Here is a 55,745-nt window from a genome sequence, read left to right as displayed (position 1 = left end):
TGGAGGACTATATGTCGGAATTTCCGGATCAGATGAACCTGCTGGCCGCGATGCTTTTGGCCCATGAGCTGACGCATGTCTGGCAATGGCAGAATCGCCGGACCACGGGTTACCATCCCCTGCGCGCAGCGGCGGAACATGGGGGCCGAAGGGATCCGTATCTGTTCGACCTCGAAACTTCTCCGGATTTTCTGACCTACGGGTTCGAACAGCAGGGCGCGATCGTCGAAGAATATGTGTGCTGTCGCGCGCTGGCCCCTCAGGCCAAGCGCACCAAAAGACTTCATGACATGCTGGGTGCCCATTTTGATCTGTCGCCCTTGCCGGAACAGGGGCGCGAGCGCCCGGTCCTGATCCCGTGGAGCGAAGCCAGGATCGAGGGGATTTGCAGTTAGTTCCGGGCGCGCTGCAGGGTTTCCAGATATGCCACCAGATCAACGATCGGCTGGCTGGTCAGGATCGGCTGACCTTCCGGTGTTTTCATGGATGTGTCCTGCCCGTCAAAATAAGGGCCATAGACCGGCATCGGGCTGCCATGGCTGACCAGCGGATCCCTGCCGTCGATGCGGGCGACAACGCGGGCGGTCGGGAACACCCCGCTTTCGCCGGACAATGCGGTCAGATCGGACGGCTGAACAACCAGCACGCTGGCCATCGGCCCCTGCCCGGTTGCGTCAATCCCGTGACAGGTCGCGCAGTAATGCAAATAGAGTTCCTCTCCGGTCACGGCATCCTGCGCCCAAGCAGCCTGTGCGGCAGCAGCCGAAACCCCGAGAACCAGCATACCGATCGTTGCCTTGAACATCGTATCCTCCTGTCACAATTGACATTTGCAGGGTTGCCCGACAGGCATATGGGCGCAATGATCCAGATCAACGAAACAGGTGCAGAGGGTTCGGGCAATGACACAATACGCAGCCATCATGCTGGCCGCCGGATTTGGAATTCCGATACTGGCCGCTCTTAACGCGGCCCTTGGCAAGGTCATCGGATCACCGACAACGGCAGCTGTGGTGCTGTTTGCAATTGCCCTGGCCGCCTCGGTGCTGACCATGCTGTTGTTTCCCGGTTTTGCAGCCTTGTCCAAGGTTGCGCAGGCCCCGAAACACCTGTTGTTCGCTGGCATCCTGATTGCATTCTATGTGTTGTCGATCACCCATGTCGCCCCGCATTTCGGTGTGGGAAACGCCGTGTTCTTTGTCCTGTTGGGGCAATTGATCAGTGCCGCGGCAATCGATCACTTCGGCCTGTTCGGCGCACAGGTGGCGCCACTCACCCTGATGCGGGCGAGTGGTATCGCGGTCATGGCCATCGGTGTTGCAATCACTCAACTGGCCTGAGCACGCCGCCCTCAAGCCGGACCATTCGGTCCATGCGCGCCGCCAGTTCGAGGTTGTGGGTCGCGATCAACGCCGACAATCCCTCGTCCCGCACCAGTGTCATCAGCGCATCGAACACCTGATCCGAAGTTTCAGGGTCCAGATTGCCTGTCGGTTCGTCAGCCAGCAAAACACGCGGCGCGTTGGCAAGCGCCCGGCAAAAAGCCACGCGTTGTTGTTCACCGCCCGACAGCGCCGCAGGGCGGTGGCTGGCGCGCGGGGCGACGCCCACACGGTCCAGCAAGTCCAATGCACGTGCCTGAGCAGCTTTTTCGGACGCGCCATTGGCCAGTTGCGGCAATGTGATGTTTTCCAGCGCCGTAAACTCGGGCAGCAGGTGATGGAACTGATATACGAACCCGATATCCTGCCGACGCAACGCCGTTCTGGTTCGGTCGCCCTTGCCGTTCACATTCTGCCCCCCGATTTCCACGGTTCCGTTGTCAGGCCTATCCAGCAGACCGGCGATGTGCAGAAGCGTCGATTTACCCGCCCCTGACGGCGCAACCATGGCCACAGCCTCACCCGCGCGCAGTTCGAGGTCGACCCCGCGCAGAACCTGCACCTCGCCCGGTGTGCCTTTGAGGTAGGTCTTGGTCAGACCGTTCAGTCGCAAGGTGACATCATTCATAGCGCAGCGCCTCGACCGGGTTCAGCCGCGCCGCGCGGCGGGCGGGGAAATAGGTGACGATGAAAGACAGGCCAAGCGACAGGCCCGTCGCCTTGAGCACATCGCTCAGATGCAGTTCGGCCGGCAGGGCGTAGATGCCACGGATCGACGGATCCCACACGCCACCGCCCATCACGTAGTTTACGAATGAGAAAATCGGATCAATGTAGATTGCAAAGAGGCATCCCAGGATAACCCCCATTGCAGTGCCGATCAGGCCGGTGAACGCACCGCAGATGAAAAAGACGCGCAGAACCGATCCTTCGCTCAGGCCGATCGTGCGCAGGATTCCGATATCGCGCCCCTTGTTCTTTACCAGCATAATCAGGCCCGAAACGATGTTCATCGCAGCAATCAGAACGAGGATCGACAGGATGATGAACATCACATTATCCTCAACCTCGAGCGCGCGCAGGAAACCGCCGGATGCGTCCTGCCATGTCCATATCTGACTGCGTTCGCCCGACGCCTCAAGAATGGGAATCAGGATCGGGCCAAGATCTTCGGGCTTGTCCACCATCACTTCTATCTCATCCGCCACACCTTCACGGTTGAAAAAGCCCTGCGCCTGCGAAAACGGCATGTAGACGCGGGTGCGGTCGATGTCATAGCGACCGGCCGAAAACACATAGACAACGCGATAGGCATTCACGCGCGGCGACGTGCCAAAGGCGGTTTTGACCCCGTTGGGCGAGGTCAGTTTGACCACATCCCCGACAGTGGCTCCGATGCTGCGGGCCACACCCGATCCAATGGCGATGACATCCTCGCCCGTCTGGAAATCCGACAGGTCCCCCGCCGCCTGTTCCGACTGCGCGATACCCGGCAGGTCGAGCAGATCGTCGGGTCGGATGCCAAACACCTCGACCCCGCTGCTGCTGTCGCGATTGGTGATCAGTACCTGCCCCTTCACCAGCGGTGCGGCACGCTCAACTCCGGGCACCTGCGCTATGCGGTCGGTGCGTTCGTTGTAGTCGGCAATCGTCCGATCCACCCGGCCCTGCCCATCAAATTCGCCCGAGGAATAGACCGTCACATGCGCATTGGCGCCCAGGATGGTGCCGACGAATTCAGAGCGAAAACCTGAACGGACAGCCAGCGTTGCAATCAGCGCAAACACGGCAAGCGTGATCCCGATCAAAGAGATCCATGTCATCACGCTGACACCGCCTTCGGCCCTGCGCGCGCGCAGATATCGCCAGGCAATTTTCCATTCAAAAGGGGCAAAGGGCGGGGGTGTCTTGGCCATGCCTGCTCCGGGTTTTCTTGTTTGCGGCGACCCTTTCGGCATTTCGCCCAATGGTCAAGCCGGTTGTCACTCTGAACTAGCTTCTCAGCCTGATTGAGCCGAATCGTTTCGTGGCACGATCAAAATACATGTGCAAAACAGGTGTCTTCCAATCCGGGCGCTACACCATGAGTTGTGAAGCGCATCACAGACAGAAGGTGATTGTTTCAGGTATGACGTTAATCATCGCACATCGTGAGCCACTGAATCGTAAAGGCAACAATAAGTGCGAAATTTTATTACTCTTTTTGATTATTTTCAGAAACTTTGCCACCCTAACCATGGGGGAACACATTTAAAGAGCGGGGGTCGCTCAATGAATTTACGAATTTCAACCAATGGCGCGGGTGCAATTTCGACCCGTCAGGCTTCAACAGAATTGGATTGTGAGACCGCAGCCTTGCTGCGCGCGGCCATCCGGCCGATCTTTGTCACCGCAGCAAGCTGGGGCAATCTGGCAGACATCCTGAAAGACAAAGGATATCGTCTGGTGTTCCGGCAGGGCCGTTTGTGTATCACGGATCGGGCAACCGATGCGCGGATTTGCGGATTGCGCTTTCTGGATATCGAGTTTCGCGAACTGATCAGCCGCCTTGGCCGCCCGATTGTTGTGGCCACAGGTGACGGAGCCAACGGAGACGTCCTGGCCGAGCGCCCGACGTCGGATCAAAACTGAGAACCGACCGACTGACGCGGTCGGCCTTCAGGTAGCCTGGGAAGGGCCGCCAGGTCTGAGCCTTCGGCACCCCTTCCGGATCACGGGGCGTGTTTCAACGCCCGCTTCATGCAGCAACTGATGGTCGCTCAGGCGATCTGCTGGTAAATCTCAGCAACTTTGGTAACGGCCGCCTCGGGGCTCAGTTCCTCGCTTTCGCCGGTACGGCGGCAGGTCAGTTCAACCACACCATTCTTCAGACCACGCGGGCCAACCGTGATGCGCCAGGGCAGACCGATCAGGTCCATCGTGGCGAATTTGCCGCCTGCGCGTTCGTTGCGGTCGTCATAGAGCGGCTCCAGACCCAAAGCCGTCAGCGCCGTGTAGATCTTGTCACAGGCTGCATCGGCTTCTTCATCGCCCTGCTTGAGGTTGACGATACCGCAATGGAACGGGGTCACGCCCTCAGGCCAGATGATGCCCTTATCGTCATGGCTGGCCTCGATGATCGCACCGACAAGGCGGCTGACACCGATACCATGGCTGCCCATGTGAACCGGAACCGGTTTGCCATCCGGGCCTTGGACAGTTGCACCCAAGGGATCGGAGTATTTGGTGCCAAAGTAGAAGATTTGACCCACCTCGATGCCGCGCGCCACGCGGCGGCGTTCTTCGGGTATCTGGTTGAACAGCGCTTCATCATGGGTTTCGTCAGTGCGCGCGTATTTCGAAGTGAACTCTTCCAAAATGGCCTGACACTGTTCGCGGTTGTCATAATCGATGTCGCGATCGCCAAAGGTCAGATCAGTGACAGCGCTGTCATAGAAAACTTCGGATTCACCGGTATCGGCCAGAACCAGGAACTCATGCGTGTCATCACCACCGATGGGGCCTGAATCGGCGCGCATCGGAATCGCCTGAAGTCCCATCCGTTCATAAGTGCGCAGATAGCTGACCAGATGGCGGTTATAGGCGTGCAGCGCATCTTCCTTGGTCAGGTCGAAATTGTATCCGTCCTTCATGTAGAATTCACGGCCCCGCATCACGCCGAAACGCGGGCGGATTTCATCGCGAAACTTCCACTGGATCTGGTAGAGCGTCAGCGGCAGGTCCTTGTAGCTACTGACGTGGCCGCGGAAGATATCTGTCACCAGTTCTTCGGCCGTCGGCGTGAACAGCATGTCCCGGTCATGCCGGTCCTTCATCCGCAGCATCTCCTGACCGTAATCGTCATAGCGCCCGGATTCACGCCACAGATCCGCCGACTGGATGATGGGCATCTGGATCGCGATGTGACCGGCCCGCGCCTGTTCCTCGTGGACGATGTTTTCCAGCTTGCGCAGCACTTTGAAGCCCAGCGGCAACCAGGAATAAATCCCGGCAGAGGCCTGCTTGATCATCCCTGCACGCAGCATCAGCCGGTGGCTGACGATCTGAGCCTCGGACGGGGTTTCCTTGAGAACGGGCAGAAAGTAACGGCTCAGGCGCATGGACGGACCTTCAAAGGTAAGAATTCGACTGGACAGGTGATTATGCCAAAGCCCCGCCGGGGGCAATCGCGCATTGGTGTTTTTCCGACCTTGCGGCAGTCGGTTTTTTGATTGACCCGCCAATCGGGAAACCCAATGGTAGCGGAAACGCAAATTCCATGAGGCGCTGATGCAAACCATTCAGGAACCCGCACGCCAAATCCCCGTCATTCATCAAACCGATGTCCTGGTCGTGGGCTCTGGCCCTGCCGGGTTGGCAGCGGCGCTTGCAGCGGCACGTGCGGGGGCCGAGGTATCTTTGATTGATCGGTTTGGCTGCATGGGTGGCAACATCACTGCCGTCGGCGTCGAAGGATTTGCCTGGTACCGGCACGAGCAAACCGTCGAGGCAGGTGGCATCGGGATGGAATTCGAGACCCGCGCCAAGGAGATGGGGGCCGCCGTTCCGGAAAGCCAGTCGCTGAGCTATGAGCTGGACAGCGAAGGCTTCAAACTGGTCGCCGACAAGCTGGTCGAAGAAGCGGGTGTGCATCCGATGTTGCATCGGCATTTCGTGGCCCCGATCCTGGAAGGCGACCGGATCACCGGCGTCATCACAGAATCCAAAGCCGGGCGCGAAGCGATATTGGCCAAGGTCGTCATCGATGCCACCGGCGACGCGGATGTGGCCCATCGTTCGGGCGCGCCGACCCACAAAACTCCGCGCGAGGACATGATGGCGGCTTCGGTCATGTTCCATCTGGCGGGCGTAGATAAACGCGCCTTCATGGAAGGTGTGAAAGCTGACCCGCAGACCTACAAGGACTGGGGCGGTGGCGGAGAGTGGAACATTGAGACCTCGGGTAAAGAGGACGACATGTTCTCACCCTTCGTGCACAAACCGTTCCAGCAAGCAATCGATCAGGGGCTGATCCCGCCGCATCTGAACACCATCGCCGGCACCTGGGGCGCGATGCATGACACGGGCGAGCTGACGTACATGAACCTCATCCATCTGGCCGAGGTTGACGGCACCGATCCCGACAGCCTGACGCGCGGCGAGATTGAAGGTCGCCGCCAGACCATGCTGGCCATCGAGGCGCTGCGACGGTTCATGCCCGGTTGCGAAAACGCGCGTTTGCGGAATTTTGGGATGACCATCGGCATCCGCGACACCCGCAAGATCGACGCGGTTTACAACATGACCGAAAACGATGCCCGCCATCAGGGCCGGTTCGAGGATACAATAGGTATCTATCCCGAGTTCATCGACGGCTATGGCATTCTGATCCTGCCAACTACGGGGCGGTATATGCAAATCCCTTATCGGTCGATGCTGCCCAAGGGCATCAAAGGCCTGCTGGTTGCAGGACGGTCACATGGCGCGGACCGGGTGGCGCATGCCGCCACGCGCAACATGGCCTGTTGCGCGGTCATGGGTCAGGGCGCAGGCATCGCCGCAGCGGTATCATTGAAAAGCAATCAGGAGCTGGACCAGCTGAATCTGGCACCGGTTCGCGCTGAATTGCAACGCCAGGGGGTGAGAATTCGCTGATGGAAAGTATCCCAACGATTGATATCGCGCCTTTGACTGCCCCGGGAACCGAAGCCTATGACGCGACGGTCCGGCACATCCTTGCGGCCTGTCAGGGGATCGGCTTTTTGTCGATCACCGGGACTGGCATATCCCAGCAGACCGTGGATCAGGTACGTCAGATCACCCGAGAGATTTTTGCCGTCGATGACGCACGAAAATGGGATCAGGCCATCACCCGCGCCAACTATCGCGGCTATATACCCATGGGGTTCTTCACACCCAATGATGGCTCGGGCAAGGCCGACAAATACGAGGGGTACAAACTGCATCACGAGGTCGCAGCAGACGACCCGGTGCGTGAGGTTTGCGCGTTATACGGGCCGAACCTCTGGCCGGACGATGTACCATGCGCGAAAGAGGTCATTCTGGGTTACTGGCGGCAACTGGATCGCGTCACCGATCTGTTGCTGGGCGCGTTAGAAGCAGGGTTGGATTTGAAAGCCGACTCGCTGCGCGGTGCATTCCGGGACCCGATGACCAACATGACCCTATTGCATTACCCGCCTCAGGCCGAAGATGAGGCAGGCTATGGCATCCATCCGCACAAGGATACCGACGCCTTGACCATCATTGCCCCCGATCCGGTGGGCGGGCTTGAGGTGCAGACCCGCAACGGCGGCTGGATCACGCCCGACTGCCCGCCCGGTGGTTTCGTGGTGAATATCGGCGACATGCTTGAACTGTGGTCGGGCGGGCGGTTGAAATCCACGCCCCATCGGGTTGTGAACCGATCGGGTCAGGAACGGTATTCTTTTCCCTATTTCGCGGTGCCCCGTCACGACGTCGTCGTCGCGCCTTTGCTGCCACCCCTGCCCGGCTTTGACCGTCCGGCGGTTCATTGCGGGCACTGGTCGGCCGAGATTTGGCGTACGAACTGGCCCGATGAGACCGCCACCAAAGACACGCCTGAATTGGGAACCTTGCGCGGCTGACCCCTGCAAACCCAAGCGCCATGAACCGCTTGCATCATGGGCTTTGATGCGCCAAGAACACCTGCAAGGGCCTGAACAGGGGGATCGACATGGCTTTGCCGGTTAAGGATCAGCTGAGATACTGGAGCATCGCCGCTGCGGTTTTCGCGTTGATCCTGTGGGCCCTTGGCGATGTCTTGTTGCCTTTTGTCATCGGCGGGGCCATTGCCTATTTCCTTGATCCGGTCGCTGACCGGCTGGAGCGGCTGGGCCTGTCGCGTATGGCCGCCACGGCTGTCATCACGGTCGTCGGTGTTCTGGGATTTGTACTGGCAATTCTGATGGTGGTCCCTGCGCTGATCACCCAGTTGCTGGATCTTGTCGATGTACTGCCTGATCTGTTCAAACAGTTGCGCAGTTTCATAGAAAAACAATTCCCGTCATTGCTTGACCGGGAATCAAGCACGCACGCGATGCTAGTGTCCTTTGGCGAAACGCTGAAATCCAAAACCGGGGACGTTATGCAGACGCTGCTGACCTCGCTGGGTTCCGCGATCAACATCGTTGTTCTGTTGGTCATTGTGCCGGTCGTGGCCGTCTACTTGCTGTTGGACTGGGACCGCATGACCGCCCGCATCGGAGAGCTGCTGCCACGTGACCACGCTCCCATCATCAGGCGGCTGGCCGGCGAGATCGATGCGGTTCTGGCCTCGTTCGTGCGCGGCATGGGAACAGTTTGTTTGATCCTTGGCACCTATTACGCGGTCGCACTAATGCTTGCTGGTCTGCAATTCGGCCTGATTGTGGGTTTTATCGCGGGCCTGGTCACGTTCATACCCTATCTGGGCGCCCTTATCGGAGGCTCGCTGGCCATTGGGCTTGCGCTGTTTCAGTTCTGGGGCGACTGGGCTCATATCGGGCTTATCGCGGGTATCTTTGCCATTGGGCAGGTCACTGAAGGCAATTTCCTGACACCCAAGCTGGTCGGCAGCTCTGTCGGGCTGCATCCGGTTTGGTTGCTGCTGGCCCTGTCGGTCTTTGGCGCGCTGTTTGGCTTTGTGGGCATGTTGGTGGCAGTCCCGGTCGCCGCAGCATTGGGCGTTCTGGCCCGCTTTGCCACATCGCTATACCTCGACAGCAGATTGTACACTGGTCTTGAAGGTCTGGATCAGGAAACCGAGTAAATGGCCCGACAACTCAGCTTTGATCTGCCCGCCAAAACTGCGCTCGGGCGAGAGGACTTCTTTGTGTCACCGGCCAATGCGCTGGCGGTGGCAATGATCTCGGCCACGTCCTGGCCCGGCAACAAACTGGTGCTGAGTGGGCCTGCTGGCGCGGGCAAAACCCATCTGGCCCATGTCTGGGCCGCTGAAACCGGCGGGCGTATCCTTCAGGCCAGCGACCTGCGATATGACGATGTGCCAGACCTGGCGCGTATGCCGATTGCGGTCGAAGACGTGCCTTTGATCGCCGGCGATCTCGAGCTGCAAAAAACGCTGTTCCACCTGCATAATCTTGTTCTGGCCGAGGGGCACCCCCTGCTGATGACAGGCCGTCTTGCACCGAAATTCTGGGAGTTGCCGCTGGCCGACCTGCAAAGCCGGGTCGAAGGCGCCCATCACGTCGCACTGGATCCGCCCGATGACGCATTGCTGGGCGCAGTACTTGCCAAGCTGTTTGTTGACAGGCAGCTCAACCCCGGCCCCGATGTCATCGCCTATCTTGTCAAGCATATGGACCGGCGGTTTGAAAGCGCAGCCGACGTTGTATCCCAACTGGACCAACTGGCCCTGGCTGAAAAACGCGACATTACACGCGCGCTTGCCATTCGCGTACTGAACACGGCCCCGGATGAGGTCGAGACCAATGATTGACCCGCTGACGTCAATTTCGCATCCTCAGGCAGAACTATCTGGAACACTCATGGATCAGACCGTCAAAACCGATATCCCGGACTGGGGAACGTTCGGAAAGCCCCTGTTTGACAAACCGGACGCACGGGCGCTGTCGCGCGTCGGGGTTGTCGATGTCGGGTCGAACTCGGTCCGGATGGTCATTTTCGACGGGGCGGCCCGATCACCGGCCTATTTCTACAATGAAAAGGTCATGTGCGAACTGGGGGCGGGCCTGTCCGAAACCGGGCGACTGAACCCGCGTGGCCGCGAACGCGCCTTGTCGGCACTACGACGGTTCCAGCACCTGGCAATGGATCTGGATTTGCCCGGTTTGCATGTTGTCGCCACCGCTGCTGTGCGCGAAGCCTCGGATGGGCCCGAGTTTTGCGATCAGGTGCAGGCTGAAACCGGTTTGCAGGTGTCTATCATTGACGGTGACGAAGAAGCCCGCCTGTCGGCGCAGGGTGTCCTGTTGGGATGGCCCGGAGCTTATGGGCTGATCTGCGATATTGGCGGATCGTCGATGGAATTGGCCGAAATCGGCGGTGGTCAGGTCGGCCGTCGCGTAACCTCGCCGCTTGGGCCGCTGAAACTGCGCGACATCAAAGGCGGGCGGCGCGCGCGAAAAGCGCATATCAAGGAAACGATGGAGGATCTGCGCAATCAGATGGGCCAGCAGCGAGACCGTTTGTTTCTGGTCGGCGGCAGCTGGCGCGCCTTTGCGCGGCTGGACATGCTGCGGCGGGGCTATCCGCTGAACGTTCTGCATGAATACCGCATGACCACCAAACAGGTGCGCGAGACGATCAAATACATCGAAAAACACGATGGTGAAAAGCTGCGTGCTCAGGCGGGCGTGTCGAGCTCGCGCATGGCGCTTATCCCGTATGCGATGGACGTTCTGGCGCGGCTGATCCGCACGTTCAAACCCAAAGATATCGCCATCTCAAGCTATGGGATTCGCGAGGGGTTGCTATATGAGCAGATGCCGCAGGAAGTGCGCGATCGCGACCCGCTGATCGAAGCCAGCCGGTTCTCGGAAGCCAAGGACGCGCGCCTGCCCGGATTTGGCAGCAATCTCTATGATTTTGTCATCCCGCTGTTCAGATCGGCACCGCCCAGCAGAGTGCGCCTGATCAAGGCGGCCTGCCTGCTGCACGATGTAAGCTGGCGCGCGCATCCCGACTATCGGGCCGAGGTGTGTTTCGACAACGTCACGCGCGCCAATCTGGGTGGTTTGAAGCATTCCGAGCGTGTCTTCATCGGATTGGCACTGCAACACCGCTATCGCAACAAACGGGAAGGCAATCGGTTCTCTCGGCTTTACGAATTGCTGGATGAAAAAAGCCAGAAACAGGCCGAGATTTTGGGCAAGGCCATGCGGTTTGGCGCGATGCTGTGGATGCACAACGATGCCAATATGGGGCAGCTCAAGTTTTTCCCCAAAAAGCGAGAGCTGGAACTGTATCTGCCCGAGGCCGCAGCCCCCCTGTTCAGCGAAGTGGCAGAAGCCCGGTTAAGCGCCTTGGCAGCAGCGCTGAAATCTCAGACTCGCGTGATTGTCAAAGGCTGACTCTTGAGCGGGTCAGATATCTGTAGGTCCTTCGGGCACCTCGATATCCCGCTTTTCAGGCTCAGATGGCTCTTGGGTCGGTTTTCTGCGGATAATGATATCGCCATTGGGCAGGATCTCGGGTGGTTCATAAACGCTCCAGTCCTTGACCTCAGCCGCCAGTTCAGCAAGCGCCGGGCCCATCTGCTGCAAGAATGACTGCATCGCCGGGCCAAACTCTTCTGCCAGACCCAGCAAGTTTTCCAATGCCGGTTCCATTTCCTTGCGCAGACCTTCGAAAAACAGTTCGGCCCCCTGTTCCATCAGGGATTTTTCATTGTCTTCCTGTGCCATTGCAGGCGCGGCAAGGAACACTGAGATCGTACTGATCAGCAAGATGCGTTTCATACCTGACATATAAGGCCCGTGTGGCAGGCTGGAAAGGTCACAGTTCAATATCAAGCGTGACCGGAAAATGATCGGAGGCCGTCAAAAGCGCCTGCCGCAATTCCGGTTCAGCCCAACAGGCGGCATCCTGAAACGGGTGCCAGATACGCCAGGACGGGCGATATGCTTGCAGGTCCGTTGTAATCATTATGTAATCCAGTAATGCGTCCAGAAATTTACCTTCTTCCGGGCGGGCAAAGCGCGCAGTAGCAGGCACCGGCCCGGGCCGAAACCTGTAGGCTGTGACGGCGTTCGGGTCGAACAATCCGGCTTGCAGCAACACCTCGACCGACGAGCGGCCAAAGAGGTGCTCAAACTCATCCAGCCCGGGGCCATCGTTCAGATCGCCCAGCAAAATGACGGGCTGTTTTTGCGCAACATGCCATTCGACGCGCCGTGCAAGCCAGATCGCTTGCGCCAGCTGTTTGCGGCGATTGGCAATCGAAATCCGGATCGCCTCGTCCCGCGATTCGGCACCGTGCGGTGCCTTGGATTTCAGATGTGCCCCGATCAGGCGGATGTTGTGCCCCGCTTGCGTCGTCACCGCCAGTTCCATCGGCGGTTTGGAGAACCGCACGACATCCTCGGTCGCATCAATGTCGAGGTCGATTTTGAATACACCATCGAACCGGGGGGCTGTGGTATCTGCAATATCTCCCTTGGGATCGTGGCGAACACTCAGCACCGTTCTGTCATAGAGCAATGCCAGTTCCTGATGCGTGTCGTTTGCATAGCCCATCACCGCATCAGACGTGCGCAAGTCGAACGCTTCGGCAAAGGCTTGCAGGGCCCGAACCGTGTTCTGGCGTCTGCCCGTGTTGGGCGCCTCGACGATTACAATCGCATCAGCGTCAATGGCAGTCAGAACCTTGGCAATCGCTTCGATCTGCTGCGCTTTGGTGACGTCGTGCCTGCCGGACCAGCTGTCATCGACGATCAGCCTGTCTTTCTGGTCAAACAGATTGGCGAACCATTCGATATTATAGGTCGCCAGCCGCATCTGATCAGGCCCGCGCGCCGTTGATTTCATCCCAGGCGCGATTGATGTCGATCATCTTTTTCTCGGCCAGCCGGATCGCCTCTTCGGGGACACCCCGGGCCATCATGGCGTCGGGGTGCGTTTCCCGAACCAGCTGCCGCCAGACATTGCGAATGTCGGGCAGCGGCATGTCATGTGGAACGCCCAGAACCGTGTAAGGATCGTTTGGCGCATCCGGAACAAAGCGCGCCCGCAGTGCTTTGAACTGCGCGTCGGTTTGCCCGAAAATCTGGCTGACATCTTCGAGAAACGCGTTTTCGTTCGGATGATAGAAACCATCCGCCATCGCGATGTGAAAAAGACCTTCCATCAGGTCACACAGGGTTGTGCTGTCTTCGGAAAACATGCGGGCAATTTTGCGGGCGTAGTCCTGATATCCCGCCACGTCCGTACGGGCCATGTTGAAGACGCGGGCTGCACCTTCCTCATCTTCGCGCGCGATCTGAAACACGTCGCGAAAGGCGGTGACCTCATCACGGGTCACCTGACCGTCTGCCTTGGCCATTTTGGCACCCAGTGCGATGACCGCAATCGTAAAGGCCACGGACCGTTCCGGTGGCGAGCGTAGTTTTTCAAAAACTGCGGTCAGGCTTTCGCCCTGGGCAAGCGCGCTGAGCGCATCGGATATGCGAGTCCAGATCGACATGACCGCACCCTAGCGTCACAATTCGGGACTGTCAGGTGCAACAGGTCATTCAGCACCAAGAATTTTCTGCATCAGCACAAGGTCCAGCCGCTGGCCGAACTTAAAGCCGACTTCGGGCATCACCCCGACTTTCGAATAGCCAAGTGCGGCATGAAACGCCTCAGCCCCCGGATTGGCCGAGGATATGCCCGCGACCAGAACATGAACGCCTTGGGCTTGCGCGATTTCCTCCAGTTCTGACATCAACGCACGTCCCAGCCCTTTGCCCCACGCATCCGGTGACAGCTGGATCGTATGTTCGCAGGTTTGCGCATAACCGGGCCCGGTGCGGAAAGGGCCATATGTGGCAAAGCCGATAACGTGGCTGTCGTGCTCGGCAACCAGATAACCGGGCGCGCGTGCCTTGATATCTTCGGCAATCTGGGCGGCGCTGCGTTCGTCCGTCGTGAAAGTGACCAAAGTGTCCCGGATGATCGCATTGGTGATCCGGGCAATGGCTGGAGCATCTGACGCTGTGGCCGGGCGAATGTTCATTCCAGCACCCGCAGCCCATGAGGTGTCTCAATTTCTGCCTGCAAAGCCGCGGGGCCGGTATCGAACACAACAAGATCCAGCTCACCCAGTCGACGGGCCAGTGTCAGGGCATCGGGGTGATAGACAACCAGACGCCGCAACCGGCACGCGCTGTCCTGCAACATGTTTGCCGGGTGCAGGTCGCCCTGCCATTCGATAAGGGCGGGAAACAGATTGTCGAACGGCAAACGCCCCGTTGGCGGAACCGCCATGCGCCATTGCAACGCGCCGCGGGTCAGGTCGATGGGCTCTCCGGTGCCATCGGGAAAGATCGACAGTGTGGCCTCGATATCCTCGACCCGGCATATCCAGTTCGTCAAACGCGGGCCGCCCTGAAAATTGTCCAGATCGAACCATCGCGGCCTGCCCGGAGGCTGCGCCTGCGGATCGATGGCAATCGCTTCCAGATAGAGCCCGTCTCTGAGCCCCAGCAGCCTGTTATGTGTCCCGAATTTTTCGTGTTTCCCACCGGGTTGCAGTGCAACACCAAGCGCCTGTTCGATATGCGCAGACGCTTCTTCAAGCGTTTCGCCCGCGACGGCCAGATGATCGAGTAACATGTGCACCCTCCTGCGAAAACGACCGGACCCAAAGGGATCCGGCCGCATGTTTTCGCCATTGGCGCAGGATCACAAGAGCTTTCGTTGAAAGACTTGCCTTGTGTCAGGGCCGCGCTTCGCGGATCAGGCGCAGAATGTCCTGAGCGGCCTCGGGAATGTTGGTGCCCGGACCAAAGATAGCCTTGACCCCATGGTCATACAGGAACTGGTAATCCTGTTGCGGGATCACCCCACCACAGATCACGATGATATCGTCGGCCCCTGCTTTCTTCAGCTCTTCCACCAGCTGCGGTGCCAGTGTTTTATGCCCCGCCGCCTGTGAGGAAATGCCGACCACATGTACGTCATTGTCCACCGCGTCCTGCGCGGCCTCGGCAGGTGTCTGGAACAGCGGGCCAACGTCCACGTCGAACCCGATATCTGCAAAGGCCGTGGCGATAACCTTGGCACCGCGATCATGCCCGTCCTGCCCCATTTTGACCACCAGAAGACGGGGGCGGCGGCCCTCGGCCTCGGCAAAGTCCTCGATGGATTTCTGGATCGCGGCAAAGCCTTCGTCGCCCTCATAAGCAGCGCCATAGACACCGGCCAGGGTTTTCACCTCGGCGCGGTGGCGGCCGAATTCTTTCTCCATTGCCATGCTGATCTCTCCTACGGATGCACGGGCGCGGGCGGCTTCGACCGCAGCGGCCAGCAGGTTTCCGCCCTCCTGGGCGGTCTTGGTCAGGGCGTCCAGCGCGGCTTGGCACGCGGCTTCATCACGGGTTGCGCGAATGCGTTCCAGCCGCGCCACCTGCGCCTCGCGTACGGCGACGTTGTCGACATCCAGAATGTCGATCGGGTCTTCCTGTTCCTTGCGGTACTTGTTGACGCCAACAATCACTTCGTCGCCCCGGTCAATCATGGCCTGACGACGGGCCGCGCTTTCCTCGATCCGCAGCTTGGGCATGCCCGAGGCAACCGCCTTGGTCATGCCACCCATCTCCTCGACCTCTTCCATCAGGGCCCAGGCTTTTTCGACCAGTTCATTGGTCAGGCTTTCGACATAGTAGGAACCGGCCAGCGGATCGACCACATCAGTTACACCGGTTTCTTCCTGAAGCACGAGCTGCGTGTTCCGCGCGATGCGGGCCGAGAAATCGGTGGGCAGCGCAATTGCCTCGTCCAGAGCATTTGTATGCAGGGACTGGGTGCCCCCAAGAACTGCACTCATCGCTTCATAGGCGGTGCGGATGACATTGTTGTAAGGGTCTTGCTCCTGAAGCGATACACCGGAAGTCTGGCAATGGGTGCGCAGCATCTTTGAACGTTCGGACTTTGCTCCAAACTCGGTCATGACGCGATGCCACAGCGTGCGCGCGGCGCGCAATTTGGCGATCTCCATGAAGAAATTCATGCCGATGGCAAAGAAGAAGGACAAACGACCAGCGAACTTGTCCACGTCCATCCCGGCCTCAGTCGCGGCACGGACGTATTCACGCCCATCAGCCAGCGTATAGGCCAGTTCCTGTACAAGGTTCGCCCCGGCCTCTTGCATGTGATAGCCCGAGATCGAGATCGAGTTGAACTTGGGCATCTCGTTCGACGTGTATTCGATGATGTCCGAGATGATCTTCATCGACGGTTCAGGCGGGTAGATATAGGTGTTGCGCACCATGAATTCTTTCAGAATGTCGTTCTGAATGGTGCCGGACAGGACAGATTTGTCGTGACCCTGTTCTTCACCCGCAACAATGAAACTGGCCAGGATCGGAACAACCGCGCCATTCATGGTCATCGAGACCGAGACCTTGTCCAGTGGGATGCCGTCGAACAAGATCTTCATATCTTCGACGCTGTCGATGGCAACGCCTGCCTTACCGACATCGCCCACAACGCGTGGATGGTCGCTGTCGTAGCCGCGATGTGTCGCCAGATCGAAGGCAACCGAAACGCCCTGCTGGCCTGCTGCCAAGTTGCGGCGATAGAAGGCGTTGGATTCTTCGGCGGTTGAGAAACCCGCATATTGGCGGATCGTCCATGGACGGCCCGCATACATCGTGGCCTTAACACCGCGAGTAAACGGGCCAAAGCCCGGCAACGACCCCATATGCGGCAGATCGGCGGTGTCTTCCTGGGTATAAAGCGGTTTGACCGCGATGCCTTCCAGCGTTTCCTTGGTCAGGTCGTCCAACGGACGTCCGCGCAGCTCTTTCTCGGCAAGCGCTGTCCAGTCCTTTGTGTCGGTCATTTCGATTTCCTCTCGTCAATACGGATGGCGGCCGCTGAAAGCGCCCGCGCCAAGGTCCTGCACTTGGCCTGTTCTTTCAGACACAAGCGCGAAAATGTGGTCACCCGGCACAAATCGCCGGTCGCAATCGCGGGCACAGGGGCTATATTCGAAAGAACAGGAGGCCACATGACACGCACGCTTGCCTTTGTTTTCTCGGCACTAATCCCTCTGGCCGCCTTGGCGGCAGACGGAACCGCGCCGTCTGATGACAGTTTTGTCCGCCCGGTGGGTGAAAGTGAACTCAGCGAGTTTTTGTGGGTCAAACGCCCCATTGTGGTTTTCGCTGACACGCCCGCCGATCCGCGGTTCCAGCAGCAGATCGATATGCTTGTCGCAGAAGAAGCAGCCATGCGCGACCGTGATGTCATCGTGCTGACAGACACGGACACGTCTGCCCGGTCTCCGATCCGGACCAAGCTGCGGCCGCGTGGCTTCCAGATGGTGTTCGTCGACAAGGACGGCGTGGTCAAACTGCGCAAACCCAGCCCGTGGAGCGTGCGTGAGATTGGCAGGTCTATCGACAAGACCCCCCTGCGCGAACGCGAGATTCGCGAACGGCGCCAAGGGGGCTGAACGCTTTCACCATGTCCAAAGGCCCCGGTGCGATGCGCCGGGAACTTTGGATTGTATGTCGAAAGCGCCAACATGGTCACTCGAACTCGATGATCACGTCGTCCACAGCAAGGCTGTCACCGGGACCTGCATTGACCTTGGCCACCACGCCCCTCTTTTCGGCGCGCAGGATGTTTTCCATCTTCATCGCTTCAATCGTGCAAAGCGCCTGACCTTCCTGCACTTCCTGCCCCACTTCGACGTCAATCTTCACGACAAGGCCGGGCATCGGACAGAGCAGCATTTTCGAGGTATCTGGTGGCAGTTTTTCCGGCATCAGCTTGGCCAGTTCCGCCTGACGCGGACGGCGTACATGCACTTTCAAGTCCGCGCCGCGGTTGCGAACGCGGAAACCGCCCGAGATCTTGCCGATTTTCAGAACCAGCGGACTGCCATCCACGTCCAGAACCGCAAGTTGATCGCCCGGCGTCCAGTCCGACGCGACACGCAGGGACGATCCGTCGTCAAACTTGACCGTTGCCCCCTCTTTGTCGGCATTGACCTGCACGGCGAAATCCTGCCCCTGCAATGTCACAACCCAGCGCTTGCCTACTTTGCGTTCGTGATTGTCCATCCGGCCCGACACGCGGGTGCGCCGGATTTCGGCGACGCGGTGCATCGCGGCGCAGGATGCAGCAATCCGGCGCAGATCCACTTCGGGCAACGTTACGCCCTCGAACCCGTCTGGATATTCTTCAGCGATAAAGGCCGTTGTCATGTCACCGCTTACAAACTTCGGATGATCCATCACTGCCGACAGGAACGGCAGGTTGTGACCGATGCCTTCCACTTCGAAACTGTCCAGCGCCACGCGCATCGCCTCGATTGCTTTTTCGCGGGTCGGCGCCCAGGTGCAGAGCTTGGCGATCATCGGGTCGTAATACATGCTGATCTCGCCGCCCTCGTAGACGCCGGTATCGTTGCGCACGGCGGTTTCACCATCGGGTGCTTCACCCTGCCATTTGCCGTTGACCAGCAACGGACCAGCCGAAGTTTCCTGCGGCGGGCGATACCGGGTCAGCCGACCGATCGACGGCAGGAAGTTGCGATACGGGTCTTCCGCATACAGACGGTTTTCAATCGCCCAGCCGGTCAGGGTCACGTCATCCTGCGTTATCGATAGCTTTTCACCCGCTGCGACACGGATCATCTGCTCGACCAGATCGACGCCGGTGATCAGTTCCGTAACAGGATGTTCCACTTGCAGGCGCGTATTCATTTCGAGGAAGTAGAAGTTCTTGTTTCCGTCCACGATGAACTCGACCGTACCTGCACTTGCGTAGTTCACGGCCTTGGCCAGAGCGACAGCCTGTTCACCCATCGCCTTGCGGGTTTCAGGATCAAGGAAGGGTGACGGTGCCTCTTCCACCACTTTCTGGTTCCGGCGCTGGATCGAGCATTCGCGCTCGCCCAGGTAGATGCCATTTCCGTGACTGTCGCACAGAACCTGAATTTCGATATGGCGCGGCTGGGTTACGAATTTTTCGATGAAGATCCGGTCATCTCCGAACGAGTTTGCGGCTTCGTTCTTGGACGACTGAAAGCCTTCGCGCGCCTCTTCATCGCTCCACGCGATGCGCATACCCTTGCCACCACCACCGGCGCTGGCCTTGATCATGACCGGATAACCGATGTCGTTCGAGATCCTGACCGCCTCGTCCGCGTCTTCGATCAGCCCCATGTAACCCGGAACCGTCGAAACTCCGGCCTCCTGTGCGATCTTCTTCGAAGTGATCTTGTCGCCCATGCTTTCAATTGCACCAACAGGGGGGCCGACAAAGGCGACACCTTCGGCCTCGAGCGCCTCGGCGAACTTCGAATTTTCCGACAGGAAGCCATAGCCGGGATGAACCGCCTGCGCGCCGCTTTTGCGGATGGCATCCATGACCTTGTCGATCACAATGTAGGACTGGTTCGCCGGGGGCGGACCGATATGCACGGCTTCGTCGGCCATCGACACATGCAACGCGTTCTTGTCCGCGTCCGAATAAATGGCAACGGTGCCGATACCCATCTTGCGGGCGGTCTTGATGACCCGGCAGGCGATCTCGCCCCGATTGGCGATCAGGATCTTATTGAACATGAAACGTCCTTTGGCTTGGTGTTCCGGAAACGCAAAACGCCGCCGCAGGGAACGATCCCCACGACGGCGTGATGCGCAATGATGGCTGAGGCGCCAGACGCCCCGAAAGATTTGCGTTAGTTACAGGTGTTCTGCGTCTTGCAGTACAGCACGTTGCCCGCTGCGCCAACGGCCGCACCAAACAGCGGGTCGGCATTGAGGACCGCAGCCCCCACAGCCCCGGCACCACCGCCGAGGAGTGCCTGTTCGCCCGTAGTGTCACCGCACGCGGCCAGACCCGCACAGGTCGCCGCAACAAGGATGAGTTTCGAGAATCGCATTGTGTCTGCCCTTTTAGTTTTCTTGGTTCGTTTGGGATCAGATGCGCGAAATCGGGCCTGTTATTCAATATCAATGCAATTGCAGGCAGGTTTTGTGCAGGTTTTCGCTTCTCTTTGGCCGTGGAAGCCAAAAAGAAAAACGCGGACAGGTCTATGTGGGGAACACAAGCCTGCCCGCGCAAGGAAGGGGTACGGAATAGTAGGTGCATGTGCGGCGCAGGCAAAGTAGAGCCGCACGGCCCATTCAGTTTGCACGGCACAATCTGTTGAGCAAACACAGTATTGTTTCCCTGGGACAACTCGGCTGGTTTCTGCCCAAGCCGCAATATGGCGCGCAACTTCGTGCCGACAGCATTCAAGTGAAATACCAGCGCGAAAGACCCGTTCACCGTCACAGTTTTGTTACAAAACGGACCGCTTCCGATGTTTTCTGCAGTTGCAGCATCACGAATCGCCGCCACTCCACCGGCGAAGGAATTACGGCGCAGCAGCGCGTTAGATGACAGGTTCAAGACGCCGTGATTCAAGAAGCCAAAAAAGGCACATTTTCTTGAGAAATCAGTCGGTTCAATTCTCTTTCTCGTGATTTCCAAAGATTTCTGCTGCGTGAAACGGTCCTTGGGCACACTCGCACTCAAAGGAACACCCACATGACTATGACTAGAAAAAAGGCACTCCTGCTCGCTGCCTCTGCGCTCAGTGTGACCGGCACGTTTGCTTTCGCTCAGGACGCCCAGACCCAGGCCGAACTCGACGCTTTGCGCGCCCGGGTCGAGGCGCTGGAAGCCGCCAAAAGCAGCCCCGCCAACGGAGATTTCCGCATCGGCAACACCGTTCTGGACGTTTACGGATACGTGAAGGCCGATTTCTTCTATGACTTCGACTACGATCAGGGGGATACGGCGTTCGTGAATGTCATCGGCGAACCCTCGGCCGCAACCGATGGCACCTTCGGGGCAACCGTTCGCCAATCGCGGATCGGACTGCGCACCACCACCCCAAGCGGGATCGGTGACATTGGCGGACAGCTTGAACTTGACCTGTTCGGTTCCGGCGGCACGGCTGAATTGCGTATACGCCATGCCAACATCACCATCGGAGACCAGTTCCTGATCGGTCAGTACTGGACCAACTTCCAACCATTGGACACCTACCCGACCACTGTCGAATTCAACGGCCCGGTGGGTATCGCCTTCGCCCGTGTCCCGCAGCTGAGGTATACTGGGCAGCTTGGCAGCAATGCACAGTTTGCGGTCGCGATCGAAGAGAACGTCAGCGGGTCGAACTCTGATGATCCCGTCCTGACGGCCTCGGCGGAATATAACGACGGTACATACATTGCCCGTGGTGCCGTTTTGTACGGCAAAGCCAATTCCGGCAATGTCGAAGTGGATCAGACGGGCTTTACGTTGTCCGGCGGCATTCGCCCTTGGGAAGGCGGGTTGTTCCAGGTCAACTACATCACAGGTGAGGCGCTTGGCCCATACCTGATCGGTCTCGGCGATGCCATTGTCGGTGGGCAGGCCAACGATGTGGATGGCTACACCGTGGAATTCAGGCAGGACATCGGTGCAAAGTGGAATGTCGGCATTGCCTACGGGCGCGAAGATTATGATCTGCCGACCTCGACCGGTACGCTGTCCTTCACCGAGCTGGAAACCATCCATGTCAACGCGTTCTACAAGGCGACAGATAGTCTGACGCTCAGCGCCGAATACATCTATGGCGAGCGGAACGACGCGCCCACCGGCAGAACCTTTGATGGCAGCCGCGTTCAGCTTGCGGCCCAGTTGAACTTCTGAGACCACACATAAATCCTGCCCGGTTTCGGGCAGGATTTTCCCGAAACCGGCCATGATTGGTTTATGTGCGGCTGCGAATGTCACAATCAGTCCATCCCGTCGATGATGTCCGGGAAGGATACGCGCGCAGCGTTTACATCGATGACAAGCAAAGCATCATAGCTGGCCGGATCAAAGGGGTCTTCTGCCGGAATGACTTCGCGCCCGAATAGCCAGCTCAAGCGCCCCGCATCCAGATTGCCCCGTTCGAACGGCTGGTCACCGAAATGGGCCCAAAGGGCCTCCATGAACGCAATATCAGCGCGCCTGTCCGCAGGTTTACGATCCCGAAACCGCTCGCGCTGCGTTAACGGTGTAACGCCCTTTGGGTTGGCGCGACGGATGGTGAACTGAAAGTCGGTGCCTGAAAGGCGACCGGGAAAACCACGATGCTTCAGCATGAAAGGCCCCCCTGTGTCATACTTGCAGACAAAAGCAATTCGAGCCCGAAAAAGGATGGGGTCATGATGCGCACCTCCAAAGCCGCACAGTTGGTCTGAGATGCTTTGTACTCATGGCGTCTTGCGGTCATGGTCAAAGCCCCTCCCAGATACACCGGGACTGCTCCAGCCGGTAGGCCTCAAAAAACTGGGTCGCATCAGGGGCGGCATCACCAAACTCTACCGGGCGATCGGACAAAGAGATAACGACCCGCGCCGGATGCAATTCATGCTGAGCGACATATGGAATGGCCAGAATCTGGCACAGGTGCTCCATATCCTTCGACGCCACATCATACCCAATCCGCCCTACTGACGCGCCTATTCTGGGCGCGATAAAGCGAAAGCGCAGCCAAAGCTCGCCAGGGTTGTTGTCCAGCAGGACATCGCTCAGTTGCACTGGCTGGCCCGACGGCACCGGCAGCAACGAATCGGAATCCGCAAAAGCAGGATGGCTGAAGGTGAGTGCACCCAGACAAATGGCGCGACCCCGGACCCACCAGCGGCGAGCTCCTCCTTCCGGGGTCGCGCGCGCAGTACGATTAGTCTGCGCGGTTCTATGTCTGACGGGTCGGATCATTCAACTATTTGCCGGTTTTTGTCAATTCCGCCTCAATTTGAGGGGGTTTCAGCCTCGGAACCGCTGTGACGGTCAAAGATTGAGCGGGGCGGGCCATCCCGCTCCTAGATGGATCACAGCGGGATATTGTCGTGCTTTTTCCACGGGTTCTTCAGCTGTTTGCCGCGCAAGCTGGCAAATGCCCGGGATACACGACGGCGGGTCGAATGCGGCATGATCACCTCATCGATGAAGCCGCGCTCGGCTGCCACGAAGGGATTTGCAAATCGGTCTTCGTAATCCTTGGTATGCGAAGCGATCTTGTCGGCATCCCCCAGATCGGCGCGATGAATGATCTCGGTCGCCCCTTTGGCCCCCATGACCGCAATTTCGGCGGTGGGCCAGGCATAGTTGAAATCACCGCGCAAATGCTTGGAGGCCATAACGTCGTAAGCACCGCCATAAGCCTTTCGGGTAATCACCGTCACCTTCGGCACGGTTGCCTCACCATAGGCAAAGAGCAACTTGGCCCCATGCTTGATGACACCACCATATTCCTGGCTTGTTCCCGGCAGGAAGCCAGGAACGTCGACCAATGTCAGGATCGGGATTTCGAAGCAGTCACAGAAGCGCACAAAGCGCGCAGCCTTGCGCGACGAGTCGATATCCAGACACCCGGCCAGCACCATCGGCTGGTTTGCGACGACGCCTACGGTCTGACCTTCCAGCCGGATGAACCCGGTGATGATGTTCTTGGCAAAATCTTCCTGAATTTCATAGAAATCGCCCTCGTCCGCCACTTTGGCGATGAGTTCCTTCATGTCGTAGGGCGTGTTCGGATTCTCTGGCACAAGAGTGTCCAGCGAAGCCTCGATCCGGCCGGGTTCGTCAAAGAACGGGCGCACGGGCGGCTTTTCGCGGTTGTTGAGGGGCAAGAAGTCCACCAGGCGCCGCACCTCGGCCAACGCTTCGACGTCGTTTTCGAACGCGCCATCAGCGACCGAGGATTTCTTGGTATGGGTCGAAGCCCCGCCCAGTTCCTCGGCAGTCACCACTTCGTTGGTCACGGTCTTCACCACATCAGGGCCGGTCACGAACATGTAAGAGGTGTCTTTGACCATGAAGATAAAGTCGGTCATCGCCGGGCTGTACACCGCGCCACCCGCACAGGGGCCCATGATAACGCTGATCTGCGGCACCACGCCCGAGGCCATGATGTTGCGCTGGAACACTTCGGCATACCCCGCCAGCGAAGCCACACCTTCCTGAATGCGCGCGCCGCCCGAATCGTTGATGCCAATCACCGGCGCACCGTTCTGGACCGCCATGTCCATAATCTTGCAAATCTTCTGAGCATGGGTTTCCGACAACGATCCGCCAAAGACGGTGAAATCCTGGCTGAACACATAAACCATGCGCCCGTTGATCGTACCCCAGCCGGTGACGACACCGTCACCCGCAGGCTTTTGTTTTTCCATTCCGAAATCGGTGCAGCGGTGACTGACGAACATGTCAAACTCTTCAAAGCTGCCCTCGTCCAGCAGCAGTTCGATCCGTTCTCGTGCGGTCAGTTTGCCGCGCGCGTGCTGGGCATCGATCCGTTTCTGCCCACCGCCCAGACGTGCGTTGTCGCGGCGGTCTTCCAATTCGGAAAGAATGTCTTTCATGACGACTATCCCCTTATAAATTTGACGGGACCCTACCTGTTTGGGCCGCTCATCCAAAGCTATTTTCGGCAAATTTGCAAAATTTCAGCAACAGTAATTTGGATAATTGCAAAACTGCGAATTCTCGCAGGCAATTTTGCGAATGGCTGGCATTCCGTAAATCCACGGCTATACATGTGAACCATGCAGTTCAGCTCTGACGCGGTCCACCGCACACCACCCACATTGGCGACGCTTGTTTTACTCTCGGGCCTGTCCGCCCTGAGCATGAACCTGTTTCTGCCCAGCCTGCCAAACATGGCCGAGTATTTCGAAACCGATTACAAGGTCATGCAGCTGTCGATTGCGCTTTATCTGCTGATCAATGCCATTCTGCAAATTCTTATAGGTCCAATTGCGGATCAGGCAGGACGCAGACCAGTTTTACTGTGGGGCCTTGGCCTGTTCCTGATGGCGACCCTTGGGTGCATCTTCGCCCCCAATGCCACGGTTTTTCTGGCGTTCAGGATGTGTCAGGCGGTAGTGGTCGTCGGTATGGTTCTCAGCCGCGCAGCGGTGCGGGATATGTACGATCAGGACCAAGCTGCCTCAATGATCGGTTATGTAACGATGGGCATGGCCGTGGTTCCGATGATTGGCCCTGCCATCGGCGGCTTACTGGAAGTGAGCTTTGGTTGGAAAGCGAATTTCTGGCTGCCCTTTGCCGTAGGTCTGCTGACTATGGCACTGACCTATTCGGACTTTGGGGAAACATCGGCAAAAAGTGGCAAAACGCTTGTCCAGCAATTCAAGGAATACCCCGAACTTCTGACCTCGCCACGGTTCTGGGGATATTCACTGGCTTGTGCCTTCTCATCGGGTTCGTTTTTCGCCTATCTCGGCGGCGCACCTTTCATCGGCACCGAATTGTTCGGGTTGAGCGCGGCACAGGTTGGCATTTATTTTGGCGCACCTGCGGTTGGGTATTTTGTTGGCAATTTCATGAGCGGGCGTTTTTCAGTGCGGTTCGGTGTGAACCGCATGGTGCTATGGGGAAGCCTGCTCAATGCGTTTGGCGTCGCTGTGTCGGCATTGCTGTTTCTGGCCGACCGTGGAACCGCACTCAGTTTCTTTGGGTTCATGACATTTGTGGGCGTCGGCAATGGCATGGTCATCCCCAACGCAACCTCGGGCGCGCTATCAGTGCGCCCTCGACTGGCTGCAACCGCCTCGGGCCTGAGTGGCGCCATTATGTTAGGTGGCGGCGCCGGGCTGAGCGCCTTGGCAGGTGCCTTGCTGACACGTGAAACCGGCGCGATGCCGCTGCTTTGGCTGATGCTGGCAACAGCCGTTCTGGCGATCGTCGCAATTTCAACTGTCGTACGAAGAGAACGGCAATTGGGGCTGTAACCGCTTGCCCCAATGACTTTGCAAAGTTAACCTCGGAAATTGGAAAACTTGCAAAGGCACCCTATGGCCACCCAAAAGCTCTATGCGGGCGCGAAACTGCGCGAAATGCGGACTCGCCTGACCCTGACGCAGCGCGAATTTGCCGCCAAACTGGGCGTTTCACTGCCTTATCTGAATCAGATGGAGAACAACAACCGGCCGATCTCGACCACGGTTGTGCTGGCTCTGGCGCAGGAATTCGGAATGGATGTTACCGAACTCAGCACCGGCGACAGCGAACGTCTTGTTTCAGACATGCGCGAGGCGCTGGCCGATCCTGTTTTTGCCGACATACAGCCCCCTCTGGCCGATCTGCGCCTGACAGCTTCCAACGCCCCGGCCCTGGCGCGCGCGTTTATCGAATTGCACAAAACCTACCGGCAGACACATGAACGCCTTGCCTCGCTGGACGAGGCTTTGGGGCGTGAAGATGCGCGTATTCAGGCCAGCCCTTGGGAAGAAGTGCGCGATTTCTTCCATTATTGCGACAACTACATCGACGCCGTGGACAGGGCAGCGGAACTGTTTGCCAACCGCGCCGACGGCCCCGGCGGTATCCGGCAAGCCGCCCTGAGCAGCCTTTCAGAACGCGGAATTCAGGTGGTTTTTTCAGATATGGGCCCCTTGCGCGCTTATGATGTCGACAGCAAAATTTTGCGCCTGTCCTCCCGTGCAGCGCCGCAGACGCAGGTGTTCCAGCTTCTGTTACAGGTCGCGCTGATCAGTCAGGACCAGTTGCTGGAGGCGACGCTGGATTTCGCCAAGTTCCAAAGTGACGAAGCCCGCGCCATCGCCAAGATCGGTCTTGCCAACTATTTCGCTGGTGCCTCTCTGATGCCTTATACCGCGTTTTTGACTGCTGCTCAGGAAGAGCGTCACGATCTGGAGCTGCTCAGCAACCGGTTCGGGGCGTCGGTCGAGCAGGTTGCACATCGGCTGTCGACACTACAGCGTCCCGGCGCCAAGGGCATCCCGTTCTTCTTCGTCCGGGTTGATCAGGCGGGGACGATCACCAAGCGACACTCGGCCACACGCCTTCAATTTGCACGCTTTGGTGGGGCTTGCCCGCTTTGGAACGTGCATCGGGCCTTTGAAACGCCCGGGCATTTCCTGCGGCAGCTGGCGGAAACACCAGATGGCGTTCGCTATATCTCGCTGGCACGGGATGTTTCAAAATCGGGCGGCTCTTTCGGTGCGCCCGTCAGACGGTACGCCATTGCGTTGGGGTGCGAGGTCCGCCATGCCCCGGCGCTTGTTTATGCTGATAACCTCGACATCAACAATGCCAGCGCTTACGAGCCCATTGGAATTTCCTGCCGCATCTGCGAGCGGCAAACCTGTCACCAGCGTTCGGTTCCGCCGCTGGAACGCCGTCTGAGCATCGACACCCATATTCGCGGCACCCTGCCCTATGAAGTGACCTGATCTTAGTCTGGCGACTAAGCCCTATCAGCGTCACGTCTCTGGGCACGACGGGGGCATAGCCCCCGCCAATGAATTTAAGTCTTGGACAGGATCGCCCAGATCTCATCCTTCAGCGCCGCGCGTTTTTTGCGCAGGTCAACCTCGGCCAGTTCCTCCATGGGTTCGACATTGGTCTCGGCGCGGTGCACTTCGCGGTTGACCTCATGATATTCATCGGCCAGCCGGGCGAAATGCGCATCCGACTGCTTGAGCTGGCTCATCAGTTCAACTTTGTCCGGAAACTCTTCGGCCAGTTCATGCGGGGTGTGAGACATCTCTGTTCGCTCCTTCATATGTCGTTGCAAACCAGTGATAGAAGCGTGACCGGGCTTTCGCTTTGACCGGGATCAACTACCCGCAACAATCCCGCGAATTTCAATAAAGCGCCACGCGCATCCTGCCGTGCAGAGGGCAAGTTGTGCTGAAACGTGGCTCAACCTTATCTGGACAAGAACGCTGAACCTTTTCCTAACATGCCCCCGGCAAGCGCTGAACAGCGTATTCAACCGGGAGCAGTTAAGTATCATTATCGCTGCGCGGTTGCCCAGCCGGGGTGGATCCACGGGCGATCATTGGCCTTGGGTAACGGGTCTTTGCCCAGCAGAGAATCCGATACTTTCTCGCCCACCATGATCGAGGGCGCGTTGAGATTGCCGTTGGTGATCTGCGGGAAAATCGAACTGTCCGCGACGCGCAGCCCGTCCACGCCGATGACGCGACCCTCGGGATCGACCACCGCACCTTTGTCATCCGCACGCCCCATCCGGCAGGTGCCACAGGGGTGATAGGCGCTTTCAGCATGTTCCGCGATAAAGGCGTTCAGCTCTTCATCGGTTTGCACAGCGGCACCCGGCTGAATTTCCTTGCCCGCATAGGGTTTGAAAGCGTTTTGTCCAAAGATTTCGCGGGTCAGCCGGATACAGGTGCGGAAGTCTTCCCAATCCTCTTCATGGCTCATGTAGTTGAACTTGATCACCGGCGCGTCTGCGGCTTGCGCAGATCGCAATGTGACCGCCCCGCGTGACGGGGACCGCATCGGGCCGACATGCGCCTGGAACCCGTGCCCCTCTGCCGCCGCCTGTCCGTCATAGCGAACTGCGATCGGCAGGAAGTGGTACTGAATGTCGGGATACTCCACACCCGGCTTAGACCGGATGAATGCCGCGCTTTCAAACTGGTTCGATGCGCCCAAACCTGTCTTGGTAAACAGCCATTGCGCCCCGATCAGACCCTTGCTGAACAGGTTCCAGTGCTTGTAGAGCGTAATCGGCTGTAGCGAAGCTTGTTGAATATACAGCTCCAGATGATCCTGAAGGTTCGCACCCACCCCCGGACGATCCGCAACGACGTTGATCCCATGTTCCGCCAGATGTGCGCCCGGGCCGATACCAGACAGCATAAGCAGTTTGGGCGAGTTGATCGAGGACGCAGCCAGAACGACCTCGCGCCGGGCCTTGATGATCTCTTTCTTGCCGCCACGGATCAATTCCACACCAGTGGCGCGACCGTTTTCCATAACAACCCGAGACGCAAGACCCCGCACGATATCACAATTGTCGCGTTTGAGCGCGGGCTTCAGATAGGCATTTGCCGCCGACCAGCGCCGCCCTTTCCAGACGGTCTGCTCCATCGGGCCAAAGCCTTCCTGCTTTTCTCCGTTATAGTCGCCGGTGACCTCGTATCCCGCCTGTTGGCCTGCATCGACAAAGGCCTGAAACAGTGGGTTTGCGCGGGGACCGCGCGACACGTGCAATGGGCCGTCAGTGCCGCGCCAGGCCGGATCGCCCCCATGGCCGCCGTCATGCCATGTCTCCATGCGTTTGTAATAGGGCAGCACATCCGCATAAGACCAACCGTCAGCCCCCATCTCGGCCCAGGTGTCGAAATCGCGTGCGTGACCGCGCACATAGACCATGCCGTTGATCGACGACGACCCGCCGATCACCTTGCCGCGCGGGCAGGCCAGACGGCGGTTGTTAAGATGCGGTTCGGGCTCGGACTGATATCCCCAGTCATAGCGCGACATGTTCATCGGATAGCTGAGCGCGGCAGGCATCTGGATAAACGGCCCCATGTCGGTGCCACCGTGCTCGATCACCAGGACCGAGGCCCCACCTTCGCTCAGACGATATGCCATTGCGCAGCCTGCGGACCCTGCGCCAACGATGACAAAATCTGCTTCCATATTCACAACTCCTCGCCCGCCGGGTGTGACGCCTCCGGCGGGAGTATTTTTAAAAAGATGAAGAGGTTACTCGCCGCGTGGGAACCGGGCATTTTCCTCGACGATGTTCAGATCCATATGATTGCGCATGTAGCGTTCGGACGCTTTTTGCAGCGGCTGATAATCCCATGGGTAATATCCGCCTTGCCGCAGTGCCTCATACACGACCCAGCGTCGCGCCTGACTGGCACGGACATCCGCGTCGAAGCGCTCCAAATCCCAGCGGGTCTCGGACTTTGCGCGCAGGGTTTGCAGCGTGCCCGCATGTTCGGGGCTGTCTGCCAGATTGGTCAGTTCATGCGGGTCTGCCTCGAGATCAAACAATTGATCCGGGTCCAGCGCGCATCGATTGTATTTCCACTTGCCATAGCGCAGCGACACCAGCGGCGCATACGATGCCTCGGCCGCGTATTCCATGGCCACAGGTGCGGTTCGTTCCCCGCCTTGCGCCAGCGGCACCAGGTTTTCACCGTCCGTCCATGGGGCGATCTCGGCCATGTCAACACCTGCCAGAGCCCCGAGTGTGGGTGTGACATCAATGGTAGAAACCGGTGTATCGATCCGCCCCGCAAGCAAATCCGGGGATGAAATCATCAAAGGAACGCGCGCCGAGCCTTCGTAGAAGTTCATCTTGAACCACAAGCCCCGTTCACCCAGCATGTCACCGTGATCCGAGACGAACAGGATGATCGCCTCTTGCCGTGTCGTTTCCAGCACTTCGAGGATTTCACCGATCTTGTCGTCCAGATAGGAAATATTGGCGAAATAGGCGCGGCGCGACTTTCGGATATCTTCTTGGGTGATGTCGAAGCTACGCCAGTCGTTGGCATCGAAGATCCGCTTGGCGTGAGGATCCTGGTTGTCATAGCCGATATCAGCGATTTCGGGCAGCAGATGCGCGCAATCCTCGTAAAGGTCCCAGTATTTGCGACGGGCGACATAGGGATCATGCGGATGGGTGAAGCTGACCGTCACGCACCATGGGCGGTCATCCTTGCCGCGCGCAAGGTCATACAGTTTGGCCTTGGCGTTATAGGCGACCTCGTCATCATACTCCATCTGGTTGGAAATCTCGGCAACACCCGCGCCGGTCACCGATCCCATGTTGTGATACCACCAGTCGATCCGCTCGCCCGGTTTGCGGTAATCCGGTGTCCAGCCAAAATCGGCCGGGTAGATATCAGTTGTCAGGCGATCCTCAAACCCGTGCATCTGGTCCGGGCCGACAAAGTGCATTTTGCCTGACAGACAGGTGTAATAGCCGGCCCTGCGCAAATGGTGTGCGTAAGTTGGGATATCGCTGCGGAACTCAGCCGCGTTGTCGTAGACGCCGGTGCGTGAGGGTAATTGACCGGACATGAAGCTGGCCCGCCCCGGCGCGCAAAGCGGCGACGCAGTATAAGCGTTGGCAAAGCGGGTCGACCGTTCGGCCAGTTTCTTCAGGTTCGGAGCATGAAGCCAGTCAGCGGGACCGTCGGGAAAGAGGGTTCCGTTCAGCTGATCCACCATCAGGATCAGAATGTTTGGTTTTGTCATTTTTCAGCCTCGAGCAGAGTATCGAGCACGCGCATAGCGTGGTTCACGGCCAGTTGCGGTTCTTCCGGGGCGCTGAGTGCTGCGCGAATATAGAGCCCGTCAATCAGGGCAATCATATTCTCGGCAGCCTCAACCGGATCCAGCATCCTTGGACGCAGGGCATGAACCAGATTCGATCTGATGCGCGCCTGATAGATCTGCCACAATCGCAGCGCGTCACTGTTGGTCTGCGCCAACACATAAAACGTCATCCAGGCGGCAGTCACGTCAGGTGTGAAACACGAAGGGGCAAAACAGGCGTGGATAATCGCCTCTGCCCGATTGCCCGGTTTGGCCGCTTTCAACTGGGCCCTGGCTTCGTCGCTGAAGTCGGCGAGGATCTGACGCATTGCGGCCAGAAATATCTGATCCTTTCCGCCAAAATAATGGTGTGCCAATGCGCTGGACATGCCCGCGCGTTTGGCAATCTGGCTTACGGTTACATCCAGGGATTTCTTGACACCCAGTTCAGCAATCGTCGCTCGAACAATCGCGTCCTTGCGGATCGGCTCCATTCCAACTTTTGGCATCGCTTTCCCCATACAGGTGTCATGCGACCAAGCTAGGATGTTTTTATTGACTCGTCAATCAATGTAAACACTGAGATGTCTTGTTACAGCTTCGGCGCAATACTGGGAGGCGTCAAGTCCCGCCGGTTCAACATGAACTCGCGCCATGAGATGAAGCTTACAGCGCCCAGTATCAGGGTTCCGCCAGCCACAACCCAAAGGTCGACGCTTTCGTGGAAGATTGCTGCACCCACAAGCGTGGCCCAGATCAACTGCAGGAAAGTGACGGGTTGTGTGACGGCCACAGGCGCGGCCTGCAACGCCAATGTCATGAAGTAATGACCTGCGGTCGCAAAGCTGGCCACCAGAAACAGAACCCCGAGTTCTTGCATACTGGGCCGGGTCCAGACGGCAACCGCAAAGGGGATCAAGGCTATGGTTACCCAGATGGACAGATGCGCCACAACAACCGAAGGTGGAACGTCGCGGACAAGAAGCTTGGCCAGCAAATAGGACCCGCTTAGCATCAGGGCCGTTCCGAGCATGGCAAGGTGACCTTGTGAGACTTCGCGAAACCCGGGGCGCAGGATGACCAGCACGCCCACCAAAGCGACCAGAATCGCGGCGACCCTGCGAAAAGCCAACTTCTCACCCAGAAACAGGGCTGCACCCAAGGTGACATAAACCGGCGTCATGTAGTTCATCGCAGTGACTTCGGCCAAGGGAATTTGTGTCATGGCGAAGAACCAAAGCATGACAGCAATCGCGTGTACTACACCGCGCAAACCGAACAGCGTCAGCAGGCGGGGTGTCAGCCGGGTCGCCATGATCGACCGCAAGGCCGGTAACAGAAACACCAATCCCAGCGCATAACGCAGGAATGCGGCCTGGACCGGATTCATCGTCGTGCCCAGAGATTTGACCAATGCGGTCATCACAACAAAGGACAGCCCGGCGGCAAACATCCAGAACATAGCGGCAAGCGGGCGCGACGAAACGGCAAGCGATGTCATGGCTTAGGTTGAACACCGAAACCCTGCCGGGAACAACCCTTCACATGACAACAAGTTTCAGTGCGATACCCAGCATTACGACACCGATCACTGCATCCAGCACCTGCCAGGCGCGCGGGCGCGCAAACACCGGAGACAGAACACCTGCGCCGTATCCAAGTGAAAAGAAGAAGACAAAGCTGGAAATGACCGCCCCAATGGCAAATCCGACCCGGTCATCATACTGTGCCGAGATGGAACCGATCAGAACCACTGTATCCAGATAGACATGCGGGTTCAGCCAGGTGAAGGCGAGAACGGTAAGCATCGCGGTTCTAAGGCTGGTTCGCTGGCCGTTGCCCGTTTCCATTACCGCGCCACCCCGCAGGGCAGACCCGAAGCTGCGCAGCCCATACCACGTCAGAAAAGCGGCCCCGCCAAATCGCAGTACAGGTTCAAACCAGGGGGCTGAATGGGCCAGAGTCCCGAACCCTGTGACGCCTGCAACAATCAAAACCGCGTCAGACATTGAGCAGGTCAGGCACAGAAGAAACACATGTTCACGCCGCAACCCCTGTCGCAAAATAAAGGCGTTCTGTGCCCCGATGGCGAGGATCAGACTGAAACCCAGCGCGAAACCGGCGATCATGGACGTGGGCATGGGACCTCCTGCTATTGCAAGACGTTGACTAAGGCCGTTGGTGCGATCTATCAAATTAAAGATGTTACCCCGAGTTAAGCCTGACTAATGTTGCTAGATCCTCTTCACCTGTCCGCTTTGTCTGCCATTCTGCGTCATGGCAGCTTTGATGCGGCTGCGGCAGAGCTGGCGGTGACGCCCTCGGCGATATCCCAGCGGATCAGGGCGCTTGAGGATCGGATTGGAGCCACCCTGATACATCGGGGCAGCCCTTGTACCGGGACGCCCGCCGGGCTGCGCATTGCCCGTTACGCGGAAGATGTCGGACTGCTTGAGGCACAGCTGGTTCGAGAACTAACGCTGGAGCAGGAACCAAGGTCCGCCCGCGTCCGTATCGCCGTACCTGCAGACAGTCTGGCCACCTGGTTTGTTGATGCGATGGCGCAGGTGCCTGACATGCTGTTCGATCTGGTGATCGACGATCAGGATCACTCCGCAGACTGGCTGCGACGGGGCGAGGTAAGCGCCGCCGTCACCGTTGGTGGCCAGACAGTGACCGGGTGCGACGCGATCCCATTGGGCGTGTTGCGCTATCTGCCAACAGCCAGCCCGGAATTCATCAACACCTGGTTTCGGGACAAAGTGACCGAGGCAGAACTTGGCAAGGCACCCTGCCTGGTTTTCAACCAAAAGGACGGGCTACAAAGGGCATGGATTGTTCAGCACACTGGCAAACGCCTTTCACCCCCGTCTCATTTCCTGCCTTCTTCACACGGATTTGTGGACGCGGCGATTGCCGGGCTTGGGTGGGGCATGAACCCCGCAGCTCTGGTGCAGGAGGCTTTGAAACATGGGCTGTTGCGCCCCATCGTGCCCGATGCGCCGTTGGATGTCGCGCTGAGCTGGCAGGTTGGGCGTGTTCTTGCGCCCGCGCTCAAACCTCTGACCCAGGCTGTCAAACGTGCCTCAGAACGAATTTTGCTTCTGCCTCAAAGCAGCTAAACAAACACGACATTTTCGGAGGAACCAATGTTCTCACGTGACGCTCTTGGCTATGACCCGATTCCCCTGCCGGACCGATGCGACATCAGCGATGCAGACATGCTGGGCGCGGCGCAGGCATTTTACGAAAAGATGCGTCAGCGTCACACTGTCCGGGACTTCAGCCCCCGCCCCGTTGGCCGTGAGGTAATCGAATCCAGCCTGCGCACCGCGGGCACCGCCCCGTCGGGCGCCAATCACCAACCCTGGCATTTTGCTGCCATCTCGGATCCTGCCCTGAAACACCGCATCCGGGAAGAAGCCGAAGAAGAAGAACGCCAGTTCTACGCAGGTGGCGCCGGGGATGAATGGATCAAGGCACTGGAGCCTATCGGAACCAACGCTGTAAAAGAACATCTGACAATCGCCCCTTGGCTGATCGTGGTATTTGCCCAGCGCTGGGGGCAATTCGAGGATGGAACGCGGTACAAGAACTACTACGTCCCGGAGAGTGTAAACATTGCCACCGGCTTTCTGATTGCCGCGCTGCATCACGCGGGCCTTAGCACTCTGACCCACACCCCGAATCCGATGCGGTTTCTGAACGACGCGCTGGACCGGCCCGCGTCCGAAAAACCAACCATGATCATCGCGGTGGGGCATCCGTCAGAAGACGCGACCGTGCCTGCTGTGGCAAAACTCAAGAAACCCCTGGAAGAGATTTCATCCTTCTTCTGAGGCCGTCGCAACGGTGGCCGAAAACTCAATTCGTGGGCTGTACTGGCTATTTCTGTTCCGGTTGCATCATGCGGTAGCAGTTTACACAGGACGCCAGACTGGCGACGACGATGAATGCGACGGCCATTGCGACCTCGTGCATATGGGCGACAGCGGCAAGGCCCGCAGACAACAACACCGCGGTTAAACGCGCGAACGCCTTGACCGCCGCCGATCCCCGCACCCGCTGCTCTTTGGGTGCCACATCCAGAAAATAGAGTTTACGCGCACTGCTGATCCCGGTCACCGCAACGGTGACAATGAACAGCGCAATTGCATGCAAGTGAACCTGATGGTCGATGCCCAAATAGTGGAACACCAAAAGGACACAGCCTGTTGCGGCGACCATCAATGTCCCGACCACCATGACAGCACGATGGGATTTCATGTTGATGGTTTGCCACAGAGGGCCCGAAACAAGATACCCCGAAGCGGAAGAAACGATCATCGCGGTCAATCCCTGTGTCGAGCTGTGATGCGCTTCGGCTGCGATGAGAGCGAAGAACGGAACAGACAGCGACACAGCAACCAAGGGCAGACGCATGATCATATACCGCCGGAACCATTGGTATTCGAACATGTCCAGAATACCCTTGATATTCGCCTTAATCGAAATGCCCCTTTCGGACTTCTGCGGCGTCGTCGGTGCACCCTCACGCACGGTTTCCGTCATCGCCAGCATGAACAGACCCGACAGCAGGAAGAATAAAACCGAAACGCCAATCATGACTGAATGGCGCGAAAAGGGTGGATTATCCTTGGTGAACTGATGCACCAGCAACGCAAGGCCAATGGCACATAGCCCCCCGGCACCAAGTTGCAGGTATTGCATGACCATGCGCGAACGCGCCTGAACGTGGTCCCCGAGCAGATCCGTAAGCATCAGGGTCTGCACTTCGCTGACAAGCCCGATCACCAGAAATACAGACAGGAAAACCGCCGCGATCAATGGGACAGCCCCGGTTGCGGCCGCAGCGATTGCCAGAACCAGACAGGCGCCAATGACCGCTTCGGTCAACGCAATCGCACGTTTCTTCTTGCTTCTTGCCGCAACGGGTTGCGCCAGAAAGAAATCCGCAATCAAGCAACCGACCATCCGCACCGACACCAGCGCCCCCGCCACAAACATCGGCAACTCGAAGGAAACGGCTAGAAACGGTAAAACAACCGACGGGCTGCCGAGCGTCCACGCGACCTGAGACAGGATACTTTGCCCGGCCAGGACGGGCACGTTGCGCTTGGTTCGATCGGAAGTTTCGGATGTCATTAGTACTGTGTCTTCGTGTTTCCTGGATTTCCGCCACTTTCAGCCTAAGCGCATCGACTGTTTCAGCCAATAATTCAATAAAACCATCAAAAACCAAAAAACCCGGCCGTTGCGACCGGGTTTCAATGAGCTGGTATGGGTCAGCTTAAAGCTGCGCCATGACCTCATCGGTGGCTTCGAAGTTGGTCGTGACACGCTGCACATCGTCATCGTCTTCCAGCGCATCGACCAGCTTCATCAGCTTTTGCATGTCCTCAAGGCCCAGTTCCGTCGTTGTGGTCGGTTTCCAGACCAGCTTGGTGGATTCTGATTCTCCAAGCGCGGTTTCCAATGCAGAGGAGACATCGTTCAGATCGGTATCCGCGCACCAGATGATGTGACCGTCTTCCGAGCTTTCGACGTCTTCGGCTCCGGCCTCAATGGCGGCCTCAAAAATCGTGTCGGCATCGCCAGCATCTGCCGGGTAAATGACCTCACCCTTGCGGTCAAACATGAACCCAACCGAGCCGGTCTCGCCCAGATTGCCACCGTTCTTCGAGAACGTGGAACGAACGGTCGATGCGGTCCGGTTGCGGTTGTCGGTCATGGTTTCGACAATTACCGCAACACCATTGGGCCCATAGCCCTCATAGCGGATTTCTTCGTAATCGTCGCCTTCACCCGCTTGGGATTTCTTGATCGCGCGGTCGATCACGTCCTTGGGGACCGAGTTCGACTTGGCTTCTTTCACCGCCAGACGCAGGCGCGGGTTCTTGTCGGGATCGGGGTCGCCCATCTTGGCGGCCACGGTGATCTCTTTTGACAGTTTGGAAAACAGTTTGGACCGCGCGGCGTCCTGACGCCCCTTGCGGTGCTGGATGTTGGCCCATTTGGAGTGGCCTGCCATAGTGCGTCCTCGTCATCATGTTTGCGTGTTCGGCGCTCATATAGACGTTTGCGGGGGGCAGGATCAAGAGAGCGGCTTGCGACGACCTCACCGCCTTGTATGGTGACGGCATGACGACAGATCAGATCATACTTTTTGCCCTTTTCATCACTGTCTTCGGGATGCTGCTTTGGGGTCGGTTTCGATACGACCTTGTGGCTTTTGCCGCGCTTATGATCGGCGTCGTGCTGGGTGTTGTGCCGGTGGGTGGCGCCTTTGCGGGCTTTGGCCACCCGGCGACCATTATCGTCGCGCTGGTGCTTGTGGTCTCTGCCGGCTTGGTCAGGTCGGGTGCGGTCTTTCTGATCACCCGCACTCTGGTTGATGCGTCACGGGGGCTGGGCGCACATATCGCCCTGATGGGCGGGATCAGTGCGATTCTGTCGGCCTTCATGAACAATGTCGCGGCGCTTGCCCTGCTGATGCCCGTGGATATTCAGACCGCGCGCAAAGCGGGTCGGCCCCCGGGTCTGTCCCTGATGCCCCTGAGCTTTGCCACCATTCTGGGGGGCATGGTCACCCTGATCGGCACCCCGCCGAATATCATCATCGCCTCGATCCGGCAGGAAACACTGGGTGAGCCGTTTCACATGTTCGATTTCGCCCCTGTTGGTGGAATTGCAGCGATTGCCGGTCTGGCATTTGTCGCGCTGATCGGATGGCGATTGATCCCCAATCGCGGCGTACAACAAGAAACATCCGAGGTGCTGGCCGAATACATTGCCGAACTGACGATCCCGCCGGGCTCTGCACATATCGGTAAACGGGTCAGCGAACTTTATGAAACGGCCGAAAAATCCGACGTGGCTATCATCGGCCTGATCCGGAATGGGAAACGGCGATATGGCCGGTCAACCCATGCCACACTGAACGATGGCGACGCGCTGGTACTGGAAGCACGCCCGGAGGCGCTGGACGAATTCCGTTCTGCGCTGAAACTGGATTTCTCGGACACACGACGGCAGGAGCTTTTGACGGCTGAAGGCGACGGGCTTGAAGTGATCGAAGTGGTCGTTCCCGAAAGCGCGCGCATAACCGGCCGTACTGCGCAGGGTATTGGACTGGCCTGGCGCCAAAGTACCGTCCTGATGGGCATCTCGCGTCAGGGTCGTCAGATCACCGAACAGGTTCGCAAGACCGAGGTTCAACCGGGAGACATCCTGCTGCTGCTTTGCCCCCGTGATCGCAGCGCCGACGTGACAGAATGGCTGGGTTGTCTGCCTCTGGCCGAGCGCGGTTTGAACGTGACGGCAAACGACAAGGCCTGGTTGGCCATCGGTCTGTTTGCCGCTGCCGTTTTCGCGGCCAGTGTCGGGTTGATTTACCTTCCAGTCGCATTGGGTCTTGTCGTCATTGCCTATGTGCTAACCAAGGTCATGCCAATCACGGAGATCTATAACCATATCGAATGGCCCGTTGTCGTGCTGCTGGGTTCGATGATCCCTCTGGGCAGCGCTTTGGAAACATCCGGCGGCACCGAGCTAATTGCCAATGCGCTGATCCAGCTGACCAACGGCCTGCCTGCATGGGCGATCCTGACCGTACTGATGGTCGTGACGATGACCTTGTCGGATGTCCTGAACAACACCGCCACCGCCATCGTCGCGGCCCCGGTGGGCATTCAGATGGCCCAAACGCTCGGGGTGTCGCCCGACCCGTTCCTGATGACCGTGGCCGTTGCGGCCTCGGCTGCGTTCCTGACGCCTATCGGTCACAAGAACAACACGCTGGTTCTGGGCCCCGGCGGCTATCATTTTGGCGACTACTGGCGCATGGGCCTGCCGCTTGAGGCTCTGATCATCGCGGTTTCCGTCCCCGCCATCCTTGTCTTTTGGCCGTTGTGACGGGTAAAGGCTGTTCATGAAACGCTTTTTGATCCTGCAACTGCGCCCGGAAACGGATGCCTCCGACGCAGAATATGCTTCGATCCTGAACCGCAGCGGGTTATCGCCCGAACGCACACACCGCATCCGTCTGGATTGCGAAGACCTGCCGGAAGGGCTGAAAGTCGCCGACTATGCGGGGGTTATTGTAGGCGGCGGACCGGGATGCGTCAGTGATGACCCCGCAACCAAATCCGCGACGGATGCGCGGATCGAAGCCGCAATCCTGGGTTTGATGCCGCAGATTACCGCGTTGGATCACCCCTTCATGGGGTGCTGCTATGGCCTTGGTATTCTGGCCGTACATCTGGATGGAGACGTCAGCAAAGCCCGGTACAGCGAGCCTGTGGGGCCGTCCAGGTGCCACCTGACCCCCGAAGGACAACAAGACCCGCTTACCGCAGAATTGGACGCCACCTTTGATGCTTTTGTTGGTCACAAAGAAGCGGTTCAAACCCTGCCCGAGGGCTGCGTTCACCTTGTTGCGTCAGACCCCTGCCCGTTCCAGATGATCCGCTGGGGCCAGAACGTCTATGCCACTCAGTTCCACCCGGAAGCCGATGCCAAAGACTTTGAACAACGCATCAACATCTACAAGAACCATGGCTACTTCCCGCCCGAAGACGCGCAGAAACTGATCGACCATTGCCATTCGGCAGAGGTTACGCAACCCGGCGAAATCCTGCGCCGTTTCGTCCAGCGATACGAGTGACCCAACGGCGCGGTTGCCTGCGCCTTGCCCCCTCGCATAGGCTGATCTGACGCAACTTTGGGAGGGGTTGTCCTTGGATTTTCTTTTGAATGTCGGCTTGCCGGTGTCGCTTGCCATTATCATGTTGTCTCTGGGCATCGGGCTGGAGGTGGCAGACTTCCGCCGTGTCCTGAGCCGGCGACGCGCCTTTGCCATCGGGGCGGCAAGCCAGATTGTTCTCTTGCCAGTCGCAGCCTTTGTGACGGTCACAATCTTTGCATTGCCCCCCGAGATCGCGGTTGGTTTCATGCTGCTCAGTTTTTGCCCGGGCGGCGTAACCAGCAACATCCTCTCCAAGCTCGCCAAAGCCGATGTCGCGCTTTCGGTCAGCCTGACCGCCGTGATCAGCCTTTTGTCGATGGTGACCGTGCCAATACTGGCCGCGTGGTCGATCAGGCACTTCATGGGCGACGAAGCCCCAGAGGTTTCGATCACCGGGCTGGCTGTTGCATTGTTTCTGATAACAACGCTGCCTGTGGCAATCGGGGTCGGAATTCGCTACTTTGCAACGGGGTTTGCAAACCGCGTAGAGCCGGGATTGTCAACGCTCGCGACCGCTTTGTTCGTGCTGATCGTTGCCGCGGCACTGGCCGGGAACTGGCAATTGTTCGTCGACAATCTTGGCATCATGGGCGCAGGCTTGATTTCTTTGAATATCGCCCTGCTGTTCATCGGGCTGGGGCTTGCGCGGATATCAAACCTGTCCTGGAATGAGTGCAAGACGATCTCGATCGAAACCGGTATTCAAAACTCCACGCTGGGCATTACACTGGCGGCGCTGATCACGAATACCGAAAGCGGGTTCAGCCCGCTGGCCCTGCCCTCGGCGGTTTATGGCATTACGATGTACGCCGTGGTTCTGCCGTTTCTTGTCTGGTTCCGCAGGCGCTGAAAGGACCGTTATGACAAACAACACTGCTGATGCGATCGTAATCGGTGCTGGTCTGGCCGGATTGGCCGCCGCAGCCGAACTGGGCGACCGAGGCAAAAAGGTAATCATACTCGATCAGGAACCGGAAACCTTTCTGGGCGGTCAGGCGTTCTGGAGCCTTGGTGGACTGTTCATGGTCGACACCCCCGAACAGCGCCGCATGGGTATACGCGACAGCCACGATCTGGCGTTGCGCGACTGGATGGGCAGCGCACAGTTTGACCGTGACGAAGACGCATGGCCCCGCAAATGGGCCGAAGCCTATATCGAGTTTGCGGCTGGCGAGATGCGTCAGTGGCTGCACGAAATGGGCCTGCGCTGGTTTCCGGTCGTTGGCTGGGCCGAACGTGGCGGGTCTTATGCGACGGGGCACGGCAACTCGGTCCCGCGCTTTCACATCACATGGGGCACCGGCCCCGGCGTTCTTGAACACTTTATCCGACGTGTCCGCGACCATGTCAGCGCCGGATTGATCCAGATGAAGTTCCGCCACCAGGTCAGCCATATCATCATGCAGAACGGAACCGCCAAAGGTGTTTCCGGAGAAATTCTGGCCGATGACACCTCCCAGCGCGGTGGCAAAACCAACCGCGATGAGGTTGGCGAGTTCGAAGTTTATGCCCCGTCGATCATCGTCACCTCCGGCGGTATTGGCGGCAATTTTGACATGGTGCGTCAAAATTGGCCCCGGGACCGTTTGGGTGAGCCTCCCAAAGACATGGTTGCAGGGGTACCCTTTCACGTTGATGGCCGCATGATCGCAATCAGCGAAAAAGCGGGGGGCCATGTCATCAATGGTGATCGGATGTGGCACTACACCGAAGGCGTGCGCAACTGGGACCCGATCTGGCCCGCCCACGGTATTCGTATCCTGCCCGGCCCAAGCTCAATGTGGTTTGACGCCAGGGGTAACCGCCTTGCTCCGCCGTGCCTGCCCGGGTTCGACACATTGGGGACACTGCGTGAGATTCTGAAAACCGGGTATGAATACAGCTGGTTTGTTCTGACCCAGAAGGTGATCAAAAAGGAATTTGCGCTGTCCGGGTCGGAACAAAACCCCGACTTCACTTCGGGCAGCTGGAAAGAAGTTATCCGCCAACGCATTCTGTCAGGTTCCAGCGCAACTGCCCCGGTTGAGGCGTTCAAGGAAAAAGGTGAGGATTTTGTTGTTGCCAACACGCTGACCGAACTGGTCAATGGCATGAACCATCTGGGCGACACTCCGATAGACGAGGCTCATCTGCGTGCCCAGATCGAAGCCCGGGATTCGCAGGTCGACAACCCCTTTTCGAAAGATGCGCAGATGATGGCAATCCTTGCCGCGCGCAATTACCGCGGAGATAAACTGATCCGCACAGCCAAACCGCATAAGTTTCTGGATCCGGCCAACGGCCCGCTGATTGCCGTCAAGCTGCATATTCTGACACGCAAATCTCTGGGTGGGTTGCAGACCAATCTGGACAGTCAGATGATTGGATCAGACGGCAATGTCGTACCGGGCCTGTTCGCTGCTGGCGAAGTCGCCGGATTCGGCGGTGGCGGCTATCACGGCTACAACGCGCTGGAAGGCACATTCCTGGGCGGCTGCATCTTTTCCGGTCGCAATGCCGGGCGTTCAAGGGCCGTCGCCTGACGCACTTTCCCTGTTACTTGCGCATCAGTTTGATCACCGGCTGTCCCTGCGCATCCAGCAGAGCCAGAGCGTTGCCCTGCATCGCGAATGTCGTGACGTTCTGCAAGGCTTGCAGGAATTGCCGCTCAACCGCGTCCAGCGGGGGCGGGCACGCCATGAGTGTTGCCGCCATGTTGTCTGGAAACGCAATGCGATTACCGGAAATCTCGGCCTGACCGCTGAACCGGTTGCAGCCGCTGCTTCCTGAAAAAACCCCATCCTGACCAAAAACAAGCTCGGGGCGTTTCTCGGATTCGACAGGCGCACCATTCAGGCCCGAGGCGGCCCATTGGGTGTTGTCCAGCGTTGCCGCCCCCTGCCCCTGGACCTGAACCAACAGAAGATCAGCGGCATTTTCTGCCCCATTCGTCAGAACGGTGTAAACGGTATCTGTGGTGAACAGCAGGTTTTGCCCCTGCATCACAGATGCCCGAACGCTATAGCGATGAGCATCCATGATCAGTGCATCGTCATAGGTCAATTTGAACTGCGCGGGCACCCCACTCAGCGCATACCGTTGCGCGGCAAGCGTGACAGCGGGAGCATCGGCCAGCGAGATATCCTGAAGCTCGACATAAAGGGTTGCGTCCGGTGGCAGTGCAATGCGCTCTCGGTATGTGGCGGTCCCTTCAACTGCACCGGCAATGGCGACACCGCTTAACGCCGCCCAAGTTGCTGCACCCGCCCATATTGCGCGACTTAATTGCTGCATAGGTCAATTCCTTTTGCAAACCCTCTTCGCAAAAGATCGTGTGCCCTTGGGTCTTTGCAAGATGTGCTTCGACAAAGTGGCAATTCTGCGCCGAAATCACAAAGGCCAGATCAATGGAATAAGCAGGGATGCCAACAATCCGACTGTCAGATTTAGCGGAACACCCACCTTCATGAAATCGGTGAACCTGTAGCCGCCAGGGCCGTAGACCATCATGTTGGTTTGGTACCCGATCGGTGTTGCAAAGGACGCCGAAGCCGCGACCATAACCGCAACCACCAACGGGCGTGGGTCCATTCCGACGGCCTGGGCCAGCCCGATGGCTATAGGCGTGACCACAACCGCAACCGCATTGTTGGAAACCAGTTCGGTCAGCACCGAGGTCAGCAGGTAGATCGCCCAGATGATCAGGAAGGGCGGCAGAGCGCTTAATCCCGGAGCTACGGCCTCGACAATCAGTGAAACCGCGCCAGAGCTGTCCAGTGACGCACCGATGGCAAGCATCGCGAAGATCAGCGCCAACAGGCGACCTTCGACAAAGGAGAACGCCTCGTCCGCGTCGATGCAGCGGGTCAGAAGAACCACGGCTACGGCCACAATCGACAACAGCAGGATCGGCGCGACACCCAGCGCTGCAAGGACGACGATCCCAACCAGCGCGCCAATTGCAATTGGCGCATGGCTGCGACGGAAGGCGCGTGCAGAAGGTTGGCTGACATCCACCATATCCATGTCCGCTGCAAGGCGCTGGATATCTGCCGGGGCGCCCTCCAGCAGTAGTGTATCCCCTACCCGAACCACCAGGTCATCCAACTGGCGACCGATATTCTGATTGCGGCGGTGAACGGCCAGAACATAGACACCATACCGGCGCCGCAACCGTAGCATTCCCAATGTCCGCCCCACCATCCGGCATCCGGGTGTGATCAGAACCTCGACTGTCTTGGTCTCGACAGCGGAAACCTGATCCACGCGCTTGAGCTCTTTGTTGGTCTGAAGGCTCAGAAGTTCGGTCATCTCGGTCCGCAGGACCACGCGGTCACCGACCTGCAATTCAACGCCCTTCAGATTGCGCCGCAGCGATTCATCGCCCCGGACCACGTCGATCAGACGCACGCCGGGACGTTTGAACAACTGAACGCCGGTCACTTCACGCCCGATCAGGTTGCTGTCGGGCGGAATGACCGCTTCGGTGAAAAACTTCATTCTGGACCGGTCGCTGAGCAGCGAGGCCATGCTGTCCCGCTCGGGCAGTAATCTGGGGGCGATGAAGCGCAGATAGATCATGCCGTAGATCACCAGTGCAATCCCCAGCGGCGTGACCTCGAATATCGAAAAGGCTTTCATCCCCTGCGCGCGGGCCACACCATCCACCAGCAGGTTGGTGGATGTTCCGATCAGTGTCAGTGTCCCGCCAAGAATGGCGGCATAGCTGAGCGGAATTAGAAGCTTTGATGCGGGTACATTCAGCGTGCGGGCGATCTGAACAAAGACCGGGATCATGACCACAACAACGGGCGTGTTAGACACAAAAGCCGAGGCCAGAACGACAAACCCCATCAGCAATCCGATGGCAATGCGCGGGTTGACCTGCGCCTGCCTTTGCGCGGTCGACGTGAAGGCGTCCAAGGCCCCGGTCCGCACCAAGGCCCCCATAATGATGAACATCGCCCCAATCGTCCAGGGCGCGGGATTGGACAAGACCGCCAGCGCGCTTTGATAGGGCAATATCCCTGTGACCAGCATCAGTGAGACACCACCGATGGCCACGACCTCGGTCGGATAAACCTCGCGCAGGAACATGACGAACATGCTCGCAACAATCAGCAGCGCCAGAATTGCGCTGCCCGTCTCTGTCAGTGGAAGGAAATTCATTCGTGGTATTCTGTCCGAACCCTGGCCCAAGCGCCTGATGACATACAGTTTCACGCATTGCGCGTGGCAGGGCAAGCCCGACGTTCGTTAATCAGGCCCGGCTTGTTCCAAACGCCCACCAACGCGCACCATGCGAACAGATTTGGCCTGACCGTCGCGATCATCCGTTTCGACGAACACTCCGCTCAGCGTGGCCTCGCCATTGGCAGGGGTAAACCGGGTCTTGGGCATCCCGGTTATGAACCGGCGCATCGGTTCCTGCTTGTCCATACCAATGACCGAGTCATAGTCGCCGCACATGCCCGCATCCGTCAGATAGCCTGTGCCGCCCGGCAGAATCTGCGAATCCGCTGTCGGTACATGGGTATGTGTGCCCACCACAAGGCTGGCGCGCTTGTCGCAATAGTGACCCATGGCCATCTTCTCGGACGTCGCCTCACAATGCATATCGACAATGATGGCTTGTGCCTGCCCGCCCCTGGGGTGCGATTTCAGGATGGGCTCTATGGCCGAGAACGGGTCGTCGAATGGCCGTTTCATAAAGACCTGCCCCAACACCTGCACCACCAGAACCTTGCGCCCTCCGGGTGCGTTGAACAGCCGGTGCCCCCGCCCCGGCGCGCCCTTGGCATAGTTCACCGGGCGCACGATGCGCTGTTCTTTCTCGATATATTGCAGCATGTCTTTCTGGTCGAACGCATGGTCGCCCAATGTCAGGCAATCTGCACCGGCATCCAGCAGCAGCTTGGCGTGATCGCCGCTCAACCCCATGCCGTTCGACGCGTTTTCGCCATTGACTACAACGAAATCCAGCCGCCATTCATCGCGCAGGCGCGGCAAATGCTGCTGAACGGCCGCGCGCCCCGCGCGCCCCATGACATCACCAAGAAACAAAATCCTCATTATCCGGGTCGTAGGGGCTGTGCTGGGCAATAACAAGGCGGAACCGTGAAATTTAAGTTGAGCCCGAACTTGAAATTGCTTGCAGGCGTGGCAAAGTCTTAGCCATGCGCTTATATCAAAAGGACATGTTGTGAAGTTATTGGCAATATTGACATTCGGCCTTGTGGTCGCTTCGGGCGTTATGGCGCAAGGCACAAAGACATCCATGCCCAATCCCGCGGCAACCTTTTGCGTCGAGAATGATGGAGTTTACCAACTTCGGAAGAACGAAGACGGAAGCGTCTTTGGTGTCTGCATCCTGAAGGAAGGCACCGAGGTGGATGCCTGGGATTACTTGCGCAGCCATTTCGAACAGTAGCAGCTAGAACGTCAGCACCCGGCTTTCCGTGACAACCATGTCCAGCGGCTGATCGGTCGGCTCCAGTGGCAGATCCTGCGCCTCTTGCGCGTCAAAAGCGAAACCGATTGCCAGTGTCGCGCGCTTGCCTCGCAATCCTTCCAGCGTGCGATCATAAAATCCACCGCCATATCCCAGACGCCCGCCGTTGGCATCAAAAGCCACCAGCGGCACGATCAGGATCTCGGGGTCGAAATAATCATCGACCTCGGGCACTCTGGCACCGAATGGGCCATCTTTCAGCGGTCCTTCTGGCGTCCAGCGCGAAAATTTCAGCGGTTTTCCAGCGGCTTGGATCACTGGAACACCAACAGGCCCATAAGCCGCAGCTTCAGCCATGGCGGATACCGGGTCGATCTCGGTCCGGATCGGCATGTAGCCTGACAAGGGCACACCGCGATAACCCGCCAGAACCTCGGACAAACGTCCGGCTGCACCGGGAACACGCGTGTCGAACGCGACCTTGCGGCGCGCAAATGCCGCTTTGCGTGCAGCTGCTTTGATTTCAGTCAGATCGGTCACAATAGCACCACACTGGCAAGCCCAAGAAAGATGAAGAACCCCATGACATCGGTTGTGGTTGTCACAAAGGTTCCTGACGCCAGCGCCGGGTCAATTCCCAGACGATCCAGCACTACCGGTACTACCGTACCTGCAAAGCCCGCGATGATCATGTTCACGACCAAGGCTGACCCAATCACGACACCCAGCCAAGGTGAACCGAACCACAGCATCCCCACGGTCCCCAGTACAATGGCAAAACAGAGCCCGTTCAACACGCCCACCAGCAGTTCCCGCCTGATAACGCGCATCACGTTTGAATTGGTCAGATCGCGCGTCGCCAGTGCGCGCACTGCAACGGTCAGCGACTGAGTACCCGCATTGCCCCCCATGGATGCAACAATCGGCATCAGGATGGCCAGCGCGACAAGCTGGTCAATTGCCGCCGCAAATTGCGAGATTACCAACGAAGCACAGATTGCCGTGCACAGGTTTACCGCCAGCCAGGGCAGTCGCCGGCGGCTGGTGGCCGCTACACTGTCGGACAGAGAGCTTTCGTCGCTCACACCGGCAAGGCGCAGGATGTCTTCTTCGTGCTCTTCATCCAGAACGACCATCGCGTCATCGATGGTGATCACACCAACCAGACGCCCATCGGCATCCACTACTGGGGCCGAGATCAGGTGATACTGGTTGAAGGCGTAAGCCACGTCCTCCTCGTCCTGATCAACGGGGATGATGTGAAACTCCTCTTCCGCCAGATCGCGCAACGGCACCTCACGACGGGACGCCATCAGCTTGCCCAATGTCACCTGCGCTGTTGGTTTCAGGCGCGGATCGACCAGAACAACATGATAGAACTGCTCGGGCAAATCATCATTGGCACGCATGAAGTCGATGGCCTGACCGACGGTCCAATGCTCGGGCGCCATGACGACCTCGCGCTGCATCAAACGACCAGCCGAATTCTCGGGATAAGCAAGCGCCTGTTGCGCCGCTAGCCGCTCGGAATCTTCGAGCGCGCCCAGAATGGCTTCCTGCTGCGGTTCCTCAAGATCTTCCAGAAGGTCAACGACGTCGTCGCTTTCCATCTCGCGCACGGCTTCCGCCAGAACCTCGGGGGTCAGGACGGAGATGATTTCCTCGCGGACCGCTTCGTCCAGTTCCGACAGGATGTCGCCGTCAAATTCCTTGTCATAAAGCCGGATCAGCCGCGCCCGGTCATAAGGATTGATCTGCTCCAGTAGGTCAGCGATATCAGCCGCGTGCAGTGGCTCCATCAGCTCAATCAGCTTGTCGCGATCATCCACATCGACGGCGTATAGGATCGCCGCCACTGTCCGGCGATCCAGTGCATACGCGTCTTCGTCGTGGGGCAGATCGTGTTCGGCTTGATCACTGCCTGTCGTCATGCGCTGCCCCCTTCTTTCGGCGATTGGCCCCTAAATAGAAGAAGCAGCTACCAGAAAACAATGACAATGCGCCGATTTACCCACTTCTTTCGTCTGCCTATGCTACAGCGCGGTCCCAAACAGGTGGAGAACAGGGCAAATGGCGCAAAAGACGCTTTTGAAAGGGCGCGTTCTGAGTTTCACAGGCTCACCCTTTGACGGAGAGCCAACCGAAGCGACCCGACTGGACGAAGCTGTCGTGATTGACAAAGGGCGCGTTGCTGATGTCGGCGCGTCTGAAGCGCTGATGCGGCGTCACCCTGATGCTGTCATCAAGGACCATGGCAATCACCTGATCATTGCGGGTTTCGTTGACCCGCATGTGCACTACCCACAGACGGCCATGATTGCCAGTTGGGGTAAGCGGTTGATCGACTGGCTGAACACCTACACCTTCCCCGAAGAGATGAAGTTTGGTGATCCTGAATACGCCTCTGAAATCGCCAACCGTTATCTGGATCTGACTGCCGCCCATGGCACAACGACGATGTGCAGTTTTTGCACCATCCACCCCGAAAGCGTGGATGCCTTTTTCACTGCCGCGCAACAACGGGGACAGCGCGTGGTCGCGGGCAAGACCTGCATGGATCGCAATGCGCCTGAAGGTCTGCGTGACACGGCCCAGACCGCCTATGACCAATCTGCCGCTCTGCTTGAGAAATGGCACCGTGTCGACCGCCTGTCCTATGCCATCACGCCCCGGTTTTCACCTACGTCCACCCCTGAACAGCTTGAGGCCATGGGCGCGCTTTGGGCGGAGCATCCCCATTGCCTGATGCAAACACACCTGAGCGAGCAGACAGACGAAATCGAGTGGGTCCGCTCCCTGTTCCCCGATGCGCGGGACTATCTGGACACTTACGAAAAGTTCGGGCTGCTGGGGCAGAACGGACTTTATGGGCATGTCATCCATCTGGAAGACCGGGAACGCGATCGTCTGCGCGAGGTTGATGCGTCATTGATCCACTGCCCCACCTCGAACACCTTCATAGGGTCGGGTCTGTTCGACATGAACGGCTTGATCCACGATGGCCACCGGATCGGTTTGGCAACGGATACCGGTGGCGGATCAAGTTTTTCAATGCTTCGCACCATGGCTGCCGCATATGAAATCGGTCAGTTGCGTGGGCGCCCCCTGCATCCGGCGCAATTGCTGTGGCTGGGTACAGTCGGGTCGGCGCGCAGCCTGCGGATGGATGATTGCATCGGCAACATTGCTCCGGGAATGGAGGCGGATCTGGTCGTGATTGATCTCGCCTCGACCCCGGCCATCGCCCAGCGCGAAGCTTGTGCAAACGATGTTTGGGAGGCAATCTTCCCGACCATCATGATGGGTGATGATCGGGCTGTGGCCGAGGTCTGGATTGGTGGGCGGCAGGCCGCTTAGGCCTGCAACCCCTTGGCAAGACTGTTTTGACGCTCAATCACGCGGGGCAGGTCAATCGTCGTGATATGCCCATCCCGCACGATCTGGCGGCCTTCGACAAACAGGTGCTTTACTTGCATCGGACCGGCCAGAAGCAGAGCTGCCGGGTCCCAGCTGCCTGCGCATTCGATACTGCGCATATCCCAGACAGCGACATCCGCGCGTTTTCCCGGCATAAGCCGCCCGCAATCGGGACGCCCCAGCACATCGGCCCCGCCGCGGGTTGCAATCTCCAATGCTTCGCGGGCCGACATCGCATCCGCCCCATTGACCACCCGTTGCAACAGCAGCGCCTGCCGGGCCTCAAGCATCAGATTACCGTTGTCATTGCTGGCCGAGCCATCAGCGCCGAGGCCTACCTTTACCCCCGCATCGCGCATCGCCCGCACCGGCGCGATGCCTGATCCCAGACGGCAGTTCGAACATGGGCAATGAGCGACACCAGTTTTGGTGCGCGAAAACAGATCAATCTCGGCCCCGTCCAGCTTGACGCAATGAGCGTGCCAGACATCCGGGCCGGTCCAACTCAGATCTTCGGCGTATTGACCGGGTCGACAGCCGAACTGAGCCTGTGAATAGGCGATATCTTCATCGTTTTCAGCCAGATGTGTATGCAACATCACGCCTTTGTCCCGTGCCAGAAGGGCTGCATCTCGCATCAGGTCCCGGCTGACGGAAAACGGTGAACACGGGGCAAGACCTACGCGGCACATCGACCCTTCTGACGGATCGTGAAATGCATCCACGACGCGGATCATGTCGTCCAGAATGGCAGTTTCTTCTTCCACCAGACTGTCCGGAGGCAGGCCGCCATCGCTTTCACCAATGCTCATCGCGCCACGTGTCGGGTGAAATCGCATCCCCAACTCGGATGCGGCAGCAATCGTGTCCTCCAGCCGCGAACCATTGGGATAGAGGTACAGGTGATCAGAACTGAGCGTACAGCCTGACAGCGCCAGCTCTGCCAAACCGATCTGGGCCGAGGTGAACATCTCGTCTGGTCCGAACTTCGCCCAAATCGGATAGAGTGTCTGAAGCCACCCGAACAGCAATGCATCCTGCCCGCCCGGCACCGCGCGGGTCAACGTTTGGTAAAGATGGTGATGGGTGTTCACTAACCCGGGTGTCACCAGACAGCCCGAAACATCGTGAACCTCGCCTTGTGTTTGCAATCCGTGCCCGATCCCCGCGATCTGGCCGTCGCGGATCAGAATGTCCGCCGCGGGGAGTTCCTGCCGGGACTCGTCCATCGTCAGGATCAGATCAGCGTTTTTGAGTAGGATTTCTGTCATGTCGCGCTCCTGCATCTGCCCGTCTCTTGCAAGGAGTGCGAAGGTCGGCGGAAAACGGGCTCAAGAACCGACCGGGTATTATGTACCCGCCATCGGGATCTGCGACAACAGGTTTCAGAACCGACGCAGGATCTGAAGTGCCTCTGCATGTATTTCTGCGTTGGCTGCGGCCAATGCTCGACCGCCCTCATGCGCCGGGCCGCCTTGCCAATCGGTCACAATTCCGCCTGCCGCCTGAATAACCGCGATAGGGGCCTGAATGTCATACGAGTTCAGCCCTGCTTCGATCACCAGATCTGCTTGCCCTGCGGCCAACAAGGCATAAGCGTAGCAGTCCATTCCATATCGGGTCAGTTGCACCTGCTCCGATACGGCCTGAAACCCGGCCCGGTCATCCGGGGTGCCGACTTCAGGAAAAGTGGTGAACAGCGTCGCCTGCGCCAGAGATTTCGTCCCCCGTGTTTGCAGCTTTCTGGTCCCCTGTGGCCCTGTAAGGTGCGCACCAGCTGTCGATCCGACAAAGCGTTCGCCAATGTAGGGCTGATCAATCACCCCCATGATCGGCCCGTCTGCTGTGCTGAGCGCGATCAGAACGCCCCAAGTTGGTGTGCCACTGATAAACCCGCGCGTGCCGTCGATGGGGTCCAGAACCCAGGTTCGGCCACTGCTGCCCTTGTGCGCACCGTATTCTTCACCCAATACGCCATCTTCAGGGCGCAATCTGGACAGCACCTCTCGCATGGCTTTTTCAGCGGCCCGATCCGCTACGGTGACGGGGTCAAACCCTTCGGTCAGCTTGTTCGCAGTTTCCAGATTGGTCTGACGGAAAAAAGGAAGAATGGCCGCGCGTGCCGCTTCGGCCATTTCTTCTGCAATTTCAATGTCGCTTAAACTCGCCGGATGCATGGCACTCTGGTGCGGGCATTACCTGACAAAGTCAAGCCGGTCTGATCAGGCGACGTCGCTGAGGACACGTGCAAGTTCAAACAGGCGGCGGCGCTGGTTTTCCGGAATTGCGTAGTAAGAGCGAACTAGATCCAGGGCTTCTTTATCGCCCATCAGATCGGCTGGAACAGATTTCTTTTCCGCGCTGCTTTTCTGGGCCTCTTCCAGACCTTCAAAGAAGAAGCTGACCGGTACGTCCAATGCCTCGGCAATGTCCCACAGGCGGGACGCGCTGATTCGGTTGGCTCCGGTCTCATATTTCTGGATTTGCTGAAACTTGATACCAACTTGCTGCGCCAATTGTTGCTGGGTCATCCCAATCAGCCAGCGGCGATGCCGAACGCGCTTGCCCACATGGACATCGACGTGATGAGTCATTGGTATTCTCCTCTACTACACACACATTTGTACGGGATCGTGCGACGTCCGAGATCGCAATACCAATAGGGGCTTCCTTAACCGCCCCCAAATCCGGACTGTGCCGTCCCCCGTTACCAGCACTGCTTGCCAATATTGCCGGTTTTGAATTTTTTTTCAAGCTGGTTGAGTCGATCCCCCCTCACAAGGGCTGTGGTTGTATGCGTCAAATGCCCTGCCCGCTGTTCGCGTGGCCCGGCTGGATATGCGACAGATTTTCAGACGTTTCAGGACGCCGCGCATAAGGAATTGACATCTCGCACAGCCCACGTGCCTATGCCCCAAGCACGTGAGGAACCAAATGAAGGCCTATTGTATTAGATCTGACGGGGCAGTTGCCCAGCTGTGCGATGTACCGAAACCCGAGCCGGGTGAGGGTCAGGTGCGGGTTGCGATCAAAGCCTGCGGGTTGAATTTCGCTGATCTGCTGATGCAGAAAGGCACGTATCAGGATACACCGCCTGCGCCGTTTACTTTGGGTATGGAAATCGCCGGTGTCGTGGATACCATCGGTCCAGGTGTGTCCACCCTGAAGCCGGGAGACCGGATCGCCGTCTATTCCGGTCAGGGCGGTCTGGCAGAATATGGCGTTTTCGACGCCGATCGCGCGATCCCGCTGCCGGACACGACCCGTTTCGAAGACGCCGCAGCGATCCAGATAGCCTATGGCACCAGTCACATGGCCCTTGACCACCGTGCCCGGCTGCAACCCGGCGAAACGCTTCTGGTCACCGGCGCAGCAGGCGGTGTTGGGCTGACCGCGGTTGAAATCGGCAAGCTCATGGGTGCCACCGTCATCGCACAGGCCCGCGGCCCTGAAAAGCTGGCCGTTGCCCGCACCGCAGGGGCCGATCACCTGATTGATGCCGCAGAGGATCTAAGGGCTCGGGTCAGATCGCTTGGCGGCGCGGATGTCGTTTATGACGCAATCGGCGGCGATGTGTTCAAGGCGGCCTTTCGCGCCACCAACCCCGAAGGCCGCCTGCTGCCCATCGGATTTGCCGGGGGAGATGTTCCGCAAATCCCCGCCAATCATCTGCTGGTCAAGAACCTGACCGTGATCGGCTTTTACATTGGCGGGTATTTGAAGTTCCGGCCGGAAGCCGTGCGCGAAAGCTTTGGCACCCTTTTCCGCTGGCACGCCGAGGGCCGTATCAATCCGCACATAAGCCACGTCTTGCCTCTTGATGAGGTCGCGCAGGGCCTGCGGTTGCTGAAAGAGCGGAAATCGACGGGCAAAATCGTGATCACCCCCTGACCGCAATCAACCCACCACGGCACGCAGTTGCGTTCCCGCAAGCAGGCGGAAGTTCTGACGCACCAACTGCGCCAGTGCTTCGACAACCGCGTCTCGACCCGGCTCGCCACCATACAGGTTGATCATATGCGCAGGCAGGTCCGGTAGCGCACCGCCGCCTTCGATCTGCTCAAGATGTGCGGCTTCGGTACCTTCCAGTGCCGCATACACTGCCAGATCAGCACTGACCGTGGCCTCGATTGTGCGGTCGTTTTCAGTTTCCACCGACAACTCCCAGGGAATACCGGCTGCATCCAGCGCGGATATCACCTGTGGTCGAAACAAGCAGCGACGTCCAAGTGCCAAAGGTAGCGGACGCTTGCGCCAGGCTGACCCGCCCGGTGCACCTATCCAGCGCAAGGGCAGCTCTGCAATGGTTTCCGCACCATCCACCGACGACGGTTCCGTGGTCAGGATCACGTCACATTCACCGCGTTGGTACATCTCTTTCAACTGCAAGGAATAAGACGACACCAGCTGAACTCTGACCCGCGGGAAATCCGCGTTAAATCGTTGCAGGACCCTTGGGATGGCCGGGTAAACTATGTCGTGAGGAACCCCCAACACCACCTCACCTTCAAAGGCCTGATCGGTCAGTTTCGAGATGACCTCATCATTCAACGCGATCATACGGCGCGCATAAGCCAGCAATTGTTCACCTGACGCGGTCAGGGCAATCGTTCTGCCACTGCGGTCCAACAGCTGAAGGCCAAGCAGCTCTTCCAGCCGTTTCAACTGCATCGAGACCGCAGATTGCGTCAGATGCAGGAAACCTGCAGCGCGCGTCACCCCACCCTGATCCGCCACAGCAACAAATGAACGCAGGGTTGTAATGTCCAGATTCCGCATCTTCACGATTCCTTATGTGTTTCATCAAAAATATTCGTTTTCAATATATGTCATACTCCCCCATATCAATCAAGGAAATTGATAAAGACGAGAGAAACCATCGTAAATACACGAAAGGACAATAAGTATGACCCAAATTGCCATTCATCGCCCTTGCAAGCCCAAAAAGCAATCGCTCGGCACTATCATCAGGCGTGCTGTTTCCCTGAAGCGTCAACGCCGCCAACTGGCACGGCTTGATGATCGCGCCCTTCAGGACATCGGCGTCTCCAGATCAGAGGCTGATGCCGAAGCCAGCCGTTTCGTCTGGGACGCGCCGGAATTCTGGCAGAAGTGATGCAAAATCAAATAGTAACTTCATGAGTGGCGGTCGGCTGATGCGGACCGTCACTTTTGTTGCGTAAATTAGTTGGTTTTCCGCGGTAAATACTTGAAACACAGCCCTGAGTTGCCGATATTTGCCTAGAACGCTTCCCGCACAGCCGGGGGGCTGAATAATTATGTAAAGGGAGACCCTTTGATGGCACAATTCGACACGATCCGGACGGCGGCCGGCGCGCGCGCTGCCGAGATTGATGAGGGCCTGCGCGCCCATATGAACAAAGTCTATGGCACTATGTCCGTAGGCATGCTCATCACATTCGCAGCAGCCTGGGCCATCGCAGGCCTGGCAACCACAAGCGATCCGTCAGCCGCAGCAGCACAGTTGAATGCCGACACCTATCTGACATCGCTGGGCTATAGCATTTACGCGTCGCCCCTGCGCTGGGTCATCATGTTTGCACCTCTGCTGTTTGTCTTCGGCTTCAGCGCCGGGATCAACCGTATGTCGGCGGCTGCCGCACAGCTGGTGTTCTACGTTTTTGCGGCGGTGATGGGCGTTTCGATCAGCTGGATCTTCCTTGTTTTCACCGGTGAGTCGGTCATTCAGGTCTTCCTGATCACCGCAATCGCGTTTGCGGGCCTGTCCCTGTATGGTTACACAACCAAGAAAGACTTGTCCGCCATGGGCACTTTCCTGATGATGGGCCTGATCGGCCTGATCGTCGCGATGGTTGTGAACATCTTTCTGGCGTCTTCGGCCGTTGCCTTTGCAATCTCGGCCATCGGTGTTCTGATCTTCGCGGGCCTGACCGCCTATGACACCCAAAATATCAAGAACACATACCTGCAAATGGCCCATAGT

Annotated in this window: 55 protein-coding genes (2 of these 55 running past the window's edge); 23 read left to right on the top strand and 32 right to left on the bottom strand. The window is 58.3% G+C overall.

Annotated features, from left to right (window positions below; all coding sequences use genetic code 11):
- Positions 1–395: the 3' portion of a hypothetical protein gene (locus ACR0ES_RS05145; RefSeq protein ID WP_480773173.1), read on the top strand. It extends 292 nt beyond the left edge of the window; the window shows 395 of its 687 coding nt (coding positions 293–687); the start codon falls outside the window, past its left edge; it ends in the stop codon at positions 393–395.
- Here ACR0ES_RS05145 and ACR0ES_RS05140 read toward each other — a convergent pair.
- Positions 392–805, bottom strand: coding sequence for a c-type cytochrome (locus tag ACR0ES_RS05140; RefSeq protein ID WP_480486343.1), 414 nt, complete (start codon positions 803–805; stop codon positions 392–394). The two genes, ACR0ES_RS05145 and ACR0ES_RS05140, sit on opposite strands and share 4 nt — an antisense overlap.
- 97 nt (positions 806–902) lie before the next feature.
- Here ACR0ES_RS05140 and ACR0ES_RS05135 point away from each other — a divergent pair, with 97 nt between their 5' ends.
- A complete protein-coding gene (locus ACR0ES_RS05135; protein ID WP_480486344.1) occupies positions 903–1,340 on the top strand; it encodes a DMT family transporter in 438 nt (145 codons plus the stop codon).
- On the opposite strand, the gene ACR0ES_RS05130 is transcribed toward ACR0ES_RS05135, so the two are convergent.
- Together ACR0ES_RS05130 and ACR0ES_RS05125 are read right to left on the bottom strand one after the other, a co-directional pair.
- On the bottom strand, positions 1,324–2,010 hold the full coding sequence (locus ACR0ES_RS05130) for an ABC transporter ATP-binding protein (protein WP_480486346.1): 687 nt from the start codon (positions 2,008–2,010) through the stop codon (positions 1,324–1,326). The two genes, ACR0ES_RS05135 and ACR0ES_RS05130, sit on opposite strands and share 17 nt — an antisense overlap.
- Positions 2,003–3,298 (bottom strand): lipoprotein-releasing ABC transporter permease subunit, encoded by a 1,296-nt coding sequence (locus tag ACR0ES_RS05125; protein ID WP_480869767.1) that lies wholly within the window; start codon positions 3,296–3,298, stop codon positions 2,003–2,005. Before ACR0ES_RS05125 ends, ACR0ES_RS05130 begins: the two co-directional genes overlap by 8 nt.
- 355 nt (positions 3,299–3,653) lie before the next feature.
- Here ACR0ES_RS05125 and ACR0ES_RS05120 point away from each other — a divergent pair, with 355 nt between their 5' ends.
- Positions 3,654–4,013, top strand: a complete 360-nt coding sequence (locus ACR0ES_RS05120; protein WP_267366022.1) for a hypothetical protein — start codon at positions 3,654–3,656, stop codon at positions 4,011–4,013.
- 128 nt (positions 4,014–4,141) lie between these two features.
- Here the strand turns inward: ACR0ES_RS05120 and proS are convergent, their stop codons facing one another.
- The gene (gene proS, locus ACR0ES_RS05115; protein WP_480481934.1) at positions 4,142–5,482 is read right to left on the bottom strand and encodes a proline--tRNA ligase; all 1,341 of its coding nucleotides are present in this window, start codon (positions 5,480–5,482) and stop codon (positions 4,142–4,144) included.
- Positions 5,483–5,651: 169 nt separating this feature from the next.
- On the opposite strand from proS, the gene ACR0ES_RS05110 reads away from it, so the two are divergent.
- The 5 genes from ACR0ES_RS05110 to ACR0ES_RS05090 all read left to right on the top strand — a co-directional run bounded on the left by ACR0ES_RS05110 (position 5,652) and on the right by ACR0ES_RS05090 (position 11,437).
- Positions 5,652–7,016, top strand: a complete 1,365-nt coding sequence (locus tag ACR0ES_RS05110; protein ID WP_480869765.1) for an FAD-dependent oxidoreductase — start codon at positions 5,652–5,654, stop codon at positions 7,014–7,016.
- Positions 7,016–7,990: an isopenicillin N synthase family dioxygenase gene (locus ACR0ES_RS05105; protein ID WP_480869763.1), complete on the top strand. Its 975-nt coding sequence runs from the start codon at positions 7,016–7,018 to the stop codon at positions 7,988–7,990. Before ACR0ES_RS05110 ends, ACR0ES_RS05105 begins: the two co-directional genes overlap by 1 nt.
- 89 nt (positions 7,991–8,079) lie before the next feature.
- Positions 8,080–9,153 (top strand): AI-2E family transporter, encoded by a 1,074-nt coding sequence (locus ACR0ES_RS05100; protein ID WP_267365997.1) that lies wholly within the window; start codon positions 8,080–8,082, stop codon positions 9,151–9,153.
- Positions 9,154–9,843 carry an HdaA/DnaA family protein gene (locus ACR0ES_RS05095; RefSeq protein ID WP_480869761.1) on the top strand — a complete coding sequence of 230 codons (690 nt, stop codon included), beginning with the start codon at positions 9,154–9,156 and terminating at the stop codon, positions 9,841–9,843. It begins immediately after the preceding gene.
- A gap of 49 nt (positions 9,844–9,892) precedes the next feature.
- Entirely contained in the window at positions 9,893–11,437 is a 1,545-nt protein-coding gene (locus tag ACR0ES_RS05090; RefSeq protein WP_480537395.1) for a Ppx/GppA family phosphatase, read from the top strand.
- A 12-nt stretch (positions 11,438–11,449) separates the two neighbouring features.
- On the opposite strand, the gene ACR0ES_RS05085 is transcribed toward ACR0ES_RS05090, so the two are convergent.
- From ACR0ES_RS05085 to scpA, 6 genes are all read right to left on the bottom strand, one after another.
- Positions 11,450–11,824 (bottom strand): hypothetical protein, encoded by a 375-nt coding sequence (locus tag ACR0ES_RS05085; RefSeq protein ID WP_480481945.1) that lies wholly within the window; start codon positions 11,822–11,824, stop codon positions 11,450–11,452.
- A gap of 37 nt (positions 11,825–11,861) precedes the next feature.
- Positions 11,862–12,863: an endonuclease/exonuclease/phosphatase family protein gene (locus tag ACR0ES_RS05080; RefSeq protein ID WP_480545819.1), complete on the bottom strand. Its 1,002-nt coding sequence runs from the start codon at positions 12,861–12,863 to the stop codon at positions 11,862–11,864.
- 4 nt (positions 12,864–12,867) lie between these two features.
- Positions 12,868–13,548 (bottom strand): molecular chaperone DjiA, encoded by a 681-nt coding sequence (locus tag ACR0ES_RS05075; protein WP_267365678.1) that lies wholly within the window; start codon positions 13,546–13,548, stop codon positions 12,868–12,870.
- A 45-nt stretch (positions 13,549–13,593) separates the two neighbouring features.
- Positions 13,594–14,082, bottom strand: coding sequence for an N-acetyltransferase family protein (locus ACR0ES_RS05070; protein WP_480773168.1), 489 nt, complete (start codon positions 14,080–14,082; stop codon positions 13,594–13,596).
- A complete protein-coding gene (locus ACR0ES_RS05065; protein ID WP_480481949.1) occupies positions 14,079–14,681 on the bottom strand; it encodes a VOC family protein in 603 nt (200 codons plus the stop codon). Before ACR0ES_RS05065 ends, ACR0ES_RS05070 begins: the two co-directional genes overlap by 4 nt.
- Positions 14,682–14,784: 103 nt before the next feature.
- The gene (scpA, locus tag ACR0ES_RS05060; RefSeq protein ID WP_209504581.1) at positions 14,785–16,911 is read right to left on the bottom strand and encodes a methylmalonyl-CoA mutase; all 2,127 of its coding nucleotides are present in this window, start codon (positions 16,909–16,911) and stop codon (positions 14,785–14,787) included.
- A 168-nt stretch (positions 16,912–17,079) separates the two neighbouring features.
- Here scpA and ACR0ES_RS05055 point away from each other — a divergent pair, with 168 nt between their 5' ends.
- Complete coding sequence (locus tag ACR0ES_RS05055; protein ID WP_480869759.1) at positions 17,080–17,526, top strand: DUF4174 domain-containing protein; 447 nt, start codon at positions 17,080–17,082, stop codon at positions 17,524–17,526.
- Positions 17,527–17,602: 76 nt separating this feature from the next.
- Here the strand turns inward: ACR0ES_RS05055 and ACR0ES_RS05050 are convergent, their stop codons facing one another.
- Together ACR0ES_RS05050 and ACR0ES_RS05045 are read right to left on the bottom strand one after the other, a co-directional pair.
- Positions 17,603–19,648, bottom strand: a complete 2,046-nt coding sequence (locus ACR0ES_RS05050) for an ATP-binding protein (RefSeq protein WP_480773166.1) — start codon at positions 19,646–19,648, stop codon at positions 17,603–17,605.
- A 116-nt stretch (positions 19,649–19,764) separates the two neighbouring features.
- Entirely contained in the window at positions 19,765–19,968 is a 204-nt protein-coding gene (locus ACR0ES_RS05045; protein ID WP_267365672.1) for a hypothetical protein, read from the bottom strand.
- Between the two features lie 650 nt (positions 19,969–20,618).
- Between ACR0ES_RS05045 and ACR0ES_RS05040 the strand changes: the two genes are divergently transcribed.
- Positions 20,619–21,770, top strand: a complete 1,152-nt coding sequence (locus tag ACR0ES_RS05040) for a DcaP family trimeric outer membrane transporter (protein WP_480773164.1) — start codon at positions 20,619–20,621, stop codon at positions 21,768–21,770.
- Between the two features lie 86 nt (positions 21,771–21,856).
- Here ACR0ES_RS05040 and ACR0ES_RS05035 read toward each other — a convergent pair whose 3' ends face one another.
- The 3 genes from ACR0ES_RS05035 to ACR0ES_RS05025 all read right to left on the bottom strand — a co-directional run bounded on the left by ACR0ES_RS05035 (position 21,857) and on the right by ACR0ES_RS05025 (position 24,475).
- Complete coding sequence (locus tag ACR0ES_RS05035) at positions 21,857–22,210, bottom strand: hypothetical protein (RefSeq protein ID WP_480773163.1); 354 nt, start codon at positions 22,208–22,210, stop codon at positions 21,857–21,859.
- 133 nt (positions 22,211–22,343) lie between these two features.
- Positions 22,344–22,676, bottom strand: a complete 333-nt coding sequence (locus tag ACR0ES_RS05030; RefSeq protein WP_267367703.1) for a DUF6497 family protein — start codon at positions 22,674–22,676, stop codon at positions 22,344–22,346.
- A 266-nt stretch (positions 22,677–22,942) separates the two neighbouring features.
- Entirely contained in the window at positions 22,943–24,475 is a 1,533-nt protein-coding gene (locus tag ACR0ES_RS05025; RefSeq protein WP_480582916.1) for an acyl-CoA carboxylase subunit beta, read from the bottom strand.
- Between the two features lie 183 nt (positions 24,476–24,658).
- On the opposite strand from ACR0ES_RS05025, the gene ACR0ES_RS05020 reads away from it, so the two are divergent.
- Complete coding sequence (locus tag ACR0ES_RS05020) at positions 24,659–25,864, top strand: multidrug effflux MFS transporter (protein ID WP_480486367.1); 1,206 nt, start codon at positions 24,659–24,661, stop codon at positions 25,862–25,864.
- Between the two features lie 63 nt (positions 25,865–25,927).
- The gene (locus tag ACR0ES_RS05015) at positions 25,928–27,328 is read left to right on the top strand and encodes a helix-turn-helix domain-containing protein (protein ID WP_209504590.1); all 1,401 of its coding nucleotides are present in this window, start codon (positions 25,928–25,930) and stop codon (positions 27,326–27,328) included.
- 74 nt (positions 27,329–27,402) lie between these two features.
- On the opposite strand, the gene ACR0ES_RS05010 is transcribed toward ACR0ES_RS05015, so the two are convergent.
- The 6 genes from ACR0ES_RS05010 to ACR0ES_RS04985 all read right to left on the bottom strand — a co-directional run bounded on the left by ACR0ES_RS05010 (position 27,403) and on the right by ACR0ES_RS04985 (position 33,328).
- Entirely contained in the window at positions 27,403–27,642 is a 240-nt protein-coding gene (locus ACR0ES_RS05010) for an HP1242/YdcH family protein (protein ID WP_480481962.1), read from the bottom strand.
- Positions 27,643–27,893: 251 nt separating this feature from the next.
- A complete protein-coding gene (betA, locus tag ACR0ES_RS05005) occupies positions 27,894–29,552 on the bottom strand; it encodes a choline dehydrogenase (RefSeq protein WP_480773162.1) in 1,659 nt (552 codons plus the stop codon).
- A 66-nt stretch (positions 29,553–29,618) separates the two neighbouring features.
- On the bottom strand, positions 29,619–31,127 hold the full coding sequence (gene betC / locus ACR0ES_RS05000) for a choline-sulfatase (RefSeq protein ID WP_480773161.1): 1,509 nt from the start codon (positions 31,125–31,127) through the stop codon (positions 29,619–29,621).
- Positions 31,124–31,696 carry a choline-binding transcriptional repressor BetI gene (gene betI / locus ACR0ES_RS04995; protein ID WP_480475817.1) on the bottom strand — a complete coding sequence of 191 codons (573 nt, stop codon included), beginning with the start codon at positions 31,694–31,696 and terminating at the stop codon, positions 31,124–31,126. The genes betC and betI overlap by 4 nt, the downstream gene beginning before the upstream one ends.
- Before the next feature lie 83 nt (positions 31,697–31,779).
- Positions 31,780–32,688 (bottom strand): DMT family transporter, encoded by a 909-nt coding sequence (locus ACR0ES_RS04990; protein WP_480481968.1) that lies wholly within the window; start codon positions 32,686–32,688, stop codon positions 31,780–31,782.
- A 40-nt stretch (positions 32,689–32,728) separates the two neighbouring features.
- Entirely contained in the window at positions 32,729–33,328 is a 600-nt protein-coding gene (locus ACR0ES_RS04985; RefSeq protein ID WP_480869757.1) for a LysE/ArgO family amino acid transporter, read from the bottom strand.
- Between the two features lie 87 nt (positions 33,329–33,415).
- On the opposite strand from ACR0ES_RS04985, the gene ACR0ES_RS04980 reads away from it, so the two are divergent.
- Positions 33,416–34,309: a LysR family transcriptional regulator ArgP gene (locus ACR0ES_RS04980; protein WP_480506213.1), complete on the top strand. Its 894-nt coding sequence runs from the start codon at positions 33,416–33,418 to the stop codon at positions 34,307–34,309.
- Between the two features lie 27 nt (positions 34,310–34,336).
- The gene (locus ACR0ES_RS04975) at positions 34,337–35,026 is read left to right on the top strand and encodes a nitroreductase family protein (RefSeq protein ID WP_480869755.1); all 690 of its coding nucleotides are present in this window, start codon (positions 34,337–34,339) and stop codon (positions 35,024–35,026) included.
- 46 nt (positions 35,027–35,072) lie between these two features.
- On the opposite strand, the gene ACR0ES_RS04970 is transcribed toward ACR0ES_RS04975, so the two are convergent.
- Positions 35,073–36,332, bottom strand: a complete 1,260-nt coding sequence (locus tag ACR0ES_RS04970; protein ID WP_480869753.1) for a permease — start codon at positions 36,330–36,332, stop codon at positions 35,073–35,075.
- 145 nt (positions 36,333–36,477) lie between these two features.
- Positions 36,478–37,218: a YebC/PmpR family DNA-binding transcriptional regulator gene (locus ACR0ES_RS04965; protein ID WP_480481976.1), complete on the bottom strand. Its 741-nt coding sequence runs from the start codon at positions 37,216–37,218 to the stop codon at positions 36,478–36,480.
- A 110-nt stretch (positions 37,219–37,328) separates the two neighbouring features.
- Here ACR0ES_RS04965 and ACR0ES_RS04960 point away from each other — a divergent pair, with 110 nt between their 5' ends.
- The 4 genes from ACR0ES_RS04960 to ACR0ES_RS04945 all read left to right on the top strand — a co-directional run bounded on the left by ACR0ES_RS04960 (position 37,329) and on the right by ACR0ES_RS04945 (position 42,455).
- Positions 37,329–39,101 (top strand): SLC13 family permease, encoded by a 1,773-nt coding sequence (locus tag ACR0ES_RS04960; RefSeq protein ID WP_480869751.1) that lies wholly within the window; start codon positions 37,329–37,331, stop codon positions 39,099–39,101.
- A gap of 16 nt (positions 39,102–39,117) precedes the next feature.
- Positions 39,118–39,852, top strand: coding sequence for a glutamine amidotransferase (locus ACR0ES_RS04955; RefSeq protein ID WP_480773157.1), 735 nt, complete (start codon positions 39,118–39,120; stop codon positions 39,850–39,852).
- A gap of 73 nt (positions 39,853–39,925) precedes the next feature.
- Positions 39,926–40,783, top strand: coding sequence for a bile acid:sodium symporter family protein (locus tag ACR0ES_RS04950; protein ID WP_480773156.1), 858 nt, complete (start codon positions 39,926–39,928; stop codon positions 40,781–40,783).
- 10 nt (positions 40,784–40,793) lie between these two features.
- The gene (locus tag ACR0ES_RS04945) at positions 40,794–42,455 is read left to right on the top strand and encodes an FAD-binding dehydrogenase (RefSeq protein WP_480869749.1); all 1,662 of its coding nucleotides are present in this window, start codon (positions 40,794–40,796) and stop codon (positions 42,453–42,455) included.
- Between the two features lie 13 nt (positions 42,456–42,468).
- On the opposite strand, the gene ACR0ES_RS04940 is transcribed toward ACR0ES_RS04945, so the two are convergent.
- The 3 genes from ACR0ES_RS04940 to ACR0ES_RS04930 all read right to left on the bottom strand — a co-directional run bounded on the left by ACR0ES_RS04940 (position 42,469) and on the right by ACR0ES_RS04930 (position 45,984).
- Complete coding sequence (locus ACR0ES_RS04940) at positions 42,469–43,206, bottom strand: YbaY family lipoprotein (protein ID WP_480869748.1); 738 nt, start codon at positions 43,204–43,206, stop codon at positions 42,469–42,471.
- A 96-nt stretch (positions 43,207–43,302) separates the two neighbouring features.
- Positions 43,303–45,081 carry an SLC13 family permease gene (locus ACR0ES_RS04935; RefSeq protein ID WP_480773154.1) on the bottom strand — a complete coding sequence of 593 codons (1,779 nt, stop codon included), beginning with the start codon at positions 45,079–45,081 and terminating at the stop codon, positions 43,303–43,305.
- 87 nt (positions 45,082–45,168) lie between these two features.
- Positions 45,169–45,984: a TIGR00282 family metallophosphoesterase gene (locus tag ACR0ES_RS04930; protein WP_209504607.1), complete on the bottom strand. Its 816-nt coding sequence runs from the start codon at positions 45,982–45,984 to the stop codon at positions 45,169–45,171.
- Between the two features lie 130 nt (positions 45,985–46,114).
- Between ACR0ES_RS04930 and ACR0ES_RS04925 the strand changes: the two genes are divergently transcribed.
- Positions 46,115–46,342 (top strand): putative hemolysin, encoded by a 228-nt coding sequence (locus tag ACR0ES_RS04925; protein WP_480869746.1) that lies wholly within the window; start codon positions 46,115–46,117, stop codon positions 46,340–46,342.
- 3 nt (positions 46,343–46,345) lie between these two features.
- Here the strand turns inward: ACR0ES_RS04925 and ACR0ES_RS04920 are convergent, their stop codons facing one another.
- A complete protein-coding gene (locus ACR0ES_RS04920) occupies positions 46,346–46,903 on the bottom strand; it encodes a 5-formyltetrahydrofolate cyclo-ligase (protein ID WP_480582870.1) in 558 nt (185 codons plus the stop codon).
- The gene (gene mgtE / locus ACR0ES_RS04915; protein ID WP_480869744.1) at positions 46,900–48,294 is read right to left on the bottom strand and encodes a magnesium transporter; all 1,395 of its coding nucleotides are present in this window, start codon (positions 48,292–48,294) and stop codon (positions 46,900–46,902) included. Before mgtE ends, ACR0ES_RS04920 begins: the two co-directional genes overlap by 4 nt.
- A gap of 139 nt (positions 48,295–48,433) precedes the next feature.
- Between mgtE and guaD the strand changes: the two genes are divergently transcribed.
- Complete coding sequence (gene guaD / locus ACR0ES_RS04910) at positions 48,434–49,720, top strand: guanine deaminase (RefSeq protein WP_480773152.1); 1,287 nt, start codon at positions 48,434–48,436, stop codon at positions 49,718–49,720.
- Here guaD and ACR0ES_RS04905 read toward each other — a convergent pair.
- The 3 genes from ACR0ES_RS04905 to ACR0ES_RS04895 all read right to left on the bottom strand — a co-directional run bounded on the left by ACR0ES_RS04905 (position 49,717) and on the right by ACR0ES_RS04895 (position 52,374).
- Positions 49,717–51,051, bottom strand: a complete 1,335-nt coding sequence (locus ACR0ES_RS04905; RefSeq protein WP_480869742.1) for an 8-oxoguanine deaminase — start codon at positions 51,049–51,051, stop codon at positions 49,717–49,719. The genes guaD and ACR0ES_RS04905 overlap by 4 nt on opposite strands.
- Before the next feature lie 114 nt (positions 51,052–51,165).
- Positions 51,166–51,957 (bottom strand): histidinol-phosphatase, encoded by a 792-nt coding sequence (gene hisN, locus ACR0ES_RS04900; RefSeq protein WP_480773150.1) that lies wholly within the window; start codon positions 51,955–51,957, stop codon positions 51,166–51,168.
- Between the two features lie 45 nt (positions 51,958–52,002).
- Entirely contained in the window at positions 52,003–52,374 is a 372-nt protein-coding gene (locus ACR0ES_RS04895; RefSeq protein WP_267365354.1) for a helix-turn-helix domain-containing protein, read from the bottom strand.
- A gap of 340 nt (positions 52,375–52,714) precedes the next feature.
- Between ACR0ES_RS04895 and ACR0ES_RS04890 the strand changes: the two genes are divergently transcribed.
- On the top strand, positions 52,715–53,671 hold the full coding sequence (locus tag ACR0ES_RS04890; RefSeq protein ID WP_480773149.1) for an NADPH:quinone oxidoreductase family protein: 957 nt from the start codon (positions 52,715–52,717) through the stop codon (positions 53,669–53,671).
- A gap of 6 nt (positions 53,672–53,677) precedes the next feature.
- On the opposite strand, the gene ACR0ES_RS04885 is transcribed toward ACR0ES_RS04890, so the two are convergent.
- Entirely contained in the window at positions 53,678–54,559 is an 882-nt protein-coding gene (locus ACR0ES_RS04885) for a LysR family transcriptional regulator (RefSeq protein WP_209597892.1), read from the bottom strand.
- Positions 54,560–54,686: 127 nt separating this feature from the next.
- On the opposite strand from ACR0ES_RS04885, the gene ACR0ES_RS04880 reads away from it, so the two are divergent.
- Positions 54,687–54,896, top strand: coding sequence for a DUF1127 domain-containing protein (locus ACR0ES_RS04880; RefSeq protein ID WP_480773148.1), 210 nt, complete (start codon positions 54,687–54,689; stop codon positions 54,894–54,896).
- 183 nt (positions 54,897–55,079) lie between these two features.
- Positions 55,080–55,745, top strand: the 5' portion of a protein-coding gene (locus tag ACR0ES_RS04875) for a Bax inhibitor-1/YccA family protein (protein ID WP_209504618.1). 111 nt of this gene lie beyond the right edge of the window; the window shows 666 of its 777 coding nt (coding positions 1–666); the start codon lies at positions 55,080–55,082; its stop codon lies off the right edge, out of view.

This window comes from Ruegeria sp. N7 (assembly GCF_056531345.1).
This window is presented reverse-complemented; position numbering and strand designations above follow the sequence as displayed.

Bases quoted from the DNA above. Each gene is read 5' to 3' on its own strand.
- ACR0ES_RS05100 (WP_267365997.1), top strand. From the start codon at position 8,080: ATGGCTTTGCCGGTTAAGGATCAGCTGAGATACTGGAGCATCGCCGCT.
- proS (WP_480481934.1), bottom strand. From the start codon at position 5,482: ATGCGCCTGAGCCGTTACTTTCTGCCCGTTCTCAAGGAAACCCCGTCC.
- ACR0ES_RS05010 (WP_480481962.1), bottom strand. From the start codon at position 27,642: ATGTCTCACACCCCGCATGAACTGGCCGAAGAGTTTCCGGACAAAGTT.
- ACR0ES_RS05065 (WP_480481949.1), bottom strand. From the start codon at position 14,681: ATGTTACTCGATCATCTGGCCGTCGCGGGCGAAACGCTTGAAGAAGCG.
- ACR0ES_RS04970 (WP_480869753.1), bottom strand. From the start codon at position 36,332: ATGACATCCGAAACTTCCGATCGAACCAAGCGCAACGTGCCCGTCCTG.
- ACR0ES_RS05045 (WP_267365672.1), bottom strand. From the start codon at position 19,968: ATGCGATTCTCGAAACTCATCCTTGTTGCGGCGACCTGTGCGGGTCTG.
- ACR0ES_RS04960 (WP_480869751.1), top strand. From the start codon at position 37,329: ATGACGACAGATCAGATCATACTTTTTGCCCTTTTCATCACTGTCTTC.
- ACR0ES_RS04885 (WP_209597892.1), bottom strand. From the start codon at position 54,559: ATGCGGAATCTGGACATTACAACCCTGCGTTCATTTGTTGCTGTGGCG.
- ACR0ES_RS04990 (WP_480481968.1), bottom strand. From the start codon at position 32,688: ATGACATCGCTTGCCGTTTCGTCGCGCCCGCTTGCCGCTATGTTCTGG.
- ACR0ES_RS04955 (WP_480773157.1), top strand. From the start codon at position 39,118: ATGAAACGCTTTTTGATCCTGCAACTGCGCCCGGAAACGGATGCCTCC.
- ACR0ES_RS05135 (WP_480486344.1), top strand. From the start codon at position 903: ATGACACAATACGCAGCCATCATGCTGGCCGCCGGATTTGGAATTCCG.
- ACR0ES_RS05025 (WP_480582916.1), bottom strand. From the start codon at position 24,475: ATGAAAGACATTCTTTCCGAATTGGAAGACCGCCGCGACAACGCACGT.
- ACR0ES_RS05070 (WP_480773168.1), bottom strand. From the start codon at position 14,082: ATGAACATTCGCCCGGCCACAGCGTCAGATGCTCCAGCCATTGCCCGG.
- ACR0ES_RS05130 (WP_480486346.1), bottom strand. From the start codon at position 2,010: ATGAATGATGTCACCTTGCGACTGAACGGTCTGACCAAGACCTACCTC.
- ACR0ES_RS05095 (WP_480869761.1), top strand. From the start codon at position 9,154: ATGGCCCGACAACTCAGCTTTGATCTGCCCGCCAAAACTGCGCTCGGG.
- ACR0ES_RS04905 (WP_480869742.1), bottom strand. From the start codon at position 51,051: ATGACAGAAATCCTACTCAAAAACGCTGATCTGATCCTGACGATGGAC.
- mgtE (WP_480869744.1), bottom strand. From the start codon at position 48,294: ATGACGACAGGCAGTGATCAAGCCGAACACGATCTGCCCCACGACGAA.
- scpA (WP_209504581.1), bottom strand. From the start codon at position 16,911: ATGACCGACACAAAGGACTGGACAGCGCTTGCCGAGAAAGAGCTGCGC.
- ACR0ES_RS05055 (WP_480869759.1), top strand. From the start codon at position 17,080: ATGACACGCACGCTTGCCTTTGTTTTCTCGGCACTAATCCCTCTGGCC.
- ACR0ES_RS04965 (WP_480481976.1), bottom strand. From the start codon at position 37,218: ATGGCAGGCCACTCCAAATGGGCCAACATCCAGCACCGCAAGGGGCGT.
- ACR0ES_RS05035 (WP_480773163.1), bottom strand. From the start codon at position 22,210: ATGCTGAAGCATCGTGGTTTTCCCGGTCGCCTTTCAGGCACCGACTTT.
- ACR0ES_RS05020 (WP_480486367.1), top strand. From the start codon at position 24,659: ATGCAGTTCAGCTCTGACGCGGTCCACCGCACACCACCCACATTGGCG.
- ACR0ES_RS04890 (WP_480773149.1), top strand. From the start codon at position 52,715: ATGAAGGCCTATTGTATTAGATCTGACGGGGCAGTTGCCCAGCTGTGC.
- ACR0ES_RS04930 (WP_209504607.1), bottom strand. From the start codon at position 45,984: ATGAGGATTTTGTTTCTTGGTGATGTCATGGGGCGCGCGGGGCGCGCG.
- betC (WP_480773161.1), bottom strand. From the start codon at position 31,127: ATGACAAAACCAAACATTCTGATCCTGATGGTGGATCAGCTGAACGGA.
- ACR0ES_RS05080 (WP_480545819.1), bottom strand. From the start codon at position 12,863: ATGCGGCTGGCGACCTATAATATCGAATGGTTCGCCAATCTGTTTGAC.
- ACR0ES_RS04975 (WP_480869755.1), top strand. From the start codon at position 34,337: ATGTTCTCACGTGACGCTCTTGGCTATGACCCGATTCCCCTGCCGGAC.
- ACR0ES_RS05090 (WP_480537395.1), top strand. From the start codon at position 9,893: ATGGATCAGACCGTCAAAACCGATATCCCGGACTGGGGAACGTTCGGA.
- betA (WP_480773162.1), bottom strand. From the start codon at position 29,552: ATGGAAGCAGATTTTGTCATCGTTGGCGCAGGGTCCGCAGGCTGCGCA.
- ACR0ES_RS05105 (WP_480869763.1), top strand. From the start codon at position 7,016: ATGGAAAGTATCCCAACGATTGATATCGCGCCTTTGACTGCCCCGGGA.
- ACR0ES_RS04980 (WP_480506213.1), top strand. From the start codon at position 33,416: ATGTTGCTAGATCCTCTTCACCTGTCCGCTTTGTCTGCCATTCTGCGT.
- ACR0ES_RS05125 (WP_480869767.1), bottom strand. From the start codon at position 3,298: ATGGCCAAGACACCCCCGCCCTTTGCCCCTTTTGAATGGAAAATTGCC.
- ACR0ES_RS04880 (WP_480773148.1), top strand. From the start codon at position 54,687: ATGACCCAAATTGCCATTCATCGCCCTTGCAAGCCCAAAAAGCAATCG.
- ACR0ES_RS05050 (WP_480773166.1), bottom strand. From the start codon at position 19,648: ATGTTCAATAAGATCCTGATCGCCAATCGGGGCGAGATCGCCTGCCGG.
- guaD (WP_480773152.1), top strand. From the start codon at position 48,434: ATGGCGCAAAAGACGCTTTTGAAAGGGCGCGTTCTGAGTTTCACAGGC.
- ACR0ES_RS05085 (WP_480481945.1), bottom strand. From the start codon at position 11,824: ATGAAACGCATCTTGCTGATCAGTACGATCTCAGTGTTCCTTGCCGCG.
- ACR0ES_RS04940 (WP_480869748.1), bottom strand. From the start codon at position 43,206: ATGCAGCAATTAAGTCGCGCAATATGGGCGGGTGCAGCAACTTGGGCG.
- ACR0ES_RS04985 (WP_480869757.1), bottom strand. From the start codon at position 33,328: ATGCCCACGTCCATGATCGCCGGTTTCGCGCTGGGTTTCAGTCTGATC.
- ACR0ES_RS05120 (WP_267366022.1), top strand. From the start codon at position 3,654: ATGAATTTACGAATTTCAACCAATGGCGCGGGTGCAATTTCGACCCGT.
- ACR0ES_RS05015 (WP_209504590.1), top strand. From the start codon at position 25,928: ATGGCCACCCAAAAGCTCTATGCGGGCGCGAAACTGCGCGAAATGCGG.
- ACR0ES_RS05140 (WP_480486343.1), bottom strand. From the start codon at position 805: ATGTTCAAGGCAACGATCGGTATGCTGGTTCTCGGGGTTTCGGCTGCT.
- ACR0ES_RS04935 (WP_480773154.1), bottom strand. From the start codon at position 45,081: ATGAATTTCCTTCCACTGACAGAGACGGGCAGCGCAATTCTGGCGCTG.
- ACR0ES_RS05075 (WP_267365678.1), bottom strand. From the start codon at position 13,548: ATGTCGATCTGGACTCGCATATCCGATGCGCTCAGCGCGCTTGCCCAG.
- hisN (WP_480773150.1), bottom strand. From the start codon at position 51,957: ATGCATCCGGCGAGTTTAAGCGACATTGAAATTGCAGAAGAAATGGCC.
- betI (WP_480475817.1), bottom strand. From the start codon at position 31,696: ATGCCAAAAGTTGGAATGGAGCCGATCCGCAAGGACGCGATTGTTCGA.
- ACR0ES_RS04895 (WP_267365354.1), bottom strand. From the start codon at position 52,374: ATGACTCATCACGTCGATGTCCATGTGGGCAAGCGCGTTCGGCATCGC.
- ACR0ES_RS04945 (WP_480869749.1), top strand. From the start codon at position 40,794: ATGACAAACAACACTGCTGATGCGATCGTAATCGGTGCTGGTCTGGCC.
- ACR0ES_RS05040 (WP_480773164.1), top strand. From the start codon at position 20,619: ATGACTATGACTAGAAAAAAGGCACTCCTGCTCGCTGCCTCTGCGCTC.
- ACR0ES_RS05110 (WP_480869765.1), top strand. From the start codon at position 5,652: ATGCAAACCATTCAGGAACCCGCACGCCAAATCCCCGTCATTCATCAA.